At 75.7% G+C, this 56,396-nt stretch carries 56 protein-coding genes and 1 pseudogene; 41 read left to right on the top strand and 16 right to left on the bottom strand.

Annotated features, from left to right (window positions below):
- The first annotated feature begins 168 nt into the window (after positions 1–168).
- From PH190_RS09240 to PH190_RS09190, 11 genes are all read left to right on the top strand, one after another.
- A complete protein-coding gene (locus PH190_RS09240; protein ID WP_274231208.1) occupies positions 169–1,056 on the top strand; it encodes a S49 family peptidase in 888 nt (295 codons plus the stop codon).
- A 119-nt stretch (positions 1,057–1,175) separates the two neighbouring features.
- Positions 1,176–2,957 (top strand): WXG100 family type VII secretion target, encoded by a 1,782-nt coding sequence (locus PH190_RS09235; RefSeq protein WP_274231207.1) that lies wholly within the window; start codon positions 1,176–1,178, stop codon positions 2,955–2,957.
- Positions 2,954–3,700, top strand: a complete 747-nt coding sequence (locus tag PH190_RS09230) for an ESX secretion-associated protein EspG (RefSeq protein WP_274231206.1) — start codon at positions 2,954–2,956, stop codon at positions 3,698–3,700. The genes PH190_RS09235 and PH190_RS09230 overlap by 4 nt, the downstream gene beginning before the upstream one ends.
- The gene (locus PH190_RS09225) at positions 3,697–4,059 is read left to right on the top strand and encodes a hypothetical protein (protein ID WP_274231205.1); all 363 of its coding nucleotides are present in this window, start codon (positions 3,697–3,699) and stop codon (positions 4,057–4,059) included. Before PH190_RS09230 ends, PH190_RS09225 begins: the two co-directional genes overlap by 4 nt.
- A gap of 182 nt (positions 4,060–4,241) precedes the next feature.
- Positions 4,242–5,099 carry a LytR/AlgR family response regulator transcription factor gene (locus PH190_RS09220; RefSeq protein WP_274201091.1) on the top strand — a complete coding sequence of 286 codons (858 nt, stop codon included), beginning with the start codon at positions 4,242–4,244 and terminating at the stop codon, positions 5,097–5,099.
- A 203-nt stretch (positions 5,100–5,302) separates the two neighbouring features.
- Positions 5,303–6,340 carry a DUF485 domain-containing protein gene (locus PH190_RS09215; protein WP_274231204.1) on the top strand — a complete coding sequence of 346 codons (1,038 nt, stop codon included), beginning with the start codon at positions 5,303–5,305 and terminating at the stop codon, positions 6,338–6,340.
- 4 nt (positions 6,341–6,344) lie between these two features.
- On the top strand, positions 6,345–8,084 hold the full coding sequence (locus PH190_RS09210) for a sodium/solute symporter (RefSeq protein WP_274231203.1): 1,740 nt from the start codon (positions 6,345–6,347) through the stop codon (positions 8,082–8,084).
- 238 nt (positions 8,085–8,322) lie between these two features.
- A complete protein-coding gene (locus PH190_RS09205; protein ID WP_274231202.1) occupies positions 8,323–8,694 on the top strand; it encodes a DUF485 domain-containing protein in 372 nt (123 codons plus the stop codon).
- The gene (locus PH190_RS09200) at positions 8,691–10,295 is read left to right on the top strand and encodes a solute symporter family protein (RefSeq protein WP_274231201.1); all 1,605 of its coding nucleotides are present in this window, start codon (positions 8,691–8,693) and stop codon (positions 10,293–10,295) included. The genes PH190_RS09205 and PH190_RS09200 overlap by 4 nt, the downstream gene beginning before the upstream one ends.
- A gap of 109 nt (positions 10,296–10,404) precedes the next feature.
- On the top strand, positions 10,405–10,743 hold the full coding sequence (locus PH190_RS09195; protein WP_420791610.1) for a rhodanese-like domain-containing protein: 339 nt from the start codon (positions 10,405–10,407) through the stop codon (positions 10,741–10,743).
- 10 nt (positions 10,744–10,753) lie between these two features.
- Positions 10,754–11,788 carry a DUF4328 domain-containing protein gene (locus PH190_RS09190; protein ID WP_274231199.1) on the top strand — a complete coding sequence of 345 codons (1,035 nt, stop codon included), beginning with the start codon at positions 10,754–10,756 and terminating at the stop codon, positions 11,786–11,788.
- On the opposite strand, the gene PH190_RS09185 is transcribed toward PH190_RS09190, so the two are convergent.
- A complete protein-coding gene (locus PH190_RS09185) occupies positions 11,711–12,265 on the bottom strand; it encodes a ferritin (RefSeq protein ID WP_274231198.1) in 555 nt (184 codons plus the stop codon). The two genes, PH190_RS09190 and PH190_RS09185, sit on opposite strands and share 78 nt — an antisense overlap.
- Before the next feature lie 30 nt (positions 12,266–12,295).
- The gene (locus PH190_RS09180; RefSeq protein ID WP_274231197.1) at positions 12,296–13,681 is read right to left on the bottom strand and encodes a ferric reductase-like transmembrane domain-containing protein; all 1,386 of its coding nucleotides are present in this window, start codon (positions 13,679–13,681) and stop codon (positions 12,296–12,298) included.
- A 488-nt stretch (positions 13,682–14,169) separates the two neighbouring features.
- Between PH190_RS09180 and PH190_RS09175 the strand changes: the two genes are divergently transcribed.
- Positions 14,170–14,901 carry a class I SAM-dependent methyltransferase gene (locus PH190_RS09175; RefSeq protein ID WP_420791619.1) on the top strand — a complete coding sequence of 244 codons (732 nt, stop codon included), beginning with the start codon at positions 14,170–14,172 and terminating at the stop codon, positions 14,899–14,901.
- 153 nt (positions 14,902–15,054) lie between these two features.
- Here PH190_RS09175 and PH190_RS09170 read toward each other — a convergent pair whose 3' ends face one another.
- Positions 15,055–15,993 (bottom strand): Rieske (2Fe-2S) protein, encoded by a 939-nt coding sequence (locus tag PH190_RS09170; protein ID WP_274231387.1) that lies wholly within the window; start codon positions 15,991–15,993, stop codon positions 15,055–15,057.
- A 167-nt stretch (positions 15,994–16,160) separates the two neighbouring features.
- On the bottom strand, positions 16,161–17,369 hold the full coding sequence (locus PH190_RS09165; RefSeq protein ID WP_274231196.1) for an arginine deiminase: 1,209 nt from the start codon (positions 17,367–17,369) through the stop codon (positions 16,161–16,163).
- Positions 17,370–17,408: 39 nt separating this feature from the next.
- On the opposite strand from PH190_RS09165, the gene PH190_RS09160 reads away from it, so the two are divergent.
- A complete protein-coding gene (locus PH190_RS09160; RefSeq protein ID WP_274231195.1) occupies positions 17,409–18,320 on the top strand; it encodes an SDR family NAD(P)-dependent oxidoreductase in 912 nt (303 codons plus the stop codon).
- Positions 18,321–18,388: 68 nt separating this feature from the next.
- Here PH190_RS09160 and PH190_RS09155 read toward each other — a convergent pair whose 3' ends face one another.
- Complete coding sequence (locus tag PH190_RS09155; RefSeq protein ID WP_274231194.1) at positions 18,389–19,204, bottom strand: CPBP family intramembrane glutamic endopeptidase; 816 nt, start codon at positions 19,202–19,204, stop codon at positions 18,389–18,391.
- Between the two features lie 74 nt (positions 19,205–19,278).
- Between PH190_RS09155 and PH190_RS09150 the strand changes: the two genes are divergently transcribed.
- The 4 genes from PH190_RS09150 to PH190_RS09135 all read left to right on the top strand — a co-directional run bounded on the left by PH190_RS09150 (position 19,279) and on the right by PH190_RS09135 (position 21,281).
- On the top strand, positions 19,279–19,833 hold the full coding sequence (locus PH190_RS09150; protein WP_274231193.1) for an FAD-dependent oxidoreductase: 555 nt from the start codon (positions 19,279–19,281) through the stop codon (positions 19,831–19,833).
- 104 nt (positions 19,834–19,937) lie between these two features.
- Complete coding sequence (locus PH190_RS09145) at positions 19,938–20,486, top strand: Rossmann-fold NAD(P)-binding domain-containing protein (RefSeq protein ID WP_274231192.1); 549 nt, start codon at positions 19,938–19,940, stop codon at positions 20,484–20,486.
- A 25-nt stretch (positions 20,487–20,511) separates the two neighbouring features.
- Positions 20,512–20,946: a hypothetical protein gene (locus PH190_RS09140; RefSeq protein ID WP_274231191.1), complete on the top strand. Its 435-nt coding sequence runs from the start codon at positions 20,512–20,514 to the stop codon at positions 20,944–20,946.
- Positions 20,943–21,281, top strand: a complete 339-nt coding sequence (locus PH190_RS09135) for a DUF3817 domain-containing protein (RefSeq protein ID WP_274231190.1) — start codon at positions 20,943–20,945, stop codon at positions 21,279–21,281. Before PH190_RS09140 ends, PH190_RS09135 begins: the two co-directional genes overlap by 4 nt.
- Here PH190_RS09135 and PH190_RS09130 read toward each other — a convergent pair.
- Entirely contained in the window at positions 21,256–22,113 is an 858-nt protein-coding gene (locus PH190_RS09130; RefSeq protein WP_274231189.1) for a DUF2470 domain-containing protein, read from the bottom strand. The two genes, PH190_RS09135 and PH190_RS09130, sit on opposite strands and share 26 nt — an antisense overlap.
- A gap of 160 nt (positions 22,114–22,273) precedes the next feature.
- Here PH190_RS09130 and PH190_RS09125 point away from each other — a divergent pair, with 160 nt between their 5' ends.
- From PH190_RS09125 to PH190_RS09115, 3 genes are read left to right on the top strand one after another with little or no spacing between them, the layout of a single operon-like run.
- A complete protein-coding gene (locus tag PH190_RS09125) occupies positions 22,274–23,176 on the top strand; it encodes a hypothetical protein (protein ID WP_274231188.1) in 903 nt (300 codons plus the stop codon).
- 56 nt (positions 23,177–23,232) lie between these two features.
- Positions 23,233–24,204, top strand: a complete 972-nt coding sequence (gene pheA / locus PH190_RS09120; RefSeq protein WP_274231386.1) for a prephenate dehydratase — start codon at positions 23,233–23,235, stop codon at positions 24,202–24,204.
- Positions 24,201–24,857 (top strand): histidine phosphatase family protein, encoded by a 657-nt coding sequence (locus PH190_RS09115; protein ID WP_274231187.1) that lies wholly within the window; start codon positions 24,201–24,203, stop codon positions 24,855–24,857. The genes pheA and PH190_RS09115 overlap by 4 nt, the downstream gene beginning before the upstream one ends.
- Before the next feature lie 72 nt (positions 24,858–24,929).
- On the opposite strand, the gene PH190_RS09110 is transcribed toward PH190_RS09115, so the two are convergent.
- Together PH190_RS09110 and PH190_RS09105 are read right to left on the bottom strand one after the other, a co-directional pair.
- Entirely contained in the window at positions 24,930–25,274 is a 345-nt protein-coding gene (locus tag PH190_RS09110; protein ID WP_274231186.1) for a metallopeptidase family protein, read from the bottom strand.
- A gap of 13 nt (positions 25,275–25,287) precedes the next feature.
- Positions 25,288–26,526 carry a septum formation family protein gene (locus tag PH190_RS09105; protein WP_274231185.1) on the bottom strand — a complete coding sequence of 413 codons (1,239 nt, stop codon included), beginning with the start codon at positions 26,524–26,526 and terminating at the stop codon, positions 25,288–25,290.
- Between the two features lie 117 nt (positions 26,527–26,643).
- Between PH190_RS09105 and PH190_RS09100 the strand changes: the two genes are divergently transcribed.
- The 5 genes from PH190_RS09100 (at position 26,644) to PH190_RS09080 (ending at position 33,408) form a co-directional block, all read left to right on the top strand.
- On the top strand, positions 26,644–27,537 hold the full coding sequence (locus PH190_RS09100) for a hypothetical protein (RefSeq protein WP_274231184.1): 894 nt from the start codon (positions 26,644–26,646) through the stop codon (positions 27,535–27,537).
- A 28-nt stretch (positions 27,538–27,565) separates the two neighbouring features.
- On the top strand, positions 27,566–28,726 hold the full coding sequence (locus PH190_RS09095) for a glutathionylspermidine synthase family protein (protein WP_274231183.1): 1,161 nt from the start codon (positions 27,566–27,568) through the stop codon (positions 28,724–28,726).
- Positions 28,727–28,781: 55 nt separating this feature from the next.
- Positions 28,782–29,681, top strand: a complete 900-nt coding sequence (locus tag PH190_RS09090; protein WP_274231182.1) for a hypothetical protein — start codon at positions 28,782–28,784, stop codon at positions 29,679–29,681.
- Between the two features lie 51 nt (positions 29,682–29,732).
- Positions 29,733–30,170, top strand: coding sequence for a DUF350 domain-containing protein (locus PH190_RS09085; protein WP_274231181.1), 438 nt, complete (start codon positions 29,733–29,735; stop codon positions 30,168–30,170).
- Between the two features lie 124 nt (positions 30,171–30,294).
- The gene (locus PH190_RS09080) at positions 30,295–33,408 is read left to right on the top strand and encodes an arabinosyltransferase domain-containing protein (protein ID WP_274231180.1); all 3,114 of its coding nucleotides are present in this window, start codon (positions 30,295–30,297) and stop codon (positions 33,406–33,408) included.
- Between the two features lie 1,359 nt (positions 33,409–34,767).
- Here PH190_RS09080 and PH190_RS09075 read toward each other — a convergent pair.
- Positions 34,768–35,397 (bottom strand): endonuclease, encoded by a 630-nt coding sequence (locus tag PH190_RS09075; RefSeq protein WP_274231179.1) that lies wholly within the window; start codon positions 35,395–35,397, stop codon positions 34,768–34,770.
- Between the two features lie 41 nt (positions 35,398–35,438).
- On the opposite strand from PH190_RS09075, the gene PH190_RS09070 reads away from it, so the two are divergent.
- From PH190_RS09070 to PH190_RS09055, 4 genes are all read left to right on the top strand, one after another.
- Complete coding sequence (locus tag PH190_RS09070) at positions 35,439–36,251, top strand: HAD family hydrolase (RefSeq protein WP_274231178.1); 813 nt, start codon at positions 35,439–35,441, stop codon at positions 36,249–36,251.
- Positions 36,252–36,376: 125 nt separating this feature from the next.
- Positions 36,377–36,949, top strand: coding sequence for a phosphatase PAP2 family protein (locus PH190_RS09065; protein ID WP_274231177.1), 573 nt, complete (start codon positions 36,377–36,379; stop codon positions 36,947–36,949).
- The gene (locus PH190_RS09060) at positions 36,946–37,995 is read left to right on the top strand and encodes a decaprenyl-phosphate phosphoribosyltransferase (protein WP_274231176.1); all 1,050 of its coding nucleotides are present in this window, start codon (positions 36,946–36,948) and stop codon (positions 37,993–37,995) included. The genes PH190_RS09065 and PH190_RS09060 overlap by 4 nt, the downstream gene beginning before the upstream one ends.
- Before the next feature lie 2 nt (positions 37,996–37,997).
- The gene (locus PH190_RS09055) at positions 37,998–38,447 is read left to right on the top strand and encodes a GtrA family protein (RefSeq protein WP_274231175.1); all 450 of its coding nucleotides are present in this window, start codon (positions 37,998–38,000) and stop codon (positions 38,445–38,447) included.
- 4 nt (positions 38,448–38,451) lie between these two features.
- Here the strand turns inward: PH190_RS09055 and PH190_RS09050 are convergent, their stop codons facing one another.
- The 3 genes from PH190_RS09050 to PH190_RS09040 are packed head-to-tail and all read right to left on the bottom strand — an operon-like array spanning position 38,452 to position 41,266.
- Complete coding sequence (locus PH190_RS09050) at positions 38,452–38,901, bottom strand: FHA domain-containing protein (protein ID WP_274231174.1); 450 nt, start codon at positions 38,899–38,901, stop codon at positions 38,452–38,454.
- The gene (locus tag PH190_RS09045; protein ID WP_274231385.1) at positions 38,898–40,130 is read right to left on the bottom strand and encodes a PP2C family protein-serine/threonine phosphatase; all 1,233 of its coding nucleotides are present in this window, start codon (positions 40,128–40,130) and stop codon (positions 38,898–38,900) included. Before PH190_RS09045 ends, PH190_RS09050 begins: the two co-directional genes overlap by 4 nt.
- Entirely contained in the window at positions 40,130–41,266 is a 1,137-nt protein-coding gene (locus PH190_RS09040; protein WP_274231173.1) for a protein kinase domain-containing protein, read from the bottom strand. Before PH190_RS09040 ends, PH190_RS09045 begins: the two co-directional genes overlap by 1 nt.
- A gap of 335 nt (positions 41,267–41,601) precedes the next feature.
- Here PH190_RS09040 and PH190_RS09035 point away from each other — a divergent pair, with 335 nt between their 5' ends.
- Complete coding sequence (locus PH190_RS09035; RefSeq protein ID WP_274231172.1) at positions 41,602–42,000, top strand: hypothetical protein; 399 nt, start codon at positions 41,602–41,604, stop codon at positions 41,998–42,000.
- Positions 42,001–42,085: 85 nt separating this feature from the next.
- Positions 42,086–42,463 carry a hypothetical protein gene (locus PH190_RS09030; RefSeq protein WP_274231171.1) on the top strand — a complete coding sequence of 126 codons (378 nt, stop codon included), beginning with the start codon at positions 42,086–42,088 and terminating at the stop codon, positions 42,461–42,463.
- Between the two features lies 1 nt (position 42,464).
- On the opposite strand, the gene PH190_RS09025 is transcribed toward PH190_RS09030, so the two are convergent.
- From PH190_RS09025 to PH190_RS09010, 4 genes are all read right to left on the bottom strand, one after another.
- Positions 42,465–44,084 (bottom strand): peptide chain release factor 3, encoded by a 1,620-nt coding sequence (locus PH190_RS09025; RefSeq protein WP_274231170.1) that lies wholly within the window; start codon positions 44,082–44,084, stop codon positions 42,465–42,467.
- A gap of 54 nt (positions 44,085–44,138) precedes the next feature.
- Positions 44,139–45,107: a TIGR03557 family F420-dependent LLM class oxidoreductase gene (locus tag PH190_RS09020; RefSeq protein WP_274231169.1), complete on the bottom strand. Its 969-nt coding sequence runs from the start codon at positions 45,105–45,107 to the stop codon at positions 44,139–44,141.
- 146 nt (positions 45,108–45,253) lie between these two features.
- Positions 45,254–45,541: a PASTA domain-containing protein gene (locus tag PH190_RS09015; protein WP_274231168.1), complete on the bottom strand. Its 288-nt coding sequence runs from the start codon at positions 45,539–45,541 to the stop codon at positions 45,254–45,256.
- Complete coding sequence (locus PH190_RS09010; RefSeq protein WP_274231167.1) at positions 45,538–46,035, bottom strand: ATP-binding protein; 498 nt, start codon at positions 46,033–46,035, stop codon at positions 45,538–45,540. Before PH190_RS09010 ends, PH190_RS09015 begins: the two co-directional genes overlap by 4 nt.
- A 180-nt stretch (positions 46,036–46,215) precedes the next feature.
- On the opposite strand from PH190_RS09010, the gene PH190_RS09005 reads away from it, so the two are divergent.
- The 10 genes and pseudogenes from PH190_RS09005 to PH190_RS08960 all read left to right on the top strand — a co-directional run.
- Entirely contained in the window at positions 46,216–47,730 is a 1,515-nt protein-coding gene (locus PH190_RS09005) for an alpha/beta hydrolase (protein ID WP_274231166.1), read from the top strand.
- Positions 47,731–47,847: 117 nt separating this feature from the next.
- Entirely contained in the window at positions 47,848–49,143 is a 1,296-nt protein-coding gene (nhaA, locus tag PH190_RS09000; protein ID WP_274231165.1) for a Na+/H+ antiporter NhaA, read from the top strand.
- A gap of 150 nt (positions 49,144–49,293) precedes the next feature.
- Positions 49,294–50,424, top strand: a complete 1,131-nt coding sequence (locus PH190_RS08995; RefSeq protein ID WP_274231164.1) for a ParA family protein — start codon at positions 49,294–49,296, stop codon at positions 50,422–50,424.
- A complete protein-coding gene (locus PH190_RS08990) occupies positions 50,421–51,200 on the top strand; it encodes a PadR family transcriptional regulator (protein WP_274231163.1) in 780 nt (259 codons plus the stop codon). The genes PH190_RS08995 and PH190_RS08990 overlap by 4 nt, the downstream gene beginning before the upstream one ends.
- Positions 51,201–51,647: 447 nt before the next feature.
- Positions 51,648–52,589, top strand: a complete 942-nt coding sequence (locus tag PH190_RS08985; protein WP_274231162.1) for a hypothetical protein — start codon at positions 51,648–51,650, stop codon at positions 52,587–52,589.
- Positions 52,582–53,856, top strand: coding sequence for an SRPBCC family protein (locus PH190_RS08980; protein ID WP_274231161.1), 1,275 nt, complete (start codon positions 52,582–52,584; stop codon positions 53,854–53,856). Before PH190_RS08985 ends, PH190_RS08980 begins: the two co-directional genes overlap by 8 nt.
- Positions 53,857–53,960: 104 nt before the next feature.
- Positions 53,961–54,341: a gas vesicle protein GvpJ gene (gene gvpJ, locus PH190_RS08975; RefSeq protein WP_274231160.1), complete on the top strand. Its 381-nt coding sequence runs from the start codon at positions 53,961–53,963 to the stop codon at positions 54,339–54,341.
- 10 nt (positions 54,342–54,351) lie between these two features.
- A complete protein-coding gene (locus PH190_RS08970; RefSeq protein WP_274231159.1) occupies positions 54,352–55,158 on the top strand; it encodes a GvpL/GvpF family gas vesicle protein in 807 nt (268 codons plus the stop codon).
- A 7-nt stretch (positions 55,159–55,165) separates the two neighbouring features.
- The gene (locus PH190_RS08965) at positions 55,166–55,402 is read left to right on the top strand and encodes a gas vesicle protein GvpG (RefSeq protein WP_274231158.1); all 237 of its coding nucleotides are present in this window, start codon (positions 55,166–55,168) and stop codon (positions 55,400–55,402) included.
- Positions 55,399–56,396 (top strand): annotated as a pseudogene (locus PH190_RS08960) (hypothetical protein); the annotation flags it as partial. The gene PH190_RS08965 and the pseudogene PH190_RS08960, both read left to right, overlap by 4 nt.

Raw genomic sequence — 56,396 nt, 5'->3', positions numbered from 1 at the left:
GCTGTTCGCGCGTCGGCTCGCGCGGCTCGGGGAGCGAGGGACGCCCTGGCTGCGTGGGAGGCAGCGAGGGACGCCTTCGCTGCGACGTGGTCGGGTGCCGGCTCCGTGTTCGCGCCCGGCTGATCACCGGGCCGCCGGGTCCGGCGCGTCGCCGTTAGCGTGGGTGACATGAGCTCGCGTCTCGGATCTGCCCTGTCGTCCGTCCTGCCCGGCCCCCTCGCGGCGGCCACGGGCCAGCGCACGGTGAGCGTCGTCCGGCTCCAGGGCGTGATCGCCGCGAACAGCGCGCCGGTGCCCCGGGCGGTCATCAACATCACCGCGGTGGAGGACGCCCTGCGCCGCGCCTTCACCGCCGACCGGGTGCAGGCCGTCGCCCTGATGATCAACTCGCCGGGCGGTTCGGCGACGCAGTCCGCCCTGGTCGCCGACCGCATCCGCGGCCTCGCCCAGGAGCACGAGGTCCCGGTGCTGGCGTTCTGCGAGGACGTCGCCGCGTCCGGCGGGTACTGGCTGGCCTGCGCCGCCGACGAGATCTACGCGCACCCCACCTCGCTCGTCGGCTCGATCGGCGTCGTCTCGGGCGGGTTCGGGCTCACGGGGCTCATCGAGCGCTACGGCATCGAGCGCCGCCTGCACACGGCCGGGCAGAACAAGGCCCGCCTCGACCCGTTCCAGCCCGAGAAGGCCGAGGACGTGGAGTGGCTGCTCGGGATGCAGGGCGAGCTGCACGAGATGTTCATCGAGTGGGTCCGTGCGCGGCGCGGGGACGCGCTGCAGGAGACCGGGGACCTGTTCACCGGCGAGGTGTGGACCGGCAGGCGTGCGCGGGAGCTGGGCCTGATCGACGAGCTCGGCACGGCGCGCGAGGTCCTCGGCCGCCGCTTCCCGGACGCCGAGCCGATCACCGTCGAGCCGCGCCGCCCGCTGCTCGCGCGCCTCGGGCTGGGCGGGGTGCTCGCGCCGCTGGCGCCGCTAGCGGGCGCCGGCGTCGACCCCGTCGGCTCCGCGCTCGAGTGGGTCGAGCACCGGGCCCTGTGGAGCCGCTTCGGGCTGTAGCGGGGCGCCCCGCGTCCCGCATTCGTTACCCACCGTCGCCCGGTCGGACCTAGGCTCCCGGGGTCAGGGCGCGGCGGGGGTCGGCCGTCGGGGCGGACCCGTGCGGGAGGTGGTGGACCGTGCCGGTCCCCGACGTCCCGTGGGGTGGGCGCGACACGTCCGTCCTGAGCCACGAGCTCATCCACCGATGGGTCAACGACGGCGCCGACCCCGCAGCGATCGACTCGGCCCGCCAGCGCCACGCTGCGCGCGGCGACGAGCTCCGGGCCGTCGCCCAGCGTCTCGAGCGCGCCCACGTGCAGCTGGGGGCCTCGTGGCGGGGTCGTGACGCCGACGCGGCCACCGCGCACGTGCGGACCCTCGTGGCGCGCATGAGCCGCCTCGGCGACGCCGTGACGGGCCAGGCCGGCAGCCTGCAGGGGGTCCGCGACGCGCTGGCCCGCGTCCAGTCGCTGGTCGGGCCGCCACGCGCGCCCGCGCTGCCCGTCCTCGGCCGCGCACCGGCCGCCCCGGGCCTCGCCGGCGCGCTGGCGGCCGGGGGGCCCGCCGACGGTTTCGGGGCCTTCCAGGCCGCGCAGGCGGAGGAGCGCGCGGCCCAGGGCGCCTACCGGGCCTACCTCGAGCAGACCGGCCTCGCCGCGCGCGGGGCCCCGTCCGCGGTCGACCGGCTCGCCGGGCGGTCCCCGGTCGGCGTCGCGCCCGAGGTCGGCGGCACGGCGCGGGGCACCCTGGCCTCGCCGGCGGGCCCCGGGGCGGGCGGCGGGGCCACGGCGCGGGGGAGCGTCCTCGCGCGGGCGGCGGGTCCGGCGCGAGCGCCCGGGGTGCCGGGAGTCGGCGGTGCGCCGGTCGGCGGTGCTCCCGGGGGTGGGGTGGCCGGTGGTCGGGTCGCGGCGCCGCCGGGTGGCGTGGCGGCGGGTGCTCCGCCCGGCGCGGGTCGCGCGGAGCCGGCCCGGCCCGGGGCGGTCGGGCGACTCGTGACGCGGCTGCTGGGGGGCACGCCGCCGGTCGTCGGCGAGGCCCCGGGGCGCGCGTCGGCCCCCGGTGTGGGGCCCGGTGCCGGGTCCGGTGGGGCGAGCGCTGCCGGTCCCGGGGTCCGGGCCGGCGGTGCCGTGCCGCCCGGCGGCGCCACCGGACGAGGGTCGGGGACGCCCGTCGCGCCGACGCCCGCCGACCGCCTCGCGGGCGGTGCCGGCCCGGGCCGCGGGGGCGCGCCCGATCGGCGGCCGGACGAGCGGCGGGCCCCCGGCGCCGGTCGCGGCGGGGCCGGCGGTGTGCCCGGCGCCGGGGGGTCGGGTGCGGGCGCCACCGGTGGCGGGTCGGTCGGGGCGGGCGGGTCCAGCGGGCCCGGGGCGGGCTCGGCCGGCGCCTGGCCCGAGAGCGCCTCGCCCGCGGGCAGCGGTTCGTCGCCGGGCAGCGGTTCGTCCCCGGGCTCGTCGTCGCCGGGCCCGTCGTCCGGCGGACCGGGCTGGCCGGGGCCCTCGGCGTCCCCGTCCACGGGCTCGTCGCCGGCCGCTGGACCGTCGGGCTGGCCCGCGCCCGACAGCCCCGCCCGGACGGTCTCGCCGGGTCCCGCGACCACCTCCGGACCCGCGGGCACGTCCCCCGCGCTCGGCGCGGGCGCGGCGGTGGGTGCCTCCGGCGCCGGGCCCCCGGACACCGGCTGGACCGCTTCCGGGAGCCCGCCGACGGCCTCGTCCGGGCCCGCCGGCCCGGGCGCACCCGGTGTCCCGTTCGTCCCGCCCGTGGGTGGCGCCGCGGGGGCGGGTGGGCCCACGGGCGCGCCCGGGGTCCGCCACCCCGAGTACCTCGTCGACGCCGACCCGTGGCGCGACCCGACCGACCACCCCGACGAGCGCCGCCTGGTGACCCCACCCGTGATCGGGGAGCAGGACGACCGGTGACCGGCGTCGTGCTCGACCGTCACGAGCTGCTCTGGGTGCTCGAGCAGTGCGGGGCCGGGTGGCCCTACCCGCTGCGCCCGGTGCACTGGTCCGCGGAGACCGACGAGGAGGTCCGCCGCCACCGCGCCGCCACCGAACAGGCGCTCCGGGCCCGCGGCCTGCTCGAGCCCGCCCCGGCGCGGCTGCTCCTCGACGCCGGGCAGGCCGTCGCGGGGTGGGCGGTGGCCGTCGACCTGGTCCGTCGGGACGCCGGCGCACCCCTCGCCGCCGTGGCGCTGACCGACGGCCGCACCGCGGCGCTGCTCGACTCGACCGAGCACGCCGCCGCGCCCGTCCGCGTCTCGCCCTGCCCGCCCGACGCGCTCGTCGAGGCGCTGTTCGCGCTGGTCCCGCCCGTGCCGCCGGGCGAGGGTCCGCCCGTGCCGGTGCCCGCCGGCACCACGCCCGCCGACCTGCCGACGACCCGGCACACCGCCCGGTCCCGCGACGTCGCCGAGGACCTCCTCGCCACCGTCACCGCGATCACCCAGGTCGGGGTGGCCGACCGGCGCGACGGCGTGCCCCGCCGCGTCGCCCCGCCCCTGTGCTGGCTGGACGGCCCGCGCGGCCGGCACGTCCTGCGCGCGCCCGCGGCCCGTCCGCCCCTGCTGGTTCCCGCAACCGGCGGACAACTGCTCACGGACGTCCGTACCGTGCTGACCGACGCGGCCGTGCCGCGCCCGTCCGGAAGGAGCACCGCATGAGCGCGCCGGAGCCGCCGAGGGAGGCAGCGGGCTCGGCCGGTGGCGAGGCCGCCATGAGCCCGGACGAGGCGCGCGCGTTCGCCGGGAAGGTCGACGCGCTCGAGCAGGGCGTGACGGAGGCGCAGGCGGCGCTCGACGGTCTCGGCGCGGAGTCGCTGGCGGTCGGGTCGGGCGAGGACAACGCGGCGATCGCGGCCTGGTACCGCGAGCTCGTGATGTCGGACACGGTGCCGGCAGCGAGGGCGCTCGCCGCGGAGCTCGCCGAGCTGCGCCAGGCCGTGCGCGACAGCGCCGCGGTGTGGGAGCAGGCGGACGCCGACGCGGCCGCCTCGGTGCGTCTGGAGCCCGGGCAGGACTGAGGCGGGACCCGTGACGTCGATCGGGTGGCCCAACGGCGTCCCCCCGAACGGGTGGTCCGTGCTCGCCACGCCCCCATCGGGCGACGGCACGCCGGGCGCGGACGACGGGGCACGGCAGGGTGGCGAGCCGATCGGGTCCTATCGTGGACGTGCGAACCTCGGCTGGGCAGGATGGCGTGGCAGTGAACACGAACGAGAACGACGGACTCGTAGTACTCGCCGTCGACGACGAAGAACCGGCGCTCATGGAGCTCGCCTACCTGCTCGAGCAGGACCAGCGGGTGGGCACCGTGCTGCGTGCCTCCGACTCGATCTCGGCCCTGCGGATCCTCACCGGCGGTGACCGGGTGGACCTCGGCGGCTTCTCGGGCGGCACCCCGCCCGCGGGTCTACCGGCGCCCGCGAAGCAGTCCGACGTGGACGTCCTGTTCCTGGACATCCGCATGCCCGGGCTCGACGGCCTCGAGCTGGCGAACGTCCTGTCGCGGTACGTCATCCCGCCGTCGGTCGTCTTCGTGACCGCGCACGACGACCGCGCGGTCGAGGCGTTCGACGTCGGCGCGGTCGACTACCTGCTCAAGCCGCTGCGCCCCGAGCGCCTCTACGCGTCCCTGTCGCGGATCCTGTCCTCGCGCGGCACCACGGTGCCCGTCGAGCCCGCCGCCGACGAGGAGGGCGACGACGAGGTGATCCCGGTCGAGCTCGCCGGCACCACGAAGCTGGTGCAGCGCTCGACGGTGCGGTGGGTCGAGGCGCAGGGCGACTACGCGCGCCTGCACACCACCGAGGGCAGCCACCTCGTGCGCATCCCGCTCTCGGTGCTCGAGGAGCGCTGGTCGGACGCCGGGTTCGTGCGGATCCACCGCTCGTACCTCGTCGCGCTGCCGCTCATCACCGAGCTGCGCCTCGCCGGCTCCGGGTACGTCGTGCGGCTGGGCAGCGGCGGCGACGTCGCCGAGCTGCCCGTCAGCCGCCGGCACACCCGGGAGCTCAAGGACCGTCTCGTCCGCTCGACGAAGCAGGCCTGGGGCCGACGATGACCTCCCCCGGCGGTCCGGTGCGGGCCTCGGGGCCCGTTCCGGACACCGCCGGGAGGGACGGGGCCGACGGGCCCGCACGGGGCTCGACCCTCGCGGCCACGGCCGGCTCGACGGACGGCGCCCCCGGCGGGACCGCGGCCGGCAACGGTCCCGCCGACCCCGCTGCGCCGGCGACCGCGGGTGAGGGCGAGGTTCTGCGCCCGGTGCCCGAGCAGGAGGCCGACAGCGACGATCCGGACGCCGGGTCCGCCGACGGCGCCGCGGTGGGCGCCGGGACGGCGCACGCCGACGACCGGACGGCGGAGACGTCCGAGGGGTGGTCGGGCGAGGGCCCCGACACCGGCACCGTGCGCCGGTCCCGCCCGTCGCGCGCCCCCCGCACCCACGGGGTGCCGACCCCGCCCAGCCCGATGAACGCCACCACGGGACCGACGACGGGTCCCCCGGGCCCCACCGGACGTGCCCCCGTCGCCGTGCCCGACCCGCCGCGGCGTCCCGTGCCCCCGACGTTCGCCTCGCCCGGCCAGCCCCCGCCCGGCGTGGCCCGCCGCCACGGCCGGCACGCCCGTCCGGAGCAGCCCGGCACGGTGCACACCCCGCCGAGCGGCTACCGCCCCCGCCACGCGGCCCCCGACGCCGAGACCGAGCAGTTCGCGGCGACGCCGATGACCGGGCCGGGCGGCGTCGGACCGGTGCCGCTCGCCGCCCCCGCGGGCGCGCCGTCCGACGGGGTCGCCGCCGTGGGCGGCCGGGCGGTCGACGGCCCCCCGGTCGACGGGACCGCCGTCACCGCCGACACGCCGCTGGCCTCCGCGCCCGGCGGGACCCTCCTGCACACCGGCCCCGGCGTCGTCGTCCCGGCGATGGGCGACGGCACGGACACCGGGTCGGAGCGCGTGCGGGTCGTGCTCGCCGAGCGCCGGGTGCCGACGCGGGCGGTCCGCACCGTCGCCGAGATCGAGCAGCAGACCGAGACCGGCGAGCTGCTGCTGCGCAACCTCCTGCGCGCGCAGCTCGCGCTCGGGATGCGGCTCGGGCTGGTCGCGGTGTTCGTGCTGGGCGCGCTGCCGGTGCTGTTCCTCGTGCTGCCGCGGTTCGGGTCGTTCGAGGTCGCGGGCGTGACGTTGCCCTGGCTGGTCCTGGGCCTCGCGCCCTACCCGTTCATGCTGGCCCTGGCCTGGCTCTACGTCCGCACCGCCGAGCGCAACGAGCTCGACTTCGCCGACAACGTCGAGGACTGAGCACGTGGACCTCGCGGGCATCGTCGCGCTCGTCGCCGTCGCCGTGGTCGGCGTCGTCACCATCGTCATCGGCTCGCTGGGCGTACGGGTCGCGCGCACCACCGACGACTTCCTCGCCGCCTCGCGCACCGTCGGCACCCGCGCCAACGCCGCCGCGATCTCCGGGCAGTACCTCTCCGCGGCGTCGTTCCTCGGCGTCGCGGGCATCGTGCTCAAGGACGGCGTCGACGGGCTCTGGTACCCGGTCGGCTTCACCGCCGGCTACCTCGCGCTGCTGTTCTTCGTCGCCGCGCCGCTGCGCCGTTCCGGGGCCTACACGGTGCCCGACTTCGCCGAGGTGCGGCTCGACTCGTCGCTCCTGCGCACGGTGACGACCTGGTTCGTCGTGCTCATCGGCTGGCTCTACCTGCTCCCGCAGCTCCAGGCCGCGGGCCTCGCGCTCACCGTCATCACGACGTGGCCGACGTGGGTCGGGGTGGTGGGCGTCGGGCTCGTCGTCACGGCCAGCGTGACCTTCGGCGGCATGCGCTCGATGACCTTCGTCCAGGCGTTCCAGTACTGGCTCAAGCTCACCGCCCTGGCCGTGCCCGTGCTCGTGCTCGTCGGGGTGTTCACGTTCGGGCCGGAGCGCGGGGACGCGCCCCCGCCGCCCGCGTTCACCGAGGCCACGACGGTGGAGGTCAGCACCCCGGTCACGCTGCAGGTCGCGACGCCGGTGGAGATCGGGGTCCGCGGGGAGGTCGACGGCGCGACGGTCAACGGGCCGGTGTCCTGGGCGCCCGGCCTGCACACCGTCGACGCCGGCACCGAGCTGCGCTTCCCGGCGGGCTCGCCCGTGCCCGTCGTCGAGGACGCGGATCCGGACGGCGCGGCGTGGTCGTCGCCGCTGACCGGGTTCGACGAGGACGGGCACTCGCTGCTCGCGACCTACTCGCTGATCGTGGCCCTGCTGCTCGGCACGATGGGCCTGCCGCACGTGCTCGTGCGCTTCTACACCAACCCCGACGGCCGGGCGGCCCGGCGCACGACCGTGGTCGTGCTCGCCATGCTCGGGGGCTTCTACCTGCTCCCGGTGGTGCTGGGCGTGCTCTCGCGGCTCTACGTGCCGCAGCTGCTGGTGACCGGGCAGACCGACGCGGCGGTGCTGCTGCTGCCCACCGCGGCGCTCCCGGGGTGGGCAGGCATCGCCCTGGCGGCACTCGTCGCGGCCGGGGCCTTCGCGGCGTTCCTGTCGACGTCGTCGGGCCTGTTGCTCTCCGTCGCCGGCGTGCTGTCCACGGACCTGCTGCCCCGCCGACTGGGGGACTTCCGCATCGCCGCCCACGTGGGCGGCGTGGTGCCGATCGTCGCGGCGCTGGGCGCGACCCGCCTCGACTTCTCCCTCACGGTGTCCCTGGCGTTCGCGCTCGCCGCCTCCACCTTCTGCCCGCTGCTGGTGCTCGGCATCTGGTGGAAGGGCCTGACCGACCGCGGCGCCGTGGTCGGGATGCTCGTGGGCGGCGGGGTCGCGGTCGCCGCGGTCGGGTCGACCCTCGCGGGCGTCGCCCCCGAGGGCTGGGCGGGGGTGCTGCTCGCTCGCCCCGCCCTCGTCACGGTGCCGCTGACGTTCCTCGTCATGGTGGTCGTCAGCCGGTCGACGCCGCACCGCGTCCCCGCCAACGTGGGGCGCACGCTGCTGCGCCTGCACGCCCCGGAGCGCCTCGGCCTCGGCGACGCCCGGCGTGGCGCGCGGCCGACGGCCTGATCCACACCTCGAGATCCCGTAACCTGCCCGCCACGCTGTGTGAGTGCAGGCCACGCGCCGTGACTTCCGAAACGATTCGGACGAACGGGAGGATCGGGATGGGTGCACTTCCGGGCCGGCCGAGTGAGGTCGCTGTGTGTAGTCACACGAATGGGCTAAGAAGTGTGACGCACGGCGGTCTATGGTTCGGCGCGATCGTGACGACCGTGACGACGCTGGACGACCACGTGGAGACCTCGTGAGTGCCACCGACGACAACCCAGGTGGGTCGAGCGCGTCCTCGGCCGCCACGTCAGCAACCCCGTCCGCGTACCAGGAGGTGCAGCGCTCGTCGGAGTTCGTGTCGCTCCGCCGGCGGTGGCGCGGCTTCATCTTCACGATGAGCGCGGTCTTCCTGGGCTGGTTCCTCGTGTACGTGCTGCTGTCCGACTTCGCGCACGGCGTGGTCGACACCCGCCTCGGGAGCACGAACTTCACCGTCGGACTGCTGCTGGGCCTGCTGCAGTTCGTGTCCACGTTCCTCATCGCGACGCTCTACGTGCGCTTCGCCAACCGGAACCTCGACGACGACGCCGAGGCGCTGCGCCTGCGCGTGGAGGAGAAGCTGTGAGCACCCAAGTCGGGAGCCCCGCGCTCAACATCGGGATCTTCGCGCTCTTCGTCGTCGTGACGCTGCTGATCGTCTACCGGGTCAGCCGTGCCTCGAACACCGCGTCGGACTACTACGCCGCCGGCAGCTCGTTCACCGGGCCGCAGAACGGCATCGCGATCTCCGGCGACTACCTCTCCGCGGCGTCGTTCCTCGGCATCGCCGGCGCCATCGCCGTCAACGGCTACGACGGCTTCCTGTACTCGATCGGCTTCCTCGTCGCCTGGCTCACCGCGCTGCTGCTCGTCGCCGAGCTCCTGCGCAACGTCGGCCGCTTCACCATGGGCGACGTCCTGAGCTTCCGGATGCGCCAGCGGCCCATCCGCGCCGCCGCGGCGGTGTCGACGCTCCTGGTGTCGTTCTTCTACCTGCTGGCCCAGATGGCCGGCGCCGGCGGCCTGATCTCGCTGCTGCTCGGCGTGAAGAACACCCCGGGCACGCCGTTCGACGGCCAGTCGCTGGTCATCGCGGTGGTCGGCATCCTCATGGTCATCTACGTGCTCTACGGCGGCATGCGCGGCACCACCTGGGTGCAGATCATCAAGGCCGGCCTGCTGGTCACGGGCGCCGCGGTGATCACGGTCTGGGTGCTCGGGCTCTACGGCTTCAACCTGTCCGGGCTGCTGGGTGCCGCGGTGGAGAACACCGGCAAGCCGCTGCTCGACGCCGGCAACCAGTACGGCAAGTCGCTGACCACGCAGATCGACTTCCTGTCGCTGGCGCTCGCTCTGGTCCTGGGCACCGCGGGCCTGCCGCACATCCTCATGCGCTTCTACACGGTGCCGACGGCCAAGGAGGCCCGCCGCTCGGTCCAGTGGGCGATCTGGATCATCGGCATCTTCTACCTGTTCACGCTGGTCATCGGCTACGGCGCCGCGGCGCTGCTGCCCCGGGGCACGCTGACCTCGACGAACGTGAACGACGCCGCCCCGCTGCTGGCGTTCCAGGTGGGCGGGACGCTGCTGCTCGGCATCATCGCCGCGGTCGCCTTCGCCACGATCCTCGCGGTCGTGGCCGGTCTGACGATCACCGCGGCGGCCTCGTTCGCGCACGACATCTACGCGAACGTCATCAAGGACGGGAACCCCGCGCCGGGCATGGAGGTCAAGGTCGCCCGGCGCACGGCGCTCGTCGTCGGCATCGTGGCCATCGTCGGCGGCATCCTGGCCAACGGCCAGAACATCGCCTTCCTCGTGGCCCTGGCCTTCGCGGTCGCCGCGTCGGCGAATCTCCCGACGCTGCTCTACTCGCTGTTCTGGAAGAAGTTCAACACCACGGGCGCCCTGTTCAGCATCTACGGCGGCCTGGCGATCTGCATCCTGCTGATCATCTTCTCGCCGGTGGTGTCCGGCGGGCCGACCGCGATCTTCGGTGAGACCGTCGACTTCGCGTTCTTCCCGCTCCAGAATCCGGGCATCGTCTCGATCCCGCTGTCCTTCCTGCTCGGCGTGATCGGCACGATGGTCGGCTCCCGCGAGCCGATCAACGAGGCCAAGTTCGCCGAGATGGAGGTCCGGTCGATGACCGGCGCGGGCGCGTCCCGCGAAGCGGTCGACCACTAGCCGCTCCGACGTGCGCGTGGAGCCCGTCTGCCCCCCCGGGGGCAGGCGGGCTCCGTCGCGTCCGGGGACCGGTGTCCGCTCACGGCCGCCTCGCCGGGACTGTGATGGGATGGGCGCCGTGAGCCACCCCGGACCCCCGTCGGTCGGACCCGGCCAGATCCCGCCCGGCGCCACCCTGCTCGACGTGCGCGAGGACGACGAGTGGGCGGCCGGGCACGCGCCCGACGCGGTGCACCTGCCGATGTCGCAGATCACCGGGCGGCTCGACGAGATCCCCGAGGGCCCGCTGGCCGTGGTGTGCAAGGTCGGCGGCCGGTCGGCGCAGGTCACCGCGTTCCTCGTCCAGCGCGGGCACGAGGCGGTCAACGTCAGCGGCGGCATGCTGGCCTGGGAGGCCGAGGGGCGGCCGATGACCGCCGAGGGCCCCGGGCCGGCCGCGGTGATCTGAGGGCCGGGCCGTGACCTGTCCGCGGTGCGGGCGGCCCCAGCCGCCCCCGGACGCGCCGGGTGCGCCGCGCGCGGGCGCCACCCGCTACTGCGTGCACTGCGGGCGGGTCCTCGCGGGCGTGCGCTGGGTGGCGCTGCCCCCGGACGCGCTGCGCCCCCGCGAGCCGCGCACGCCGCGACGGCCCTACACCGGGCCCCCGCGCTACCCCGCGACCCCGCGCTGGAGCCTGCGCAGCTGGATGCCCGCGCCGGAGCCCGGCGCCGAGGGCCCCCTGCCGATCCCGGCGCCGCGCGCGCCCGACGCGGTCCTGCGCCGCACGGGCGGTCTGCTCGCGCGGGTGGCGACGGTGACCGCCGTGCTCGCCGGGCTCGGGGCGCTCGCCGAGGCCGTGCGCTACGGGCTGCTCGTCGCGAGCCGCAGCTCGGCGCTGCCGTCCGGGCCGGTGACGGCCTCCGACGCGCTCGTCGCCCTGTTCGGCGTGCTCGCTCCGGCCGCGGCCCTGGCGACCGGCGTGCTGTTCCTGTGGTGGCTGCACCAGGCCCGCGGGATCGGCGCGACGCTGTCGGGCACGCGGCCCGCGCGGCGGTTCCGGGCGGTCGTCGTCGGCAGCGTGCTGCCGGGCCCCAACCTGACCGTGCCCGGGTCGGCGCTCACCGAGCTCGAGCACGCCGCCTCCGGCCTGCCGCGCGACGAGCGCCCGCGCCCGTCGGCGCCGGTGCGGCGCTGGTGGGTGGCGTGGGACGCGAGCGTGGTGCTCGGCGTCGCGGCCGTGCTGCGCGGGCTGGGGGCGAGCACGCAGGCGCTGGCGGACTCCGTGCTCCTGCACGCCATCGCCGACGTCGCGGCGGCCGTCGCGGCGCTCGCGACCGTCCGCGTCGTCACCCACCTCACCGAGCTGCTCGCCCCGGAGCTGCGGTCCGCGGGGCGGGAGGCGGTGCTGGGCGTGGGGCCGGCGCGGTCCCCCGGGTCAGTGCCCGCCGCCGCCGAGGACGGCGACGCCGCCGGCGGGGGGCGGGGCGGTGGGGTCGGTGCCGAGGTCGGGTGACATCTCGCGGGCGACGAAGTCCTCGACGTGGAAGAGGTTGTCGCCGGCGCGGCGCACGATGCGCAGGAGCGTGGTCATCGAGGCGACCTCCTCGACCTGCTCCTTGAGGTACCACTGCATGAACTGCTCGCCGAGGTAGTCGCCCTCGTCGCGGGCGGTGCGGGCCAGCGTCGCGATCTGGTCGGTGACCGTGCGCTCCTGGTCGAGCACCAGCTCGACGACCTGCTCGACCGAGTCGAACTCGGCGCGCACGTCGTCGACGCCCGGGATGGACACGGGCAGGTCGTTGTCGAGCAGGAACTGCACGATGCCCATGGCGTGGTTCCGCTCCTCCAGCGCCTGCGCGTAGAAGTGCGCGGCCAGCTGGGGGAGGTCCTGGTCGTCGCAGTACACGGCGACCGCGGTGTACTGCTGCGATGCCGTGAACTCGTTGCGGATCTGCGCCCGGAGCAGCTCGTGGAACGTCGCGGCGGACATGCGCCCGAGTCTAGGTGGTCCGCCCGGTCCTCAGGTGCGGGCCGAGCGGCGCCCGTGCTTGCCCCCCGAGCGCGGGGCGGGCACCTCGGTGCTCGTGCGCCCCGCCGCGCCGTCGGCGACCGGGATGGCCCCCGACCAGCCGAACTGCTCGGTGTGGATGCGCGCCGGCGGGACGCCGAGCTGGTCGAGGGCGGCCAGCGAGCCGGCCGTGACCGACGGCGAGCCGCAGACGAAGAAGTCGAGGTCGCGGCGGGCGGCGAGGTCGTCGGGCAGGATCCCGTCGAGGAGCTCGGCGTCGATCCGGCGGCCGTCCGTGCGCGTGACCTGCAGGTCGAGGCGCCGGGACAGGGCGGTGAGCTCGTCGGCGAACAGGGGCTCGGTGCCCCGCTCGGCGAGGACGAGGCGGTGGGAGCGGGTGTCGCCGCGGTCGGCGAGGGTGCGCAGCATGCTCATCATCGGCGTGATCCCGACGCCGCCGGCCAGCAGCACCAGGCCCGCCGACCCGGGCGCGGCCGCGTCGGTGAACGAGCCGTGCGGGCCGTCGAGCCAGACCTTGCTGCCGGTGCGCAGCGTCGAGAGCAGGCCCGAGAAGTCGCCCTGGTCGCGGACGGTGAGCTCGAGGCGGCCGGTGACGCGGGCGCTCGAGGCGATGGTGAAGGGGTGCTCCTCGGTGCCGACCACCGCGCGGCGCAGGCGCAGCCAGACGAACTGGCCCGGCGAGAACCGCAGGCCGCCCCGGCGCAGGTGCACGGGCGCGAGCACGAGCGTCGACACCGTCGGGCTCTCACGGCGCACCCCGTAGACGACGTAGGCGCCCTGGCGGGAAAACAGCGGGCGCCACACCCAGCGGTGCGCGAGCACCCCGAGCAGCACCAGGACCAGCGCGGACAGCACGACGCGCATCACCGGGTCGGTGACGAGGTTGCCCAGCCAGAACACGTGCAGGCCGGCGAGCACGAGCGCCGCGCCGGCGAGCAGGACGTGCAGGCGCGCCCAGATCTCGTAGCGCGCGCCGGGCCGCCGACCCCGGGCCGCGACCAGCCCGACCAGCAGCAGCGCGCCGACCGACGTCCACCCGGCCTTCGCGGCCTCGGTCGCCCGGAACGGGTTGAGCAGGATCGGGTGGTTGGCGACGGCGACGGTGAGGTGCAGGCCGACCAGGAGGATCGCCAGCGTCCCGAGCCAGCGGTGCAGGCCGATCACCTTCTCGACCCCGAACGCCCGCGTCAGCGAGCGCACGCGGCTCGGCACGACGACGACCACGATCAGCAGGCTCAGGGCGAGCAGGCCGAGCCCGACCGAGAGCATCCCGAGCACCGAGGTCCCGCCGGCGCGGGAGGCCATGAGGGCGACGGGGACCACCACGAGGGCGGCGAGCGCCGCCGTCCAGAGGGCGCGGGTCAGCTTCAACGGCACGGCGCGGAACGGTAGGCAGTGTGGATCAGCGGCCCCGGCGCGTCTGAGAGCCCGGGGTGGTGCGGCGCGACGACGGGCGCCCACCGCGCGCCCACCCGCCCACCGTTCCCCCGATCGGGCCAACGCCTGCGCCGTCTGCGGCTCGGGGTTCTCAGGTTCGTGGGTCGGTACGAGCGATGCGGCATCTTGCTGGCGATTCGATTCAGCACGCCGACAGGGCCAGGATCGCCACATCCTCGCCTCGGCGACACGCCGTCTGCCGGGGCCGGTCGGCGCACGGGGTGGTGCCGGCGTGGCGTCCACGCCGGCGTTCACCGCCAGGAAATCCCCCACCTCGCACCGTCGCGCGCCGGTCCGGGGCACCGTGCAGGATGCACCGCGTGATCCAGTCCTCGAGCACTCCCCGGCCGCAGCGGCGCCGACGGACCGCCGCGGCCCTCGCCCTCACGGCGGCGACCGCCGCGCTCGTCCCGCCGGCGCTGCGGTCCCTGCGCGGCGGGCAGCGGTTCGACCGCGCGGCCGCGGCGGCCGGGGTGTCGTCGCAGTTCGACCAGGACGCGAGCTCGTACGACCGCCTCGTCGGCGCCAACCCCGGCTACCACGAGCACCTGCGCCTCTCGGCCCGTCGCCTCGACCTGCCCGACCGCGGCGCCGGCGCCGTGCTGCTCGACGTCGGCTGCGGCACCGGGCTCTCGACGGCCGCGCTGCTGGAGACCTACCCCGGGGCCCGGATCGTCGCGGTCGACGCGTCGGCGGAGATGCTCGCGAAGGCGCGGGAGAAGGACTGGCCGGACACCGTGCGCTTCGTCCACGCACGGGCCGAGGACATGCACACCGCGTTGGCCGGCGAGGGCCCGTTCGACGGCCTGCTCGCCGCGTACCTCGTGCGCAACCTGCCCGACTGTGACACCGGGGTGGCCGTGCTCGTCGACCACCTGGCGCCCGGCGCGCCGATCGCGGTGCACGAGTACTCCGTCGCCGACTCCGGCTACGCCCGCGCCGTGTGGACCGCCGTCTGCTGGGCCGTGATCATCCCGCTGGGCCGGCGGGTCACCGGCGACGCCTCGCTCTACCGCTACCTGTGGCGGAGCGTCCTCGCCTTCGACGGCCTCGCGCGCCTCGAGCAGCGGCTGCGCGACGCGGGACTGCGCGAGGTGCACACCCGCCCCGTCGACGGCTGGCAGCGCGGGATCGTGCACACGGTGCTCGGACGCCGCTGAGCGAGGTCGTCGCAGCGAACGCGCTGTTCGCTGCCTCTAGGCGCGGGAACTCCCCGTTCGCGCGTGCGGGGCAGCGGCTCGCCGAGTGATCAACGGGGACTTCCCGCGCGTAGAAGCAGCGAGATACCCGTTCGCTCCGACACCCCGCGAGCCTCAGCCGCGGCGGCGGGCGGCGCGGACGGCGTAGGTGCGCTCGGCGTACTCGATGTCGTCGGTCCACAGGCGCTTGGCCGCCCACTCCATCGCCGGGCGCACGAGGCCCTGGGCGCGCCGGGCCTTCGCGAACCCCGGGCGCGGGGAGTGGGCGATCGTCGCCTCGACGACGGCGGTGCGGGGGCGGCCGTCGGGGTGGGGCGCCAGCGGGGTCGCGTGGGTCTCGACGACGCTGCCGGCGCCCTCGCCGTCGGTGATGTGCATGACGATCGTGCGCGGCTCCGGGCACGTGAACCGCGCCCGCACCGGCACGCCCCAGTTCCTCGTCAGCCGGAAGGCGACGCGCAGGTCGAAGTGGTCGTCGGCCTCGGAGGCGTCGCGACCGGGGGCCCGCTCCACCCGCAGGTCGGCGAACGAGTGCGGGTGGAACCACGCGCCGTGCCACGGGTCGAGGCGATTGGCGATGACGTCGGCGGGCTCGCACGTGCCGACCATCGACGCCACGGCCACGAGGCTCTGTGCCACGGGCGGGCGCGCGGGCAGGATCGGCGCGTCGGTCGGCTCCTCGCGGCCCACGGCGTCGAGGCGCACCCACGCCAGCGCGCCGTCGTCGTGGGCGGGCAGGGTGCGCCAGCCGGCGCGCCCCGACGGACCGAGGGCGAGGCCGTGCCAGCGGCAGATCAGCTCGCAGCCCGACTGCACCGCCGTCGCCATGTCCGCCCCGAGGTGCGGGCACGCGCCGGGCCCGGCGTGCAGGGACCCGTCGGGCGAGCGCCACAGCACCAGCTCGACACCCGCGACGGTCGTCCCGAAGGGCGTCCCGGTGCGGATGTCGCGGCTCGCCCCGACGACGTACCAGTTGCCCGACGGGCGGGCCTGGGCGCGCGCCAGTGCGGCGTCGATGACCCCGACCTTGGCCTCGCGCCAGGTGGGCTCCATCGCCGCCCACTCCTGCCCGGACAGCCGCCGCAGCGGGTGGACCGGTTCGCGCCGTCGCGCCCTCAGCACGCGCCGCACGCTAGGCCGGGCGCTGTCGTGCCGCAGTGGGGAGACGCGGGCTGTGGCCGGATGCACGTGCTGCTGCGCCGAACGAGCACGTCAAGCGGTCAGTCGAGCGGAGCTCGCTCCCACGGGCACGACAGGCAGCGCGGACCACCGCGTCCCGAGCCGAGCTCGAACCCGGCGATCGTGAGGACCTCGATCCCCGCGGCCTCCAGGCGAGCGTTCGTCGTCGTGTTCCGCTCGTAGGCGACGACGCGCCCCGGCGAGAGCGCGAGCGTGTTGTTGCCGTCGTCCCACTGCTCGCGCTCGGCGGCCACCGACTCCAGGCCGGTGTCGACGGCCCGCAGCGTGCCGATGCCCATCGCCCGCGCCGCGGCCGGGCGGAACGGCTCGGGGCCGCTGATGTGCAGGTGGTCGGGGCCGTCGGGGCGGATCGTCCAGGCCTCGAGCCCCTCGAGCACGCCCGGGTAGATGACCATCGTGTCGACGTCGACCATCGTCGCCACGGTGTCGAGGTGCATCGTCGCCCGCCGCTGGGTGATCGGGACGGCGAGCACGGTGTGCGCGAGGCCGTCGGCGAACATCGCCCGCGCGAACGACTCGGCGCCCGCGGGGCTCGTGCGCTCGCCCACCCCGACGGCGAGCACGCCGGGCGCGAGCAGCAGCACGTCGCCGCCCTCGACCGCCGACGGGTCGCGCGGGGCGGTGGGGGCCACGACGCCCAGCTCGGGGTGGTGACGCTGGGCCAGCGCGACCAGCGACGCCTCGCGCCGCCGCGCCGGCATGCCCATCGACGAGGCCACGACCCGCGGGCCCACGCGCACCGACGAGTCACGGGTGAACATGAGGTTGGGCAGCGGGTCGACGGCGAAGTCGTGCGGACCCGCCATCGCACGCACCAGCGAGCTCCCGGTCACCGCGAGCTCGGCGAACGTCCGCCCGCCCACCAGCACGTCGGCGAGCGCGGCGTCGTCGAGCTCGGCGAGCTCCGCGCGGACCGCCCCGCCCAGCTCGCGGCCCAGCGTCCGCTCGTCGACGGCGTCGGCGATGCCCTGGTCGCGGGCGGCCGGCACCGCGGCGAGCGCCTCGACGAGCACGTCGGCGAGCAGCAGCACCCGCACGCCCTCGCCGCGCAGCAGGTCGGCGAAGGCGTCGTGCTCGAGCTGCGCGCGGTCGACCCACGGAATCCCGTCGAACAGCAGCCGGTCGGCGTTGCGCGGGGTCAACCGCTCGAGCTCGGGGCCGGGGCGGTGCAGCACGACGGTGCGCAGGGCCCCGACCTCGGTGTCCACGTGTGGCGCGTCCGACTCCACGGTCGGCGACCCTAGGGTGCCCGCTCTACTGTGCGCGCCATGGGACTGCTCGAGGACAAGGTGGTCGTCGTCACCGGGGCCGGTCGCGGCATCGGTCGTGGCGAGGCGCTGGAGTGCGCACGGCAGGGGGCGGCGGTCATCGTCGCGGAGTTCGACGCCGAGGCCGGCGAGGAGGTGGCGAAGGAGATCGTGGACGCCGGCGGCCGGGCCCTGTCGGTGCCCGGCGACGTCGCCGACGCCGAGGTGGCGGACGGGCTCGTGACCGCGGCGGTGGAGAACTTCGGCGCGCTGGACGCCGTCATCAACAACGCCGGCATCCTGCGCGACCGGACGCTCGTGAAGATGTCGGACGCCGAGTGGGACGACGTCATCCGCGTGCACCTGCGCGGCCACTTCGCCCCCACCCGCGCCGCGTGCCGCTACTGGCGCGAGAGCGAGCGGCCCGGGCACCTGGTCCACACCGCGTCGACCTCGGGAATCCTCGGCAACTTCGGCCAGAGCAACTACGGCGCGGCCAAGGCGGGCATCGCGGCGTTCTCGACGATCGTCGCCATGGAGATGGCCCGCTACAACGTCACCTCGAACGCCATCGCCCCCTCGGCGCTGACCCGGATGACCGAGGCGCTGCTGCCCCCGGACGTGCGCGAGGACCGGCGGGCGAGCCTCGAGCGCGGCGAGTTCGACTTCTTCGACCCCGACAACGTCGCCCCGTTCGTCACCTACCTCGCCTCGGACGCCTCGTCGCACATCAGCGGCAAGGTCTTCGGGGTGCAGGGCGACTCGGTGGAGCTCTACCAGCCGTTCACGTCGGTCGCGGAGATCCGCGGCGACGGGGTGCGGTGGGACCCCGAGGCGATCCCCGGCCGCATGGACGCGCTGTTCACCGAGGCCGGGATCGACCCGGCGCCGGAGAACATGATGGCGCGCTCGCGGCACCGCATCGTCGGGTAGGTGCGCTCCGCGCAGGTGAGCAGAAAGAAGTGCTGCAGCACTCCTTTCTGCTGACCTGCCGCAGGCACCTAGGCGGGCAGGAACGGCAGCGCACCGCGCAGCAGCGCCGAGCCGACGAAGGCGACGACGTCGAGCAGCGCGTGGGCGCCGACCAGCGGCCACAGCCGCCCGGTGCGCTGCCAGTACCGCCCGAACACCAGGCCCATGAGCAGGTTGCCGAGCCCGCCGCCGAAGCCCTGGTAGAGGTGGTACGACCCGCGCAGCACCGCCGAGATCGCCAGCGCCCGGTTCTCCGAGACGCCGAGGCGGCGCAGGCCGTGCAGCAGGTAGCCGACGACGAGCACCTCCTCGGCCCAGGCGTTGGCGCACGCCGAGACGATCAGCACCGGCACCGTCCACCACTGCTCGCCGAGCAGCGAGGGGATGACGGTGGTGTTGAGGCCCAGCGCCCGGCTGGCGAGGTAGAGCCCCAGGCCCGGGATGCCGATGAGCGCGGCGAGGCCGACCGCGGCGAGCGCGTCACGGCCGGGCCGGCGCCCGTCGAGCCCGACGGCGCGCGGGCCCGCCCCGGCCCGGACCAGCAGGTACAGGCCCAGCGCCCCCCACGCGACCAGGGCGAACGAGCTCGCGAGCTGCGCGGCGAGGTCGGCCCAGGGGTTGCGGGCGAGGCTCTCGTCGATCGCGACCCGGCGCTCGTCGAGCCGCACGGGCGAGGCCAGCGCGTCGAGCAGCGAGACCAGGCTCCGCACGCCCGAGAGCCCCAGCGTGACCGCGAAGACGACGACCAGCTCGGTGCGCAGCAGTCGGCGCTCGCGCGGATCGAGGGGGGCGACGTCGCGGCGCGCCGGGCGGGCCCAGCTCCGCCACACCTCCCGCGCCGTCACGGCGCCACGGTAGTGGGCGCGAACCCGCCGGAGATCACGCGGGACGATCGTGCACGACCGGGTAGTCCAGGGCCGTGACCCGCCACGCGCTGATCTCCGGGGCCAGCATCGGCGGCCCCGCGCTCGCCCACCAGCTCGCCGCCCGGGGCTGGTGCACGACGGTCGTGGAGCGGGCGCCGCGCCTGCGCGACGAGGGCCAGAACATCGACGTCCGCGGCGCGGGGCGCGAGGTCCTGCGCCGGATGGGCCTCGAGGACGCCGCCCTGGCGGCCGGGACGGGCGAGGTGGGCCTGCGGTTCGTCGACGACGACGGCGCCGCGGTCGCCGAGTTCCCGGCCGGTCGGGGTGACACCGCGGGCGGGACCGCGGAGATGGAGATCCTGCGCGGCGAGCTCTCGCGCCTCCTCCACGAGCGCACGCGGGACACCACCGAGTACCGCTTCGGCGAACAGATCCGCGAGCTCAGGGACGACACGGACCACGGCGGCCGCGTCACCGCCCGTCTGGCGAGCGGCGAGGAGATCGAGGCCGACCTGGTCGTGGTCGCGGAGGGCACGCGGTCGCGGACCCGGGACCTGGTGTTCGGAGACGTCGAGATCACCGAGCTCGGCTCCAGGTCGCCTACCTGACGATCCCGCGCACCGCCGACGACGACCGCTGGTGGCGCTGGCACTCCGCCCCGGGCTCGCGCAGCACGAGCCTGCGCCCCGACAACCGCGGCACCACGCGGGCGATGCTCGCGTTCCTCTCCGACGTCCGCGGGCTCGGCGAGCTCGACCGCGACGCCCAGATCACCGTGCTGCGCCGCACCTACGCCGACGTCGGCTGGCAGGCCCCGCGCGTGCTCGCGGCGCTCGACACCGCCTCGATGTACTTCGACGCCGTCGCCCAGGTCCGGCTGCCGCGCTGGAGCACCGGGCGCACCGTGCTGCTCGGGGACGCCGCCTGGGCCACCGGCCCGTTCGGCACCGGGACGACGCTGGCGCTGGTCGGCGCGTACATCCTGGCCGGGGAGCTCGGCGACGCCGACCACCCGGTCGACGTCACCACCGCCCTCGCCCGCTACGAGGAGCGCATGCGGCCCTTCGTCGCGCAGGCCCAGGACGTCAAGCCGGCCGCCCTGCGCGCCATGAACCCGCGCTCGGGGGCGGGGCTCGCGGTGCAGCGCCGCGTGCTGGGCCTCGCTGGCGCGCTGTCGTCGGTGTTCGGCGGGGTGCTCGAGAAGCTCGGGAGCCGCCCGGCGGAGGCCGTCGAGCTCCCCGACTACCGTGCCGTCGCCTGACGCCGACGCCGGTAACCTCGGGAGCGTGCTGCGCCTGCTCGCGACCCCCCGCTGGATCGGGTGGACGCTGGTCGCGCTCGCCGCCGTCCTCGTCTGCGGCGCGATGGCCTGGTGGCAGGTCGTGCGCGCCGAGTCGCCGGGCGGGTCGCTGCTGAACGCCGGCTACGCGTTCCAGTGGCCCCTGTTCGGCCTGTTCTTCGCCGCGCTGTGGTGGCGCATGCTGCGCGCGGAGGCGAGGGCGCTCGACGAGGTGCAGGCCGAGCGGCGGGTGCGGGAGGCCCCGACGCCCGTGCGCGCCGCCCCCGCCGACTCCCCGTTCGGGCCGCGGCCGGCCGGGGTCGTCCCCGGCGGGATGGACGCCGCGGGGCCGGGGAGCGAGCGGGCACGCTGGAACGCCATGTACGCCGCGCTGGCCGCCGGCGAGGAGCGTCGCGAGACCCCGGAGGAGAGACCGTCGTGACCACCAGCAGTCCCCCCGACGCCCCGCCCACCCCGGAGGTCGTCGCGGCGCTGCGGCGCTACCGCGTCGGCGCGTGGGTGGTCGGCGTCGGCCTGCTCGTGCTCGTGCTGGTCGGGATGCCGCTGAAGTACCTCGGCGGCGACGGCACCGTGGTCGCGATCGTCGGCCCGATCCACGGCTTCCTGTACATGGGCTACCTGCTGCTCACCGCCGACCTCGCCTACCGCGACCGGTGGGCGGTCGGCAAGGCGGTCCTGGTGGCGCTGGCCGGGACGATCCCGTTCGTGTCGTTCGTGGCCGAGCGGAAGATCACGCGCCCGCTGCGGGACGCGTGATCGGACGCAGGCCCGGGACGTCCCCGTCGCCGCCGATGAGGGCGCGGACGGCCTCACCGAGCTGACCGGGGCACGACAGCGGGGCCCCGAACGGCAGCCGCACGTCGTGGTCGTCCCTCTCGGTCTCGACGCGCAGCCGCAGGCCGAGGCGGTCGACGCCCAGCGGCGCGAGCCGGTGCCCGGGGCGGCGCAGGGGCATCGGCAGCCGCGGGACCAGCGCGGACAGGGTGCCCGCGTGGGCCGCGGCGAGGTGCGCGAGCCACGGGTCGCCGGTGGCCGCCACGGGATCCGGCGGCGCGGCCGCCATCGCGGTCGGGGCGAGCGCCTCGGTGCCCTCGGCGTCGGAGAGCACGACCATCGCGGGCTCCAGGCGCAGCAGCGTCTCGCCGTGGCCCACGTCGAGCAGGCGCTCGTCGGGCAGCTCGGCGGCGATGCGCAGCGCGGCCCGGCGGGCGACCCGCATCGGCAGGACCCGCAGCCGCCCGCTGACCCAGAGCAGCCCGCGCACCGGCCGCCGGACGGTCACCGGGGCGACGTCGGCCAGCTCCAGCATCACCGGCAGCAGGGCCTCGCCGCGCTCGCGCACGCGCAGCACCAGCGGGTGGTCCTCGGGGAACTGCAGGGTCGCCGCCCCCGTCGACGGCACGTGGTGCAGCGTCGGCGTCGCGCGGAGCTCGCCGTCGCCCCCGCCGGGGTCACCGTGCGCACCGTGCTCACCGACCGCCTCCCCGATCACCGCCGCGTGCCGGGCGCGGGCGGCGAGTGTCCGGGCCCGCTCGGCGGGAGGCGGGACGGGCGGCAGCGACGTTCGCGGCGGTCGGCTCCTGGCCATCGGACTCCCTCGGTACGGACGAACTAAGGGGAGCCTAATCAAACTTCTCCGCCCGGCGCGAGACCCTCTCGCGGACGCGTCCGCGGGTCACCGTGGATCTGCCGCGCTTCCGCCGGGCCGGTGCCCGGACCGCTGCGGGCCGCCCGCTACCGTGCCGAGCGTGTCCACCGTCCCCCAGGCCGGTGGGGCACCGGTCGACGGTGTTCCCCCGCTGCTGCGCGCGATCGTCGACGACGCGACGCTCGTGGCGGAGGGACCACGGCCGGACATGGCGACCGTCGTCGACGAGCACCTCGCCGCCCGCGCCGCCGACGCCGGCGGCCTGCTCGGTTCGCTGGTCGTGCCCGTCTCGCGGCTCTCCGAACTGGTGTCGGTGCTGGTCAAGCGCCGGCCGGCCGCGCCCGTGCCGATCGCCCTGGCCGTCGACACCGGCCTGGGCGGGGTGCCCAAGGCGCTGTCGCTGACGTCGTCGCGCGCGGCCCTGCTCGACCCGCGCACGGTCGAGATGCCGGCGCCGCACGACGTCGACACGGTCTGGCTCGAGCGGGTCACCGAGTTCGTCCCCGACGACGTCGTCGCGGTCGTCGAGCCGCGCCGCCCCGACGCCGAGGGCTCCGCGGACTGGCTCGATGGGGTGCGCCGCGTCGTCGACCACGGCTGCCGGCCCAAGCTGCGCTGCGGCGGCGGGCGCGCCGGCGCCTTCCCGGGCATCGGGGACGTCGCGGGCTTCCTGGCCCTGGCCCTCGAGGCCGGGCGGTCGTTCACGGCGAGCATCGGGCTGCGCTCCGCCGTGCGGCACACCGACCCCGCCACCGGCTTCACCCACCACGGCTGGCTGAACCTGCTGGTGGCCACCGTGCGCGGGCTCGGCCCGGGCACCGACGCGCCGGTCGAGGAACGCATCGGCGAGGCGCTGCTCGTCACCGACGGCGACGCCCTGGCCGGCGAGCTCGCCGCCGTCGGGCCCGACGCCGCCGTGCGCGTGCGCTCGCTGTTCTCGTCGTTCGGCTCCACGGCGGTCACGGAGCCCGCCCCGGAGCTCGCGCGGCTCGGCCTGCTCTGAGGTCCTGCTCCGAGGTCACCCCCGTACGGTCCGTAGGCTCGGGTGACGTGACCGGTCTGCGCGTGGCGTTCCTCGGCCCGCACGGCACCTTCTGCGAACAGGCGCTGCGCACCCTGCCCCCGGACGTGCTCGGCGAGGCCCTCGGCGACCCCGAGCCGTCGCTGCACCCGCTGGCGAGCACCACCGCCGCGCTCGACGCCGCGCGCGACGGCAGTGCGGACGCGGCGTGCGTGCCGGTGGAGAACTCGGTCGAGGGCGGGGTGCCCGCGACCATGGACGGCCTGGTCGCCGAGCCGCCGCTGGTGATCGTGCGCGAGATCCTCCTGCCGGTGAGGTTCTCGGTGCTGGTGCGCCCGGGCACCACGAGCGCCGACGTCCGTTCGGTCGCCTCGCACCCGCACGGCGAGGCCCAGACGCGCCGGTGGATCGCCGAGCACCTGCCCGGCGCCGAGGTGCGCCTGACGTCGTCGACGGCGGCGGCGGCCGCGCAGGTCGCCGCGGGCGAGGTCGACGCCGCCGTGTGCGCGCCGGTCGCCGCGGCGCACCACGGGCTGGTCGAGCTCGCCGCGGGCGTGCACGACTCGGGCGACGCGGTCACGCGGTTCGTGCTGGTCCGCCCGCCCGGCCCGCCCGGGCTGCCCGCCCCCACCGGCGCCGACCGGACCTCGCTCGCCGCGACCACCGTCAACCGGCCGGGCGCCCTGCTCGCCGTCCTCACCGAGATCGCCGTGCGGGGCGTCGACCTCACCCGCATCGAGTCCCGCCCGCTCAAGGACCGCCGCGGCGAGTACTGGTTCTTCCTCGACGGCATCGGACACGTCGCGGAGCCGGCGATGGGGGAGGCGCTGGCCGCGCTGCACCGGCGCTGCACCGACGTGCGGTTCCTCGGCTCCTACCCCCGCGCGGCGGTCCCCGGCGACGACGGGCCCGGCGGGCGCCTCGCCGACCCGGGCCCCGGGCAGACCGTGAAGGACTACACCGAGGCGGCGTCCTGGCTGGCGTCCCTGCGCGAAGGGACCGGCGCATGAGCGACCTGCGGCTCGTCCTCGCCCGCCACGGGCAGACGCAGTCCAACATCGACCGCGTCCTCGACACGCTCCTGCCCGGGCCCCCGCTGACCGAGCTCGGCCGCGCGCAGGCGAGCGCGCTCGGGCGGGAGCTCGCCGAGGGCGCCGAGGGCACGGTCACCGGGCTGTACCACTCGCCGGCGCGGCGGGCGGCCGAGACGGCGGGGCTGGTCGCCGAGCACGTCGGCGTGACGCCGGTCGAGGTCAGCGGCGTGCACGAGGTGCAGGTCGGCGACCTCGAGGGCCGCAACGACGAGCCCGCGATCGGCGAGTTCCGCCGCGTGGTCGAGCGCTGGCAGACCGGCGAGCTCGACGTCGCCCACCCCGGCGGCGAGACCGGGCGCGACCTGCTCGCCCGCTACCTGCCGGTGGTCGCCGACCTGCGCGACCGCCACCCCGACGGCGGCACGATCGTGCTGGTCAGCCACGGCGCGGCGCTGCGGCTGGCGGCGGTGGAGCTCGTCGAGCGCGTCGGCACCCCGCCGCTGGACGAGGAGCACGTCGCCAACTGCGGGCGCATCGTCCTGCGCCCGCGCGGCAGCGGCTGGGAGCTCGTCGCCTGGCGCAGCGCCGTCCCCGGCGGCCTGCCCGCCACCGACGACCCGACGGGCTAGGTGCGCCTCCGGCGCTCGTGAGCAGAAAGAAGTGCTGGAGCACTTCTTTCTGCTCACCTGCGCGCAGCGCACCTAGCCCCAGCCGAGCCGGTGCAGGGTCTCCTCGTCGATGCCGAAGTGGTGCGCGACCTCGTGCACGACGGTCACCGCGACCTCCTCGCGCAGCTCGTCCTCGTCCTCGCAGACCTCGGCCAGCGCCGCGCGGTAGAGCGTGATGCGGTCGGGCAGGACGCCGCCGTAGTCGCTGTAGCGCTCGGTCAGCGCGACGCCCTCGTAGAGCCCGAGCAGGTCCGGTTCCTCGGGGTGGCGCTCCTCGACGAGCACGACGACGTTGTCCATCGCGCGGGTCAGCGGGGCGGGCAGCTCGTCGAGGGCGTCGGCGACGAGCTCCTCGAACCGCTCGGGACCGACGTCCACCGGCGGAGGGTGGTCAGTTGCCCAGGCCCGGCACGGGCAGCGACGACGGCAGCGGCAGCGGTGCGCCGCCCTGCTGCCCCGCCTGCCCGGCGCCGGCCTCGCCCGCGGTGCCGCCGGTGGCGGTGCCGGCCTCGGGCGCGGTGCTCGAGCCGGGCACCGACGCCGGGGCGCCCGGGCGCAGGCTCGGGGCCGTCGTCGCCGGCGCCTCGCCGCCGATCGTCACGCCCTCGGCCGCCTTGCCGGTCAGCGGGGCGAAGCCGGAGCTGTCGGCGAGCAGCGAGCCGAGGTTGCAGCTCACGCGCCGGGTGCCGGCGGTCCAGGACTCCTCGGCGAGGTTCGTCCAGTAGACGGTGAGCTTGGAGTCGGTGAGCTTCTGCGCCGAGCCGACGTACTGCTCGGCGATCCGCTGGCACGTCGGCTGCAGGTAGTTGTCCTGGTCGTCGACCGACGGGAAGCCGTCCCGGAACTGGGTGCCGAGGTCGACGGTGCCCGCGACCTCCGCGGCGTGCGCCTCGGCGCACGAGGTCGGGTCGGCGACCTCCTTGCCCGCGAGCCCGAGGCACGTGCCCGGGTCGAACACGACGGCCTGGTCGGCGTCGGTCACCCGGCCGGTCGACGCGAAGAGCGCGCCGGTGCGCCCGGGCGCCTGCAGCCCGCAGCGCACCGTGCGGTCGCCGGCCTCCCACGCCGCCTGGGTCGGCTTGAGCGCGCCCGGCTTGTAGCGGCCCGCGGGGTCGAGCCGGCCCTGCAGGTAGGTCCGCGCCTGCGGCGCGCACTGGTCGGTGACGAGCTGCTGCCACGCCGGGTCCGCGGGGAACGGGGCCCCGGGCGGCTGCGCGGCGGTCACCGCGCCGACGCTCTCGAACAGGTGGGACTGCGCGCAGTCGACCTCGGCGACGTCGCCGGCGTCGTCACGGCTCCACGTCAGGCAGCGGCCGGGCTCGGTGGTCAGCGGGGGCGCGTCCTCGTCGTCGTCCGCCGGTGCGGCCCCGCCGGCGCTCGACCCGCCGCCGTTCGCGAGACCCAGGACGTCGGGCCCCGACCCGGTGACGGCGAGCGCGGTGGCGGCGACCAGCATGATCAGCGCGCCCGCGAGGATCCCGACGACGCCCCGGCGCATCGCGCGGCGGCGCGGGTCGCGGCCGTCGTCGGCGCCGAGGAGCCGGTCGAGCCAGCGGTGCCCACCGGCCTGGTCGTCATCGTCGGGGCGGCCCTCGCCGGACGGCCCGAACTGTCGTTCCCGCAGCAGCATCGCCCTGTCATCATGCCGCCCTCGGGATTCCCCGAGCCGGGTGATCCGGTGTCGGGCAGGATCGGTGGTGACCGGCGCGCGCCGGACGGTGCCGGTGGACGGTTGGGCGGAGGGGTCATGGCGGGACGGGACGACGAGCGGGAGCTGCCGTCGGAGCGCCGGACGGAGAAGGTCGACGTGAGCGGGCTCTCCGACGACGCCGCGCGTCCCACCGAGACGGTCGACACCTCGTCCGTGTCGGGCTCGTCGGGCGGGCGCCACCGCGGTCCTGAGAGCGCCACCGACGATGACGACGCCGCCACCCCGCCGTCCGGGGTGCCCGCCGCGACGGCCGGGTCGGGCAGCGGCGAGCTCGCGGCCGTCGGGGCCGACGCCGGTGCGCAGGCCGGGGGAGGCCGCCGTCCCGGGCGCGTCCGCTACCAGGACCCGGCCACCACCAAGCCCCGCGAGCCCACGGTGGCCGAGCAGCGCGCCCGTCGCGAGGCCCAGCGCCGCGAGCGGGCCCAGCGCGACGCGGCGGCCGCGGCGGAGGAGCGCAAGAAGAAGATCCGCAAGCGGGTGCTGGTCGGCGGCGGGGTCGCGGTCGGCGTGGTGGCGCTCGTCGCCGTCGTCTACGCGGCCAGCCAGCCCGACGAGGTCACCGCCCAGTGCGTCGACCCGGCCGGCGTCGTCGTGCCCGACGAGAACTGTGCGGGCACCCAGCAGGGCGGCTACTACGACTCCGGCGGCCACTTCGTGCCGATCTTCATCGGCGGTTTCGGCAACCAGTACCACTACAACTACGGCTCCCGGTCGCCCGTCGGGACGGTGGCGCAGGGCGGCTCGACGGCGCCGCCCGCCAGCGGCACGAGCGTGCGCAGCGGCACCACGGGCAGCTCGATCGGCACCAGCAACGGCAGCAGCGGCACCGTGAGCCGCGGCGGACTGGGCGTCGGCGGCAGCTCGAGCGGCACGAGCGGGGGCAGCGGCAGCTCGAGCAGCAGCGGGGGCAGCAGCTCCAGCGGCAGCTAGGCGTCGGGGGTACGGCAGGATCGGCGACGTGCAGCGCGCGACCGGCAGGCCCCGTCCCGACTGGCAGTCGAAGATCGAGGAGCAGGGGCTCGTCTTCGGCACCCCGGCGTCCGGGCTGAACGGCGCCCGGCCGTACTGGGACGAGTCGGTGCACTACGTGTTCGACATGGCCGAGATCCTCTCGCTCGAGGCGGACGTCGAGCTCCTGCACTCGATGTGCCTCGAGGCCGTCGACCACGTCGTCACCACCGAGCGGTTCCGCGACTTCGCCCTGCCCGAGTGGAGCTGGGAGGCCGTCGCCGCGTCGTGGCGCCGGGGCGATCCGCACCTCTACGGCCGCTTCGACCTGCGCTACGACGGCGCCGGCCCGGCGAAGCTGATGGAGTACAACGCCGACACCCCGACGTCGCTGCTCGAGGCGTCGATCTGCCAGTGGTACTGGCTCAAGGACGTCCACCCCGACGACGACCAGTGGAACTCGCTGCACGAGAAGCTCGTGGAGCGCTGGGGCGAGATCGCCGCGAAGCTGCCGCGCAACGAGGTGCACTTCTGCTGGTCGCAGGCCGACCCCACCGGCGAGGACCACGTCACCGTCGCCTACCTGCAGGAGTGCGCCGCCGAGTCCGGCCTCGACACCGTCGGCCTCGCGATCGAGCAGCTCGGCTGGGACTCCGCGCTCGACCGGTTCGTCGACCTCGAGGAGTCGCCGATCGCGGTCGTCGACAAGCTCTACCCGTGGGAGTGGGTGCTCGGCGACGACTTCGGCAAGCACGTCACGCGCAGCCTGCCCGAGACGGCGTGGATCGAGCCGCTGTGGAAGACGCTGCTGTCGAACAAGGCGCTGCTCGCGGTGCTCTGGGAGATGTACCCCGGCCACCCGAACCTGCTCCCGGCCTCGCTCGGTGACCCCGGCATGCTCACCGAGTACGTCCGCAAGCCGCTGCTGGGCCGCGAGGGCGCCAACATCGCGGTCGTCGCGCCGGGCTACGAGACCGAGACGGGCGGGGTCTACGGCGAGGAGGGCTACGTCTACCAGCTCTTCGACCCGCTGCCCGAGTTCGACGGCTACCGCCCCGCGCTGGGCGCCTGGATCGTCGGCGACACCGCCGCGGGCCTGGGCATCCGCGAGACCACGGGCCTGATCACCGACAACGGCGCGGCGTTCGTGCCTCACCGTATTCCCGACTAAGCCGGACAGGCGACATCAGAGGCGATCCGTCCAGGTCGTCGGTCACGATGAGTGCATGACCACCGCGGAGCGTCGGGCGGGCCCCACGATCACCCCGGAGGCCGCGGCCGCGGTCCCGCCACCGCTGCGGCGTCTGCTGCGGGTGCAGAAGCGGTGGTCCGCTCCCTTGGCGTTCGCGGCGACGGGGACGGTGGCGGTGTTCACCGTGGTCTGCTGGGTCGAGGTGGTCGACCGTGGCCGGACGCCGACCTGGGCGGGCATCGGGGCCATCGCGGGAACCCTGGTGACGCTCTGCCTCGGCATGCTCGCGGTCCATCTGCTCCGCGACGTCGGGCACCGCTTCCGGGCGCTGTACGCGGACCTCGGCGCCGACCGGTCGCTCCCGTCGGCGCCGGCGGCCGCCACCGATGAGGTCCGCCTGGTCTGGGGCGGGCCGGAGCGCGCCCTCGTCACCCGTGCCGGTCAGCCGCTCGGGGCGCTGCGGCCCGACCGTCCGATGACGGCGCCGGTGCTCGTGTCCTCGCTGCGCCATCGCGCTCCGCTGGCCGACGGTGAGGGCGGACGGGGAGCCGATGCGGTCCTGCACGCCGACGGGTCGCGGTGGCGGCTGACCCTCGCGAACGCCACGGGCCCGGCGGGGACGGTGCACCGGAACCGGGGGTGGGGCGACGAGGTGTACGGGGAGCTCCTCGAGGTCGACGGGCGGGGTGCCCTCGAGGTGCAGGCGTGGGTCGCGGACGCCGATCTGCGCTGGTACGAGCTGTCGCGGCCGACCGTCGCGGCGCTCGGCGCGGGCGAACCGCTGGTGTGGCCGCAGGTGCCCCGTCACCTGTCGGACAGCGCGGTGCTGTGGCTGGTGTGGCGCCGTGTCGCCGGGGCGCTGCTGGCCGAGGCGCACCGGCAGCGCGACGCACGCGAGCAGTCGGCGCACCGCGTGGCCAACAGCATCGGCTGAGCGGAGGTGTCCTAGTCTGGCGCCCCGTTCGTCCGTATGGAGGGCCACGACGTGCTCGCTCCCGATTTCTGGCCCACCGTGGGCGTGAACATCGGCCTCATCGCGGTGTACGCGGTGATCGGCGCCGTGCTGATGTACGTCGGCTACTTCGCGATCGACCTGACGACGCCGGGCGACCTGCGGGGCCTCGTGCGCGAGGGCCGTCCCAACGCCGTCGTCGTGGCCGCGGCGGGGCTCGTGTCGATGGCCTTCATCGTCATCACCGCCATCTACATCTCCGGCGGCGGCTTCCTCGCGGGCATCCTCAACACCTCGATCTACGGCCTGGTCGGGATCATCGCCCAGGTCCTGGCGGTGCGGGGCCTCGAGGCGGTCTCGCGGCTCGACGTCGACGCGTGCCTGCACGACGACCGACTCACCGCCGACTCGTTCGTCATCGCGGCCATGCACGTCGCGCTCGGGCTCGTCGTCGCGGTCGCCATCATCTAGCGGGCGAACCCCCGGGACACGCGCCCACCCCAGCCCCTCCACGGGGTCCTCACGACCTACCCTTTTCCGTGGTGCCCACCCTCGTGCTCGACGCCTCCCCGACCGCTCGTCCCCGGGACGCCCGGTGACGACGCTGGTGCGCGCCGACCACTCCGCCTCGCCGCAGGACGAGCCCGACCGGGCCCCTCGCCTCAGCGGACGGTCGCTGCTCGTCTGGGCCCTGCTGACGATCGTGCTGGGCCTCGCGGTCCCGCTCGCGCCGGTGACCGCGCAGGACACCACCGTCACGTGGCCCGGCCCGGCCGCCACCCCCGGCGCCCCGATCTCCACCCAGCTCGCCCTCAACCCGCCGCGACCGCTCGGGTTCTCCGCGACGGTGCCCTGCGCCGCCCTGCGCGCCGGCGGGGACGTGCTGCGCACCCTGCCCGGGAACCCGACGGGTGGCGGCCTCGTGCTCGCCTCGACCGGCGCCGCTGCGAGCCTCACGGTCTCCGGGCGGACCGTGGCCGCCGGGCCGGTGCCGCCGGGTGACTGCGTCCTCGCGATCGAGGTCGACGCCACCGGGCTGCGGGTCACCCAGGACGGCGCGCCCCTGCCGCTCGCCTGCGGCGACTGCGCCGACGTCCTCCCGCCGATCATGGCCCAGCTGACCACCAGCACCGACGGCACGCCCGCGGCGGCGGGGCTCGGGGTCTCGGTGCGCACCGACGACCGGTACGCCTCCACGCCAGGCGTGCTCAAGACGGTCCTGCTCGTGGCGCACCTCGCGTCGCTCACGGTGCTGCTGGTGCTCGCCTACCGCCAGGGTCGCTGGCGGCGGGCGCGGGGCTGGGTCGCGCCGCGGTCGTGGCCGGGCCGGCTGCGTCGCCACCTGTCGTGGGCCGACGGGCTGCTGCTCGCGATCTCCGCGGGCTGGGTGCTCGTCGCGCCGATGAACTTCGACGACAGCTGGTACCCCCTCATGGCGCGCGACGCCGGCGAGGCGGGCTACATCGGCAACGCCGTCTACATGTTCAACGTCACCGAGAACCCCTTCGTGGCCTCGCAGTACGCGATGCAGGCCTGGGGGGCGATCGGGGGCTGGGGGATCGTCTGGCAGCGATGCCTGCCGCTGCTCTACGGCCTGGCGACCTGGGCGCTCCTGCGCGCCTTCTTCGTGCTGATCTCGCGGCGCACCAACGTCCGCCGCGCCTGGGTGCCGTGGGCGCTGCTCACGGCGCACCTGCTGTGGTGGCTGCCGTTCGGGCTGACGCTGCGCCCCGAGCCGCTGATCGTGCTGCTCTCGGTGGTCGTGCTGCTGCTCGTCGAGCTGGCCCGCGACCGCGGCACCCCTTTCCTCTACGTCGGCGCCGTCATGGCCGCCGCACTGGCCCTCGCCTGCTCGCCGACCGGGCTCGTCGCCGTCGCCCCGCTGCTCGTGGAGATCCCGCGGGCCTGGCCGCACATGGTCGCCGCGCCCCGGCGCCAGCAGGTCACGCTGCTGCTGGTGCTCGCGGCCGCGTCGTCGATCGCGGTGCCGGTGGCGTTCGCCGACGCGTCGCTGGGCGACGTCATCGAGGCGTCCGCGGTGCACGCGTACTACTACGACACCGTCCCCTGGTACGACGAGCTCGTCCACTACCAGACCCTGCTCGGACCGGGCCGGACGCCGTGGGCCGCGCGGGCGCCGATCCTCATCACGCTCGGGCTGACGCTGCTGGTCGCGGCGGGCAGCGGGCTGCGCGGGCCGGAGGACGACGCCCTGCGCCGCGTGCTGCTGCACTCCGCGGCGACCACCGCGCTCGCCTTCGTGCTGGTCGCGGCGAGCCCGACGAAGTGGGTGCTGCACTTCCCGGTGATCGCCGCCTCCGGCACCGTGCTCATCGCGCTCGCCCTGCTGCGTGGCCCGATGCCGCGCCACGACCGCGCGCTGGCCACCGTCGGCGGGGTCGCGGTGCTCGTGCTCGCCACGTCGGTGAGCTACGCCGGCTGGAACCTGTGGCGGCCCTACACCGACCGCGGCCAGTTCTTCGGCGACCACGCCGACCCCTACCCGACGCCGCTGAGCCAGAACCTGCTCGCCCCGCACTTCGGGCCGATCTTCCTGCGCAACCCGCTCGTGTGGGTCGGGATCGCCGTGCTCGCCGCGGTGTGGGCGCACTGGTCGCTGCGGCGCTGGCCGCAGCGCTGGCTGCCCCGCCCGGAGCCCGACCGCGCGCTGCTCGCCGTGGCGTGCGGGAGCGTGGTGATCGGGCTGATCGCGGTCATGGTGCTCGCGCCGCTGCGGCAGTACCCGGGGTGGACGGTGGCACTCGGCAACGCGAAGGACGTCGTCCGGCAGGGCTGCGGGCTCGAGGACAACGTCAGCGTCCTGCGCCCGACACCGGCCCTGCTCGGCGCGCCCGTGACGCCGGCGGTGACCACGGGCGACATGGTCGACGACACCGTCGCGCCCGTCCCCGAACCCGTCCCGGGCCTCGGGCGCGTGTGGCACGACGTCACCGACGACTCGAGCGGCCGCGGCACGCTGGTCACCGGCTGGTACCCCGTGCCGGCCGACTCCGGCGCGACCGACGTCGTCGTGCCGCTGCTCGAGTCCGGCCCGCCCGACGAGCGGGTGTCGGTGGAGTTCGCCGACGGTCCCGCCACCGCTCCGCGGGTGCTCGGGCGCACCGGGATCGACTACCTCCCGCAGGCCGACGAGCGCACCTGGCAGCAGCGGCCGGTCTCGCTGGTCGACGCGCCCGGCGATCCGACGTTCGTGCGGGTGGTCGTGGACTCGACCGGCGAGCGCGGCTCCGACCGCCTCGCCGTCGCCCAGCCCTTCCTGGCCCGCCCGGAGCCGATCGCGCCGCTGCTCGCGGGACAGCCGGTACTGGTCGACCAGATGTCGTCGGTGCTGTGGCCGTGCGTCGACCAGGTCGCGGTCCACGACGGCATCGCCCCGCCCTCGACCATCCGCATCCACGCCGACGAGGACCTCACCTCGGCGTACTACGGGCTGCAGGACAACCGCCTGCGCGGCGGGGTCTGGCGCTTCGACACCGTCGGTGTGACGTACGTGCGGCTGGCGACGGCCGTGGCGCCGGGGTCGCAGCCCGCCAAGCCGTGGGGCCGGGTCGACCTCGTGGTGCGGGACCTGCCGACCGGGCGCTACGGGGTCACCACGACTGAGCGCTCGAAGCCGGGCTGGGAGCGCGGCCCGACCCTCGCCCGCGAGGAGTACGTCGACGTGCCGTACCAGGGCGCGGTCGGTTAGACGCGCGCTCTCGTCGACAGCGATGAGAGCGCGCGTCTGACGGCGGGCCTGCGGGCGAGCTATGCGCAAGATCGCGTCGAGAGCGACGGGGTGCGCCTGGTTGAGGGCGGGCACCGTGGGTGAGCTACGCACAAGATCGCGTCGGGAGCGACGGCCAGCGCCGGCGGTGGCGGGCCTCGTGGGCGAGCTATGCACAAGATCGCGTCGAGTGCGACGGCGGCAGGGCGTCGGCGGCGGCACGTTGAGGCGAGCTACGCGCAAGATCGTATCGAGTGCGACGACGGCGGGCGTCGGTGATGGCAGGCACCGCCGGCGAGCTATGCCAAGATCGCGTCGAGACCGACCGGAGGTCAGCGGTGGCGGCCGCTCTGCGCGAGCTGTGCACAAGATTGCATCGAGTGCGACGACGGCGGGCGTCGGCGATGAGCGGGGGTGCCGGCGGGGACGTGTGCGCGTGATCGCGTCGAGACCGACCGGGCTTTCCGGAGGACGGCGTGTCCGGTGCCGGCGCCCGGCAGAGGCCGGGCTTGGCAGACAGGCTGGCAGCTCGCCGCGACGTCGGGATTGGCGGACCGGCTGGCCCGTGCCACGGAGGGCTGAGCGTCGGCGCGTCCTCGCGCGTCGCGTGCGGCCCCGTTCTGCCGCGAGTAAGCAGCGAACGGCGCCCTCGCTGCCCACCCCGGGGTCCGGCGAGCCCGACCGGCCGCTGGGCCGGCCTCGGCGTCGCCACCAGGGGAGCGGGGGCCAGCTCGCCGTGCCGACGCGGGTCACGGGGCTGGCGCCGTCGGTCCAGGCGCGATCACCCGCCTTGGTAGCGATCGCTCGACCACAGGGTGGTCGGACTCGGTGCGATCTTGTGTATAGGTCATCGCTGAGCAGGGTGCGATGCCCAGCTGCGGGCGCGAGGTGCGCGCCGATGGCGGCGTCGTCGGTTGGGGTGCGGTCGCGTGCTCGCCGGGTCATGCTCGCTCGCCGACAGGGCAGTCGGTCTCGGTGCGATCTTGTGCGTAGGTCGCGAGCCGAGCTCGGTGCGGTGTCGAGCTGCGGTGGCGAGGTGCGCCGATGGCGGCGTCGTCGGTCGGACGGCGGCCGAGGGTGCCCGCCGGGTGGTGGTCGCTCGCCGACGGGGTGGTCGGTCTCGGTGCGATCTTGTGCATACGTCGCGAGCCGAGCTCGGTGCGAGGTCGAGCTGCGGTGGCGAGGTGCGCGCCGATGGCGGCGTCGTCGGTCGGACGGCGGCCGGGGGTGCCCGCCGGGTGGTGCTCGCTCGCCGACGGGGTGGTCGGTCTCGGTGCGATCTTGTGCATAGGTCGCGAGCAGGGTCGCCGCACCGGGATCGACGCGAGCCCGACCAGCCGCCTAATCGTCCCCGCCGACCTCCTCCCGCACCTGGTCGTCGCGGTCGGCGCGGACCAGGGCGGCGGCGAGGCGGGCGAGGTCGTCGCCCGCCACCTGCTCGGCCAGCTTCCCCGCGTCGGTGGGCAGGCCCAGCTTCTCGGCGCCGGCGAGGGCCTTCTCGTCGAGGTGGGGGCGGTACTCGGGCCAGACGGCCTGGACCTCGCGCACGAAGATGTCGGCGCCCACCGGGCCGAGGCGCGGGAACGCGGTGAGGTGCTCGCGCAGGGTCGCGACGTCGCCGTCGGCAGCCTTCCGCAGGCGCCGCAGGTCGCCGCCCCACTCGTCGAGGACGCGCTGGGCGCCCTCCTGCAGGGCGGTGGTGGTCTGCTCGGTGCCCGTGTACTTCGCGCGGCCCAGCGTCGCCACGACGTCCTCCCACGACGCGTCGCGCACGCGCTCCGGGGTGCCGTAGCCGGCGTCGACGAGCTCGCGGCACGCCCGCGTCCCGAGCTTCGCCTGCACGCGCCGGGAGAGCAGCACGCTCAGCACGAGCAGGCGGTAGAGCGGCGCGGGCTCGTCGCGCAGCGCGATGCCCGCCTCGTCCGCGAAGGTCTGCCCGGCCTCGTCGAGCAGCGAGTCGATGGTGCTCACCGGGGCGGTTACCCGAGCCGCGAGGTCATAGTCTCGGTGACGTGCAGAGACCGCGGCTGGTCGCGACCGACGTCGACGGGACGCTCCTCGGCGGCGACGAGGAGCCCTCGCCGCGCACCCGGGCGGTCGTCGGACGGATGGTCGAGGCCGGGGTGCCCCTCGTCCTCGCGACCGGGCGTCCGCCGCGGTGGATCCCGCGGGTGTGCGAGGCGCTCGGGGTGCACGCGCTGACCGTGGCCGCGAACGGCGCGGTGCTCTACGACACCGCGACCGACCGGGTCGTGGCCGCCGAGACCCTCGACGTGGACGCCCTGGCCGCGGTGGCCGACGGGCTGCGCGCTGCGGTGCCGGGCTGCGGGCTGGCCGTCGAGCGGGTGGGCGCGGGCGCCTACGACCGCCGCGAGGACCAGTTCGTCTCCGAGGCCGCCTACGTGCACGCCTGGCCCCACCCCGACCACCGCCACGTGGCGCCGGGCGACCTGCTCGCCGAGCCGGTGGTCAAGGTGCTCGCCCGCCACCCCACCCGGACCAGCGCGGACATGGCGCAGGCGGCGCGGCGGGCGGTCGGGCACCTCGTCGACGTCACGTACTCGGCGGGCGGCGGGCTGCTCGAGTGCGCGGTCCGCGGCGTCACCAAGGCGACGGGTCTCGCGCGTGCCGCGACGCACCATGGGGTCGGCGCCGGGGACGTCGTCGCGTTCGGTGACATGCCCAACGACCTCGCCATGCTCCGGTGGGCCGGCCACGGCGTCGCGGTGGGCAACGCTCACCCGGATGTGCTCCACGTCGCGGACGAGGTCACCGCGAGCAACCTCGACGACGGTGTGGCGTCCGTACTCGAGAGGTGGTTCTGACGCCCGTCGCCCGGGAACCACCGTCCGGCGTGGCGACTGGACCACCGCGGGGCCCGTTGTCAAGGCCCGCGTAGCATCCGCGTCGAGGCCGGACGTCCGCACGCCTGCACCAGGAGGACCACCACGTGCTCGATCGAGCCGAGGATCCCGGCGTCACCGTCGGGCCGGTCCGGGGGGAGGTCGCGGTCCTGCGGGCCGTGCAGGAGCGTCTCGCCACCCCGCCCGTGGTCGGTGCCGCCCGCGCGATGTCGCTGTTCGGCGAGCACGCCGCCGGGTGGATCGCCCTGGGCGCCGTCGGTGCCGCGCTCGACGCGCCGCGGCGCCGGCAGTGGGCCACCGCCGTCGGCGGCGTCGTCGCCGCGCACGGGGCCTCGATCGCCGTCAAGCGCGTGGTGCGCCGTCGCCGGCCCCACGACCCGCGGGTGGCCGTGCACGTCGGGACGCCCAGCCGCCTGAGCTTCCCGTCCTCGCACGCCTCGTCCACCACCGCCGCCGCCCTGCTCTACGCCGGACTCGCCGGCGGGGCGACGGCGGGCGCGGCGTCCCTCGTCGTCCCCGGCATGGCGCTCTCGCGCCTGGTGCTGGGCGTCCACTACCCGACCGACGTGCTGGCGGGCTCGGTGCTCGGAGCGGCGTTCGCCTTCGGCGCGCGCCGGCTCGTGCGCCGGGGCTCGGTCGGCCGCTGGAGGACCGCATGACCCCCCTCACGCCGCCCAGCTCCGCCCGCGAGCAGGAGAGCGCCGCCCCCGCGGAGGCCGCCCCGACCGCCGAGGCCGTCTCCGACCGGGTCGCCGAGGACAAGGCCCGCCCCGCGGAGCCCACCACCTCCACCCGCCCCCGCTCGCTGGCCGTGCCGCTGGGCCTGCTCAAGGCGATGCGCCCGCGGCAGTGGGTGAAGAACGTCCTCGTGCTCGCGGCGCCGTTCGCCGCGGGCCGGCTGCTCGACCTCACGGTGCTGCCCGACGTCGCGCTGGCGTTCGTCGCGTTCTCGCTGGCCGCGTCCGGTGTCTACCTGATCAACGACACCAAGGACGTCGAGGCCGACCGCGCGCACCCGAAGAAGCGCCACCGGCCGATCGCGGCGGGCATCGTGCCGCCGGCGCTCGCGGTGGTCACCGGCATCGTGCTGTTCGCCGGGGCGCTCGGGGTCAGCTTCCTCGCCGACCCCGACCTGCTCACGGTCACCGGCATCTACATCGCCGTGCAGCTCGCGTACTGCCTGTGGCTCAAGCACGAACCCGTCATCGACATCTGCATCGTCTCGTCGGGCTTCCTCATGCGGGCGATCGCCGGTGGTGCCGCGGCCGGGCTGTACCTGTCGCCGTGGTTCCTGCTCACGATGGCGTTCGGCTCGCTGTTCATGGCGTCGGGCAAGCGCTACGCCGAGATGCGGCTCTCCGAGCGCACCGGCGCGAAGATCCGCAAGTCGCTGGAGCGCTACTCGGCGTCCTACCTGCGCTTCGTCTGGTCCCTCTCGGCCACCGTCGTGATCATGGCCTACGGGCTGTGGGCGTTCGGCATCGGCGTGACGGCCATGCCCGGGCGGCTGCCGTCCGCGCCGTCGACCTGGGCGATCGTGTCGATCGTCCCGTTCGTGGTGGCGGTGCTGCGCTACGCGGTCGACGTCGACGGCGGCAACGGCGGGGAGCCCGAGGAGATCGTGCTCGGCGACCGGGTGCTGCAGGTGCTCGGCCTGGTCTGGGTGGTGCTCATCGGGCTCGCGGTCTACACGGCGATGGCCTGACCGTGGCCCCGCGGGCGCGCGGGCTCCTCGGCGGGCTCGTGCGCTACGGCCTGGTGGGAGTGGCCAACGCCGCCACCTACTACGGGGTCTACCTGCTCGCGCACCCGCACGCGGGCTACCTCGTCGCGCACGTCGTCGGGCTGGGCGCGGCGATGGTCGTGTCGTTCCTGCTCAACTGCCGCTTCACCTTCCGGGTCCGCCCGACGTGGACGCGGCTGCTGCTCTACCCCGCGTCGCAGGCGGTCAACATCGCCGCGACGACGATCGGCGTGGTCGCGCTCGTGCACCTCGGCGTGGACGAGCGCCTCGCCCCGCTGCTGGCCGCGGCGCTGGCGGTGCCGGTGAGCTTCCTGGCGGCCCGGTTCGTCATCACGCGCGCGCCAGGGGGCCCGCCGTCCCCGATCGTGTCCTGGGACGCGCCGACCGGGCCGATCCCGCTGGGCGGACGCTGACCCCTCAGCGACGGTCGACGGTGAGCGTCGTCCAGGCGCCCACGTGGATGTGGTCGCCGGGGCGCAGGGCCACCGGCGTGTCCGGGGTCAGCGGCTCCTCGCCGTAGTTCAGCGTCGTCCCGTTCGTCGAGCCCGCGTCGATGACGACCCACCGGTCGGGCGGCAGCGCGAGGAGCACGGCGTGCAGCTTCGAGACGCCGGGATCGCGCGGGGGGCCGCCGAGGTCGATCTCCGGGGCGTCGGTGCCTGTCCGGTCCCCCGCGCGGCCGACGCGCACCTCGTCCGCGGTCAGGGCGATCTCGCGGGGGGCGAGGTCGGTCGGGAAGTCGCCGGGGAGGTCGTCCGGGTCGCCCGTGGTGCCGCGGGCGCGCACGAGCTCGAAGTAGTCGCGGTCGGCCCACACGGTGACGACCCACGAGCCGCCGACCGAGCCGACGTCGGGGGTCTCGCTCACCGGTCGACCACCCCCGGCCCGTCGAGCGGGATCGGGCCGGTGCGCTCGTCGGGGCCGCGCGCGTCGACGGTGACCGAGGGACGGTCGGTGTCGGCGGGCGGCACGACGGGCACGAGCGCGAGCGTCGCGTTGTCGGAGCCGCCGTCGTCGAGCGCCGCGGCGAGCAGGGCCGCGGCGGCGGCGAGCGCCGGGTGGTCCGGGACGCCCTCCTCGGCCGGCGGCGGCCCGCTGAGCGCCGGGGCGGCGAGGCGGGCGAGGACCGCGGGATCGGGCAGGTGGTTCCACAGCCCGTCGCTGCACAGCAGCAGCAGGCCCGGCGTCCCGACGCGCACGCGGCGGGCATGCGCCGGACCGCTCGGGGCGTCGCGCCCGAGCCACCGGGTCAGCACGTGCGCGCGGCGGTCGCGGGCCGCCTCCTCGCGCGACATGATCCCGGCGTTGGCGATCTCCTCGGCCCACGAGTCGTCGGTGCTCAGCAGGCGCGACGACCCGTCGCCGGCGAGCCAGTAGGCGCGGCTGTCGCCGATCCACGACACGACCGCGTCCCCGCCGCGCACGACCGCGGCCACGTAGGTGCAGGCCGGCGCGTCGCCGCCGCCGCGCCCGAGGTCCGCCGCGGCGGTGGCGGCGGCGGCCGAGGCGGCGGTGGCCAGGGAGTCCAGCTCGCCGCTCACGCCGGTGCCGGCCCGGCCGGACGGCGGCTCCGCGGGCTCGACGGGCACGGGGCCGGTGTCGCTCGCCGAGATCGCCGGGAAGCCGGTGGGCGGGGTCGGTGGTGCGGCCGCGGTCTCGAGGGCGGCCCCGACCGCGGCGCCGACGGCCACGAGTGAGGCCTCGTCGCCGCGACGCGCGGACGCGACGCCGTCGCAGACGACGGCCACCCACGTCTCGATCCCGCCCTCGACGCGGCGGCCCAGCTCGACGGCGTCCTCGTTGCGGCGCCGGCGCAGGCCCCGGTCGGTGATCGCCGCGGCGTCGCCGAGGACCAGCTCCACGTGATCGCGCAGGGCCGGGCGGTGCGCGCCGCACGTCGGGCACGAGCCGTCGGCCGCCGCGGGCGCCTCGTCGCCGCACTGCGGGCAGGGCGGCGGGGTGCCCTCGGCGAGCTCGGCGCGCAGGTCGGTGCGCTCGACCAGCGGGCCGCCGCCGACCCCGGCGCCCCCCGCGTCCCCGGCGCTCCTGCTGGGCCCGCGCTCGCCGGGCAGCGGGGAGGTCCCGGCCATCTCCATCACGGGATCGCTGCTCCTCGGGCGTCGCGGGTGTCGCGGGCGGCGCCGACCGGACGGCTCCCGCCACGTCGGGTGGGTCCATCCTCCGGGTCCGCACCGGCTCCGACGCCGACCCCCACGCCGCAGTCGCCCGGACGGGCGGTGTAGCGGTCGGTGCCGGCCGTGTCCGTCGTGTCGGGTCCGTCGTACCCCGCCCGGACCCGGCGCGCCTCCTCCGCGAACGCCTCCACGCTGCGGTGACGGCGGGCGGGGTCGACGTCGGTGGCGCGGGCGAGCAGGGCGACGAGGCCGGGGTCGTCGCGCAGCACGGGGTGCGCGGCCGGATCGGGCAGGCGCAGGGCGTGGTGGCGCAGGTGGTCGAACTCCGCGACCAGCACGGCGACCGTCCGCCCCAGCGCGAAGACCTCGGAGGCCACCGACGGCCCCGGGCCGCCGGGGTGGATCTCGGGGGCGACGAAGCCGGTGGTGGCCCAGACGTCGCTGTGGCGGTCCTCGACGCGGCGCACGCTGCCCAGGTCGAGCACCGTGATGCCCCCGGGCCCGCGCAGCAGGTTGCTGGGGTTGAGGTCGGCGTGCAGCAGGCCGTGCCGGTGCAGCGCGGCGATCGGGCCCACCGCGCCCAGCACGGCGTCGAGGGCCTCGGCGGGCGGGCACGGCCGGTGCGCGGACAGCGGCTCGCCGGGCACGTGGTCGAGCACGAGCAGGCGCACCGGCCCGTCGCGGCCGTCGGCGCGCACCACGTCGCGGGCGCGCACGAGCCCCGGCACGTCGAGGGCCAGGAGGACCTCGGTCTCCTCGACGGCCAGCGCGCCCGCCGCCGGGCCGTCCGGGCCCTCGAGCCGCCCGAGCACGACCAGCGCGCCGTCGGAGGTCCGCGTCGCCGTGTACGACCAGCCGCGCGCACCGCGGGCCAGCGGGGCGCGGACCCGGTAGCGCTCGCCCGCGCCGCCCGTCACCTCGGCGTCGACCGCGAGATCCGGGCGGACGTCGTACGCGGCGCCGCACCACGGGCAGGTGCCGCGCTCGGGTCCCGGGCGCCCGCCGCGACCCCGACCGACGGGCCCGTCGCAGCGCGCGCAGAACCGCGCCTGCTCGGGGACCGGGGAACCGTTGGTCCCCGGGCCGGGTCCGCCCATGCGCCGTCCGTCCGTCTCGCTGCGCCGCCGGCACCCGTCGTGCGCGGTCTCCACGCCATCGTGTCATCGCGGCACGGGGCGCCGCGCTCTGCCGTCGGGCGTGATCACCCGTCACCCGGCCGGGGGTTCCTCCGTCCGGGGGGCTGGGCACGTCCGCTCAGCTCAGGGGCCTGCCGGTCGTGGCTGCGCGACGGCGCCGGCGGGGAGGGTGCCGGGGCCGAACGGGTCCTCGCCTGCCATGCTGTCGCCGCACCGAAGCCGATCGGGGGGTTGGTGCCGTGCCCTGCGCGGGCCGGCGCGCGGCCTTCCGTGCCGAGAGTCCGGAGGTCGTGCCCGTGAGCGCAGCCGACGACGTCGACCGTCCCGTCGGGTCCGACGAGCCGACCGGGGACCGGTCGGCCCAGCACCGCCGTCCCGACGACTCGGGGAGTGCGGGGAGTGCTGCCGGCGACGCCCTCACCGACGGGCTCAGCATGCCCGGTCCGGGCGCGGGTGCGCCCGCCGCCACGCCGGGCGAGGGCGGATCCGGTGCCGCCGGTGGGTCCGCCTCGGTCGCCGACGCGGCCGCCGAGGCCGAGCGGGCGCTGGCGCAGGCCGCGCGCGACGCCGAGCAGGCCGTGCGCGACGCGCACTCCGACGGCACGCAGGCCGTCGAGAAGGGCTTCGCGGACGCCCAGCGGGCGACGGAGCGCGCCTACGAGGAGGCCTCGGCGAAGAACGACCGGCTGGCGTGACGCGATGGTGACGGGACCCCGCCCGGCTCCCGGCCCCCGTCCGCCGGTTCGCCCGTCCGGCACGTCCGCGCGGGGCGGGTGAGACATGGCGGTCCAGATCCGCATCACCGCCGACGGGGTCGTCGTGCGCTTCACCGGCACCGACCGCGTCTGGGCGTGCCGGCGTGGGGTCTACCTGCCGCTGAGCCGCGTGCTGCTGGCCCGCCCCATGGCCCGGCGTGACGCGGTCTCGGCGAGCCCGCGCGTCCACCTGCCCGGGGTGAGCGTGCCGAAGGTGCTGCGCGCCGGCTCGTACGGTGTGGGCGAGCGGCGCCAGCTGTGGATGGTCCGGAGCGCGCAGAGCCTGCTGGCGATCTACCTGCGCGGCGACCCGTACCACCGCATCGTCGTCGAGGTCCCCGACCCCGAGGCCACCAGCAGGACCATCAACGAGGCGCTGCCGCCGCGGCGCCTGCCCGCCTGATCTAGAGCGCGTCCGCCACCAGCGGCGCCAGCAGCAGGTCCGGGTTGTTCTGCGCCACGGCCTGCAGGCGCCACTTGTGCGGGAACAGCGCGAGCATCTGCCCGTCGAGGCGCCGCGTGAGCACCTCGATGCCGACCGCTCCCCTGAGCGCCTCCGCGCCGGCCGCGTCGGTGGCGCGCGCGAGCTGGTAGTCGAGGCGGTCGAGCTTCACGGGCGCGCCGAACTCGTCGGCGAGCCGGGCCGACACGACCTCGAACTGCAGCGGGCCGACCGCCGCGAGCACGGGCGCCTGGTCGCCGCGCAGGTCCGAGGACAGCACCTGGATGACGCCCTCGGAGTCGAGCTGGTCGATCCCCTTGCGGAACTGCTTGGTCTTGGACATGTCCGCGACCCGGCACACCGCGAAGTGCTCGGGGGCGAAGCTCGGGATCGTCGGGAACGTGACCGGGTCCTCGGCCCACAGCGTGTCGCCGGGCCGCAGGGCGGTGGCGTTGACCAGCCCGACGATGTCGCCGGGGAACGCCTCCTCGATCGTCGACCGGTCGCGCCCGAACATCGCCTGCGCGTACTTGGTGGCGAACGGGCGGCCGGTGGCGTCGTGGGTGAGCACCATGCCGCGCTCGAAGCGCCCCGAACAGATCCGCACGAACGCGACGCGGTCGCGGTGCGACTTGTCCATCGAGGCCTGCACCTTGAACACCAGCCCGGAGAACGGGGCGTCGACCGGCCGCGCCTCGCCCTTGGCGTCGGGGCGCGGTCCCGGCGGCGGTGCGAGCTCGACGAGCGCGTCGAGCAGGCGCGCCACGCCGATGTTCGACAGCGCCGACCCGAACATCACCGGGGTCGCCGTGCCGGCGTGGAAGGCTTCGTCGTCGAAGCCCGCGCCGATCTCGTCGAGCAGCGCCAGCTCCTCCGTGGCGCGCTCCCAGTCCGGGCCCTCCTCGGCGGCCGCGCGGTCGGCGTCGAGCACCTCCGAGGCCGCCTTGGACGCGCCGTGGGCGCTGCGGGTGAAGCGGTGCATCGTGCCGTCGGCGCGCTCGACGAGCCCGCGCAGGTCGCCCGCGATCCCGACCGGCCACGTGATCGGCATGGGGCGCAGCCCGATCGTCTGCTCCACCTCGTCGAGCAGCTCGAGCGGCTCGCGGCCCGGCCGGTCCCACTTGTTGACGAACGTCAGCACCGGCACGCCGCGGTCCCGGCAGACGTCGAAGAGCTTGAGGGTCTGCGGCTCGAGGCCCTTGGCGGCGTCGAGCAGCATCACCGCGGCGTCGACGGCGGCGAGCACGCGGTAGGTGTCCTCGGAGAAGTCGCCGTGACCGGGGGTGTCGAGCAGGTTGATGACCTGGTCGCGGTAGGCGAACTGGAGCACCGCGGAGGTCACGGAGATGCCCCGCTCGCGCTCCATGTCCATCCAGTCGGACGTGACGCCCTTGCGCCCGCCCTTGCCGTGCACCGCGCCCGCCGCCGAGATGACCTCGGCGTGCAGGGCGAGCGCCTCGGTGAGCGTGGACTTGCCCGCGTCGGGGTGGCTGATGACCGCGAACGTGCGCCGGCGGCGAGCCTGCGTCCCGGGGTCGTGCGCCGGCCCCTCCGACGTGGCCTCCACCGGTACCGCGGTCATCGTTCTCCTCCCTCGGGCCGCGCCGCACGGCCCGTACCGAGGGTACGACCGACGTCAGGAGGAGGGACGCAGCGCCCGCAGCGGCTCGGCGAGCTCCTTCGCGAAGTGGTCGAAGAACCCGTCGACGTCCGTGCCGGCGTTGATGAGCGCGAGGTGGTCGTAGCCGCCGTCGACGAACTGCTGGGCCACCGACAGCTGCTTGTCGGTGTCCGGGCCGCAGGCGAAGGCCTCGCGCATGTGGTCGGCGGTGATCGTGGCCGTCGCCGCGTCGAAGTTGACGGGGTTGGGCAGCTCGGCCTGGACCTTCCAGCCGGTGATCCCGAACCGGAACAGCCGGCGCGCCTCCTCGGCGGCCTCGTCCTCGGTCGCGCCGAAGGCCAGGGGCACCTCGGTGTAGCGGGGACCGTCGCCGCCGGCGTCGGTGAACGCCTGGACGAGGTCGGCCCGCGGCTCGGTGGTGAAGATGCCGTCGCCGAGCTCGGCGGCGAGCTTCGACGCCTGCGGCCCGCCGGTGGCGACGATGATCTTCGGCAGCGTCTCGGGCAGGTCGAACACCTGCGCGTCCTCGAGCGTGAGGTGCTTGCCCTCGTAGCTCTGGTAGCCGCCCTGCCACAGCAGCCGGATGATCTCCAGCGACTCGCGGAACATCTGGTGGCGCACGCTGACGCTCGGCCAGCCGCGCCCCACGACGTGCTCGCTGAGCCGCTCGCCCGAGCCGACACCGAGGGTGAAGCGCCCGTCGGAGAGCAGCTGGGTGGTCGCCGCCGCCTGGGCGATGATCGCCGGGTGGTAGCGGATGAAGGGGCAGGTCACGCCGGTGGCCAGCTCGATCCGCTCGGTCCTCGCGGCCATCGCCGCGAGCATCGACCACGCGAACCCGGAGTGCTGCTGCTCGGAGACCCACGGGTGGAAGTGGTCCGAGATCTCGACGAAGTCGAAGCCGGCCTCCTCGGCGCGCACGCACTGGCGCACCATCTCGGTGGGCGAGTAGGCCTCGGCGATCAGCTTGTAACCGATCTTCACGGACGGACACCTCCGGGTCGCTGGCGTCCGCCGGGTGTTCCCGATCGTCCTGCGCGCACACGCGTAACGCGGCCCGGTCCGCGGACGACACCCCGGTCGGCTCCGGGGGTCGTCGGACCCCCGACCCGACGATCCCCGGAGCCGTCCTAGTTGGCGCCGGCGCCGTCGAGCGGCTTGTCGGGCTCCACGCGCGGCATGTTCCCGCCGCCACCCCCGCCGCCGGAGTCGGGCTCCACCCAGATCGTCACGGCCTCGCCGGCGGGCACCCGCGTGCCCGGCTCGGGCTGCTGGGCCGTCACCGTGCCCTCGACCGTGGGCGGCGTGTCGGGGTCGGGGTCGACGGCCACCACCCGGGCCGTCATGGCGACCTCGTGCGCCTGGGCCGCGGGCAGCCCGACCAGCGCGGGCACGAGCACCAGCTCGGGTGTCCTCATGCACCACGACGGTAGTCAGCTCCGGGTGGCCGGTGCCACCAGAGCCGCAGGCGGGTGCCGTCCTCGACCGGGCGCACCTCGTGCCCGTCGGTGAGCCGCGAGACCAGCAGCAGGCCCCGGCCGCGGTGCCCGGGGTCCGGGGGCGCCGGCCGCCAGCCGCCGTGGTCGGCCACGACGATCTCGAGCCACGGCTGCTCCGGACCGCCCGCCGCGGCGAGGCGGGCGGTGACGTCCACGGGTCCCGCGCCCTCGGGGTAGGCGTGGTCGACGACGTTGGCCAGGGCCTCGTAGAACGCCGTGGCGATGTCCTGCAGCCGGTCCTCGAGGCGCTCGTCCAGCGCCTCGGCGTCGGGCAGCCCGGCGGTCGCGCGCACCCAGGCGACGAGCTCGGTGCGCAGGGCGCGGAGGTCCTCGACGCGCACCGCGGAGTGGGCGACCGCGTGCACGACCTCGTGCACGACACGGCGTGCCTCGGTGCCCGGCCGACCCTCCATGCCTCGGGGGTCGACGGTGACGGGCCGGGCAAACCCGCCGGGGTGGGGGAACCCGGGTCGACGCAGGGTGACGGCGGTCGCGGTCCGGAGCCCCGCGTGGGTGCGACGACCGGGCGGGCATGATGGGCCGCCCGGCGCACGCGGGCGCCCGGGAGCTCGAGCGGGACGGCGGGAGTGCACATGGCGCAGGAGCACGTCCGGTCGGCCCGGCGCGTGACCGGGCGCCGGTCCGCCCGCCGCCTGCTCGTCGCCGCCGCCGCCCTCACGACCGCGGCACTCGCCCTCTGCGGGTGCGCGCGGGGCCCCGAGCCCGGCGTGCCCCCGATCCCGCTGTCCTCGTCGGCACCCGTCGCCGCCCCGGCCCCTCCCGGTCCGCCCGGCGGGCCCCGCTTCACGCCCTGTCGCGGCGGGCTCGAGTGCGCGTCGGTGCCGGTCCCGGTCGACTACGCGAACCCCGCCGGGCCGACCCTGCCGGTCGCCATCGCCCGGCGGCCGGCCACGAACCCGGCCGCCCGGGTGGGCGTGCTGCTCGTCAACCCGGGCGGCCCCGGCGGGTCGGGCATCGAGCTCGTCCAGGCCGGCGTGCTGCCGCCGGAGATCACCGACCGCTTCGACGTCATCGGCTTCGACCCGCGCGGGGTCGGCGACAGCGCGGGCCTGCAGTGCCCGCTGGGGCCCGACACCCCGTACCGCGGCGACCCCGACCCCGGCGACCCCGCCGATGAGGCGGCCACCAACGACGCCGTCGACCGCTACGACCTCGCCTGCGGCCAGCGCTACCCCGACCTGCTGCCCCACCTCGGCACGCGCAACGTCGCCCGCGACATGGACCGCATCCGCGAGGCGCTGGGCGAGGAGCGGATCGACTACCTGGGCTTCTCGTACGGGACCTCGATCGGCCAGGCCTACGCCCAGCTCTACCCGACGCGCCTGCGCTCGATCGTGCTCGACGGCGTCGTCGACGTCAGCAAGCCCGGCCTGGACTCCGCGCAGGCCGAGAGCTTCGAGAACACGCTGCGCCAGTTCGACGCCGCGTGCCGCGTCGACCCGGTCTGCCCGGTGCGCGCCGACCCCATCGGCACCCTCGACCGCGTGCGCGCGCGGGTCACCGCGAACCCGCTGCCCGTGGCCGGCACGAGCCCGCTGTCGGCGGGGCTGCTCGAGATCGGCGTCGTCTACCCGCTCTACAGCACGTCGAGCTGGCCGCAGCTCGCCCAGGCCCTCGCCGCCGCCGACGCCGGGGACGGCGCCCCGATGCGCGCGCTCGCGACCGCCTACTTCCGGAGCAGCAACTCCGACACCTACAACGCCGTGACCTGCCTCGACAACGCCTGGCCCACCGAGGACGAGCAGGTGTTCGCCGCGGCGCGTGCCACCGAGGCCCGCGCGCCGCACTTCTCGGGCAACGTGCTGGTCAGCGGCCTGACGTGTGCGGACTGGCCGGCGCCGCAGCAGCCGCTGACGCCGATCGAGGGGTACACCGGCCCGCCGATGCTCATCCTCGGCACGACCAACGACCCGGCCACGCCGTACCAGAACAGCGTCGCGCTGCGGGACCGCCTGCCCGGCTCGGTGCTGCTGACCTACCGGGGCGACGGCCACACCGTCTACACCAACGGCGTCCCGTGCATCGACGACGCGGTCAACCGCTACCTCCTCGAGGGCACCCTCCCGCCCCCGGACACGACCTGCTGATCTGTCACGGGAATCTCACGGGGGCGACCCCGCCGTCGACGTCACGTAGGCTCTCCGGCTGGTGCGCCGGGAAGTCTGGTCGGCAGTGACTGACGCCTGCCCGCCGGAGGATCACCCGTGGCCCGGTCGACGCCCCGCCTGTTCGCCCGCCGCTCGTGGGCCGAGACCGCGCGCATCGCCGACGTCCTGCGCCGCGAGACGGTCGGCGGCATCCTGCTCGTCTCCGCGGCGGCCGTGGCGCTCATCTGGGCCAACTCCCCGTGGCGCGAGGCCTACACGACGCTCTCCGAGCTGCGGATCGGCCCCGCGTCGCTGCACCTCGACCTGACCCTCGCGACGTGGGCCGCGGACGGCCTGCTCGCGATCTTCTTCTTCGTCGCCGGGCTGGAGCTCAAGCGGGAGTTCGTGGCCGGCGACCTGCGGGAACCGTCGCGGGCGCTGCTCCCGGTGGCCGCCGCGGTCGGCGGCATGATCGCGCCGGCGATCATCTACACCGCGATCAACGTCGGCGGGGAGGGCCTCGCGGGCTGGGCCATCCCGACCGCCACCGACATCGCGTTCGCCCTCTCGGTGCTCGCGCTCATCGGCTCGTGCCTGCCCGACGCGCTCCGGACCTTCCTGCTCACGCTCGCCGTCGTCGACGACCTCCTCGCGATCTCGATCATCGCGTTCTTCTACACCGACCAGCTGCAGTTCGTCCCGCTGCTGCTCGCGCTCCTGCCGCTGGCGGCCTTCACGCTGCTGGTGCAGCGTCGGGTCCGGTCGTGGTGGCTGCTGCTCCCGCTCGCGGTGCTCACCTGGGTCCTCGTGCACGAGTCCGGGGTGCACGCCACGGTGGCGGGCGTCCTGCTGGGCTTCGCGGTGCCGGTGGTGCGCCGCAAGGAGGGGCCCGGCCCCGGGCTCGCGGAGCACTTCGAGCACCGGTGGCGCCCGCTGTCGGCCGGCGTCGCGGTGCCGATCTTCGCGTTCTTCGCCTCGGGCGTGACGGTCATCGGCGGCGGGCTCGGCGCCGCGTTCACCGACCGCATCACGCTCGGGATCGTCGCGGGCCTGGTCGTGGGCAAGGTGGTCGGCATCCTCGGCGCGACCTGGCTCGTGCAACGGGTGACGCGGGCGCAGCTCTCCGAGGACCTGGCCTGGACCGACGTGCTCGGCCTCTCCCTGCTCGCCGGCATCGGGTTCACCGTCTCCCTGCTGATCGGCGAGCTGGCCTTCGGCACGGGCAGCGCGGCCGACGACCACGTCAAGATCGGGGTGCTGACGGCGTCGCTGCTCGCCGCCCTGCTGGCGACGATCGTGCTGCGCTACCGCAACGCCGTGCACCGGCGCATCCACGAGATGGAGCGGGTCGACCTCGACCACGACGACGTCCCCGACGTCTACGAGGAGGAGGCCCGCGAGCACGACCGGTGACGGGCCACGCCGGGCGGCCCAACGGGTTGCCCCGCGGGTGGACCGTCCGTGCGACCGTGGGCGAGACGGCCTGCGGCCGGACGGACGAAAGCGTCACCGGGTCCGGGTGTCGGCCTTGCCGGGGCGGGGGTCGGGCCGCACCCTCGCCGCATGACCGGACCGGCGGGCCGCGCCGCCCGCACCGCCACCGGCCGGCGACGAGGGTCCCGCGCCGACCGGCCGGTGGAGCCGGTGCCCGCACCGGACCCCGCTCCGGGCCCCGTGGACGCCGTCGACACCGAGATCACCGCCGTCGCGCCCGTCGCGCCCGTGGACCCGGTCGATCCCGCGCCCCACGGCATCGACCGCGACGCGCTCGCCCGGACGATCGCCATGGTCAACGACAAGGGCGGGGTCGGGAAGACGTCGCTCGTCGCGAACCTCGCCGGGCAGTTCGCCGCCGCCGGGTACCGCTGCCTGCTCGTCGACCTCAACCGCCAGGCCAACCTCGCCGACGACCTCGGCTTCCGCGACGGCCCCGCCGACGACCGCGGCGCGGGGCTGCTGGTGTCGGTCGTCGCCGGCACCCCGCTGCGCCCCGTCGAGGGCGTCCGGCCGGGACTCGACGTCGTCGCGGGCGGGGCGCGGCTGGTCGACCTCGTGCCGCTCATGGTGTCGCGGGTCCAGGAGCAGGGCCGCGCCGCGTTCCTGGCGCTGGCCGAGGTGCTCGCACCCGTCGCCGGCGACTACGACCTCGTGTTCGTCGACTGCCCGCCCGAGACCACGATCCTCACCGACCTCGCCCTCGCCGCCGCCCGCTGGGTGCTCATGCCGACCAAGTCCGACGGCGGCGGCCTCGTCGGGATGCGGCTGGTCGGCGAGCGCTTCGCCCTGGCCCGCGAGCTCAACCCGGACCTCGGGCTGCTGGGCGCCGTGCTGTTCGCGACCGGCTCGCGCTCGCGCGTCGTGCACGCCGAGGTCCGCGAGGCCGTCGAGCGCGCCTTCGGCGGGCACTCGCCGCTGTTCACGACGTCGATCCGGCACGCCGAGCGCACGGCGCAGGACGCGCGGCGTCTGGGTCGCCTGGCGCACGAGCTCGAGCAGGAGGTGGCGGCCCAGCCGGCCTGGTGGGCGGCGCTGCGCGAAGGTGGGACGAGCGCGACCGCCCGCCGGCTCTCGCCGACCGCCGCGAGCGTCGCCGGCGACTACCGCGACCTCGGCGTCGAGCTGCTGAACCTCCTGCGCACCGCCGAGGAGAGCCCGACCGCCGACGCCCGACCCGAGCAGGAGGCCACGTCGTGACCGCCGAGCCCAGCACCTCCGCCGAGGACCCCGACCTCAGCTCCGCCTTCGGGCGGCCGGCGGCGTCGAGCCTGCGCGGCCTGCTGCCGCCGCGTCCGCGGCGCAGCGCCGAGCAGGACGACCGGGCGGACGAGGTCGGCCCGGAGGAGACGGACGGCCCGGTCGACGAGGAGCTGGTCGACGAGGAGCCCGACGCCGACGACGTCGGCGCAGAGCCGGCCGACGAGGCATGGATGGACGCGCCCGACGACGCGCCGGCCGACGACGCGCCGGTCGTCACGGTCCCCTCCCCGCGCGAGCGGCGGGATCGTGCGGCCCGGCGGGAGCGTCGGGGCACCGCCCGCCGCGGCGAGCGCAGCGACCGGGCCGACCCGGCCCCCGCGGTCCCGGCACCGCGCGGCGCCGGCGCCGGCACCGGCACCGGCACCGGCACCGGCACCGGCAACCATCGCTGGGGCTCGGTGCGGATGGCGTCGCGGGAGCACGTCGAGCTGCTCGTGCTCGTGGCCCTGCGCCGCGGTCCGGCGAGCGGACGCGAGCTCGCCGAGCGGCTGCGCGAGGACAGCGGCGGCGGGCTGACCCCGCCCCCGACGACGGTCCAGCGGACCCTGCACCAGCTCGCGCGCCACGGACTCGTCCAGCGCGACGGGGACCCAGCTCGGCGGCGATATCGACTCACCACCCTGGGCATCCGCATCACCCGTGCCCGTGTCCGTGCGTGGCGGGCCATGCAACGGGCGGTCGACGCCGTCGTGCTCGCTGCCGACAAGGGCTGAGCACGGAATTAATTCCCGTTCTCGGGAGCCTCGGGACCTCGTGGAGCTGTGCTCCGAATGGACCACTTCGTCTGCGGTAAGCCGGCAGGCGCATGACGCCCGCGTGAAGTACGGTCCGTACCGACTACCGGCCGTGCCCTGACGATTCCGGTGCGTCGTTGCACGATCGCGCACGGGTCACCTTGCGTGCGTTCGGGCTACGGGTACCTTGCGTTCTGACCAGGCGATGGTCGACACTCGGTCGTACTGGTTTTCGCATCCGCTTCGCGCCCGAACGCGTGATGTCTCTAGGTGCGCCCGTGATCCGCAATTGCGGCGAACGGCCCATGAAAAATTTGATCTTCTCGGTCTAGCGCTTTCCCGAACGACGCGCTGTAATGTCCGGCTCTGCAAGCGGCGGGCTGTGGTCCACCGCACTAGGGGACCAATCCCGTTCGGAGGTGCACGGTGGGAACCGGCCTGAAATTGGCCCTCGCGGTCATCGGCGGCTATCTGTTGGGCCGCACGAAGAAGATGAAGCTCGCCATCATGCTGGGCGGAGCGCTCGCCGGGAAGAAGATCACCACCGACCCCGCGCAGCTGCTGGGCATGGTGACGAAGCTCGTGTCGGCCTCGCCGGAGCTCCAGAAGCTCGACCAGGCGGTCCGCGGCCGGCTGCTCGAGGCGGGCAAGGACGCCGCGCTCGCCGTCGCCAGCTCGCGCATGGAGGCCCTGACCGACAACCTGGTCAACCGCGTCGAGAACCTCGGCAAGCCCGCCGCGGACGCGGCCGGTGCCGCCGGGCAGGCGGTCGGCGAGACCGCCGGTGCCGCGGGCGACGCCGTCGGGCAGGCCGGCGGCGCGGTCGGCGACGTCGCCTCGACGGGGGGCAAGGCCGTCGGGGGCGCCGTCGGTGGCGCGGGCAGTGCCGTCGGCGGGGCCGCGCGCGGGCTGTCGGGCCGTGGCCGGCGCAAGAAGCAGGCCGAGGCGGAGCCCTCGGAGGAGGGCGTGGACGTCGCCGAGGAGATCGAGGACGCCGACGACGTCGAGGACGTCGACGACGCCGAGGACCTCGACGAGACCGGCAGCGACGCCGACGACTCCGCCCAGAGCGAGGAGCCGGAGCCGGCCCGCGCGTCGTCCTCGTCCGGCCGTCGTCGCTCCACGAAGTCCGCCTCGGGCGGCTCGGGCAGCTCGTCCGGTGGCGAGCGGCGCCGTCGCTCCGCGTCGTCGTCCTCGTCGGAGGACGGTGCGTCCTCATCGCGGTCGACGAGCAACGGCGCGTCACGCCGGTCGGGCTCGAGCGGCCGCTCGCGGTCGTCCTCGTCGTCCTCCTCCGAGGGCACGTCCCGCAGCCGCGCGGCGGCCGGGTCGGGCTCGCGACGGACGGCGGCGAAGCGCGATGACTGAGGCAGCCACCGACGTCGCGTCCAACGGGCACCGGCCCGACGCGGCCGGGTCCGGATCCCTCACCGACATCCTGCCGACCGATCGGCTCAAGCAGGCCGCGCAGGCCCTGCTCAAGGCCGCCACCGACAAGGCGGTCAACACGGCGCTCGACCAGGTCGAGGGCCTGACCGGCAAGCTCACCGACGTCGCCGGGAACCCGGGCAACCTCGGGGCCGTGTTCGGTGGCGGCTCGTCGGACGACGATGACGACTCGTCGGGCGGCGGCATCGGCGGAGCGCTGAAGAGCGGCTTCTCGACGGTGAAGGACAAGGTCACGGGGGCGCTCGGCATGGGCGGCGACGACGACGGCGACGACGAGGGCGACGGCGAGGGCGGCGGCGGCGGGGGTGGCAACTCCAGCGGGCGCGGCAAGTTCAAGTTCATGAACATCTACGAGGTCCAGGACGTCGGGGTGCCGCTGCGCGTCGCCTACGACCAGTGGACCCAGATGGCCGACTTCCCGAGCTTCATGAAGAAGGTCGAGACGGTCAACCAGGAGTCCGACGAGAAGGTCACCTGGACCGCCAAGGTGTTCTGGTCCCGCCGCTCGTGGGAGACCACCATCCGCGAGCAGGTGCCCGACAGCCACATCCTGTGGGTGTCGTCGGGGGCGAAGGGCTCGGCGGACGGCATCGTCACGTTCTCGGAGCTCGCGCCGAACCTCACGCGCATCGTCCTGATCATGGAGTACTACCCGCAGGGCTTCTTCGAGAAGACCGGCAACCTGTGGCGGGCGGTCGGCCGGCGGGCACGGCTGGAGTTCAAGCACTTCTGCCGCCACGTCATGATGGACACGCTGATCAACCGCGAGGAGCTCGAGGGCTGGCGCGGCGAGATCCGCGACAGCGAGGTCGTCAAGACCCACGAGGAAGCCCTCGAGGAGGAGCAGCGGGCCGCCGAGGCGGACCGCGACGAGGTCGACGACGAGTACGCCGACGAGGACGAGTACGCCGACGAGGCCGCCGAGGACGAGGACGACCTGGTCGCCGAGGACGAGGAAGCGGACGCCGACGAGGACCTCGAGGACGAGTACGACGACGAGGACCTCGAGGACGCCGACGACGACCTCGCGGACGAGGAGCTCGCCGACGACGAGCTCGAGGACGCCGAGGACGCCGAGGACGCCGAGGACGCGGACGACGTCGAGGACGCCGCCGACGACGAGGCACCCGAGGACGAGGGCGACCGTCCCCGCCGACGCTCCCGCCGGCAGCGCACGCCGGCCTGATCGCGCTCCCCGGTTGAGACGACAGCCGGACCGACCGTCGCACGACTCGACGCGGCGCCGGCCCCTGGCCGGCGCCGCGATCCGACGCAGTGGAAGGGGGCACGGTGACCGTCGCCAAACAGCAGGGCGGAGGCGTGCAGAAGGACCCGCAGGGCGGTCTCGCCGAGGTCCTGGACCTGATCCTCGACAAGGGTCTGGTCATCGACGCATTCGTGAAGGTGTCGCTGGTCGGGATCGAGATCCTCACCATCGACGCCCGCATCGTGGTGGCCAGCGTGGACACCTACCTCCGGTTCGCGGAGGCCACCAACCGTCTGGACCTGCACGCCAAGGGCGGCAAGGACCTCAGCGAGGTGGTCGGCGGCATGACCGAGGGCGCCACGCAGGGCGGGGCCAAGGGCAAGACCAAGGGCATGCTCGACGCGGGCAAGGAGAAGTGGGACGAAGTGCGCGGCGAGCGCCAGAGCAACCGCGAGAAGGCGTGAGGGGGCTGACGTGACCACGACCGAGGACACGAAGGACTCCCAGGAGACCCGTCGGGGCTCCTACATCTACGGCATCGTGCCGGCCGGGGTGCGGATCCCCGACGGGCTCGACCCCATCCCGTACGGCGACCAGGACGGCGAGCTCGGCCTGGTCACCGAGGGGCGGCTGGCGGCGGTCGTCAGCGACGTCGCCGCCGACCGGGCGCTCGGCACCCGGCGGGACCTCATGGCCCACGAGGCCGTGCTGAACGCGATCGCGCAGGACACCCCGGTGCTGCCGATGCGCTTCGGCGCGGTCGTCACCGACGACGACGCCGTCGCCGAGGAGCTCCTGGCCCCGCACCAGGACTACTTCGTCCGGGCGCTCGAGCAGCTCGAGGGCCACCTCGAGTTCCGTCTGCGCGGCGACTACGACCAGGACGCGGTCCTCAGTCGCATCGTCGAGGCCGACCCCCGCATCCAGCAGATGCGGGAGAAGATCGCCGGGGTCGACGAGGACGCCAGCTACTACGACCGCATCCGGCTCGGCGAGGCCATCTCGCACGCGATGGACCAGATCCGCGAGGAGGACGCGCAGGCGTGCCTCGACGCGCTCGCGAAGTTCGCCGTCGCCACCGAGGTCAAGGAGGTCGGCGGGGAGAACGGCGCCGTCCACCTGGCGTTCCTCGTCCGCACCGATCACCGCAGTGACTTCGAGCGGGCCGTCGACGACCTCGGCGACGCGTGGGCGGGCCGGGTCGAGCTGCGGCTCATCGGCCCCACCGCGGCGTTCGACTTCCTGCCCGAGTTCGACGCGCCCGACGAGGCGCAGGCCTGAGGACGACGTGGGTTTCTTCACCGAGCTGCTCCTGCTGCCCCTGGCCCCGGTCCGCGGGGTCGCGTGGGTGGGCGAGAAGATCGCGGACCAGGTCGACCACCAGATGAACGACCCCGCGGTCATCCGGGCGCAGATCGACGAGCTCGACGCGGCCTTCGACCGGGGCGAGATCACCGAGGCCGAGCGTGACGAGCAGCAGGAGGTCCTGCTGCAACGTCTCGTGGGTGGCGGAGGTGGGGCGTGACCCGCTCGGCCGACACGCCGCCCCTGACCGACCAGGAACGCTCCCGCCGCCGTCGCCGCACCAACGGCGACGGCGGCGGCGGCGACCAGGAGCAGGCCCCGTCCGACGGCGACGGCACCGCATCCGACGGTGACCGTCCGCGCCGCCGGCGGACGTCCGACGACGCGGCGGAGCCCGAGCGGCCCCGCCGTCGACGCCGGCCGACCGGGTCCGAGGAGACCCCGGCCGAGGAGCGGCCCCGGCGCAGGCGTCGGTCCGCCGACGAGGGCTCGGGTGACGGGGCGGAGCCGGAGCGGCCGCGCCGGCGGAAGCGCCCGGCCGACGACGGGTCGGCCGGCGAGGAGCGTCCGCGCCGGAAGCGCCGTCCCGCCGAGGAGGTCTCGGGTGACGGCGCGGAGCAGGAGCGGCCGCGGCGCACGCGGCGGCCCGCCGAGGAGGAGACGGCCGGCGAGGACCGTCCCCGGCGGAAGCGGCGCCCGGCCGGCGAGGCGCCGGAGGACGCGGCGTCGGGCGACGGCGCGGAGCAGGAGCGGCCGCGCCGGAGGCGTCGGCCCGCCGACGACGAGTCGGCCGAGGGCGACCGGCCCCGCCGGCGCCGTCGTCCCGAGGGCGACGGCGAGGAGCGCCCGCGTCGGCGGCGCGCTGCCGCCGCGAGCTCCGGCGACGACGCGGAGGGGTCCGCCGAGCAGGAACGGCCCCGCCGTCGCCGCCGGGCCGCCGAGGACACGGCGTCGGAGCCGGACGGGGCGTCGGCGCAGGAGCGCCCGCGTCGCCGTCGCCGGAGCGCCGAGGACGGGTCGGACCAGGACCGTCCCCGACGGCGTCGTCGCAAGGAGCCGGAGCCGGAGCCCGCACCGGAGGCCGAGGACGTCGACGTCGAGCTCGACGACGAGCCGGACGACCTCGCCGACGAGGAGCCGGCCGGCGAGGCCGACGAGCAGGCCGACGAGGACCTGGACGACGAGGCCGACGAGGACCTGGACGACGAGGCCGA

The sequence above is a fragment of the Actinomycetospora straminea genome, from assembly GCF_028737255.1.
Taxonomy (GTDB): Bacteria; Actinomycetota; Actinomycetes; order Mycobacteriales; family Pseudonocardiaceae; genus Actinomycetospora; species Actinomycetospora straminea.
Note: the sequence above shows the minus strand (reverse complement) of the source record. Positions and strands in the feature narration are given on the sequence as shown.

Bases quoted from the DNA above. Each gene is read 5' to 3' on its own strand.
- PH190_RS09195 (WP_420791610.1), top strand. From the start codon at position 10,405: ATGGGCGCCGTGAGCCACCCCGGACCCCCGTCGGTCGGACCCGGCCAG.
- PH190_RS09045 (WP_274231385.1), bottom strand. From the start codon at position 40,130: ATGGAGATGGCCGGGACCTCCCCGCTGCCCGGCGAGCGCGGGCCCAGC.
- PH190_RS08980 (WP_274231161.1), top strand. From the start codon at position 52,582: ATGACTGAGGCAGCCACCGACGTCGCGTCCAACGGGCACCGGCCCGAC.
- PH190_RS09005 (WP_274231166.1), top strand. From the start codon at position 46,216: ATGGCGCAGGAGCACGTCCGGTCGGCCCGGCGCGTGACCGGGCGCCGG.
- PH190_RS09040 (WP_274231173.1), bottom strand. From the start codon at position 41,266: ATGGGCGGACCCGGCCCGGGGACCAACGGTTCCCCGGTCCCCGAGCAG.
- PH190_RS09015 (WP_274231168.1), bottom strand. From the start codon at position 45,541: ATGAGGACACCCGAGCTGGTGCTCGTGCCCGCGCTGGTCGGGCTGCCC.
- PH190_RS09105 (WP_274231185.1), bottom strand. From the start codon at position 26,526: ATGCTGCTGCGGGAACGACAGTTCGGGCCGTCCGGCGAGGGCCGCCCC.
- PH190_RS08995 (WP_274231164.1), top strand. From the start codon at position 49,294: ATGACCGGACCGGCGGGCCGCGCCGCCCGCACCGCCACCGGCCGGCGA.
- PH190_RS09225 (WP_274231205.1), top strand. From the start codon at position 3,697: ATGAGCGCGCCGGAGCCGCCGAGGGAGGCAGCGGGCTCGGCCGGTGGC.
- PH190_RS09185 (WP_274231198.1), bottom strand. From the start codon at position 12,265: ATGTCCGCCGCGACGTTCCACGAGCTGCTCCGGGCGCAGATCCGCAAC.
- PH190_RS09160 (WP_274231195.1), top strand. From the start codon at position 17,409: ATGGGACTGCTCGAGGACAAGGTGGTCGTCGTCACCGGGGCCGGTCGC.
- PH190_RS09030 (WP_274231171.1), top strand. From the start codon at position 42,086: ATGGCGGTCCAGATCCGCATCACCGCCGACGGGGTCGTCGTGCGCTTC.
- PH190_RS09100 (WP_274231184.1), top strand. From the start codon at position 26,644: ATGGCGGGACGGGACGACGAGCGGGAGCTGCCGTCGGAGCGCCGGACG.
- PH190_RS09240 (WP_274231208.1), top strand. From the start codon at position 169: ATGAGCTCGCGTCTCGGATCTGCCCTGTCGTCCGTCCTGCCCGGCCCC.
- PH190_RS09115 (WP_274231187.1), top strand. From the start codon at position 24,201: ATGAGCGACCTGCGGCTCGTCCTCGCCCGCCACGGGCAGACGCAGTCC.
- PH190_RS09010 (WP_274231167.1), bottom strand. From the start codon at position 46,035: ATGGAGGGTCGGCCGGGCACCGAGGCACGCCGTGTCGTGCACGAGGTC.
- PH190_RS09060 (WP_274231176.1), top strand. From the start codon at position 36,946: ATGACCCCCCTCACGCCGCCCAGCTCCGCCCGCGAGCAGGAGAGCGCC.
- PH190_RS09090 (WP_274231182.1), top strand. From the start codon at position 28,782: ATGACCACCGCGGAGCGTCGGGCGGGCCCCACGATCACCCCGGAGGCC.
- PH190_RS09145 (WP_274231192.1), top strand. From the start codon at position 19,938: ATGCTCGCGTTCCTCTCCGACGTCCGCGGGCTCGGCGAGCTCGACCGC.
- PH190_RS09130 (WP_274231189.1), bottom strand. From the start codon at position 22,113: ATGGCCAGGAGCCGACCGCCGCGAACGTCGCTGCCGCCCGTCCCGCCT.
- PH190_RS09025 (WP_274231170.1), bottom strand. From the start codon at position 44,084: ATGACCGCGGTACCGGTGGAGGCCACGTCGGAGGGGCCGGCGCACGAC.
- PH190_RS09170 (WP_274231387.1), bottom strand. From the start codon at position 15,993: ATGGAGCCCACCTGGCGCGAGGCCAAGGTCGGGGTCATCGACGCCGCA.